Raw genomic sequence first — 56,147 nt, forward strand, 5'->3', positions numbered from 1 at the left:
CCGTTGATCATCTGCAGCGGCCGCTGCTCGATGCTGTCCTGGTGCATCGACACGATGAACGCCGAGATGCCCTTATGTCGTGCGACATCCTTGTCGGTACGGGCCAGCACCAGGCACCAATCGGCCACGTCTGAGTAGCTGGTCCAGATCTTGTGCCCGTTGATGATGTAGTTGTCGCCGTCACGGGTCGCCGTGGTGGTCAGCGAGGCCAGGTCCGAACCGGCGCCGGGCTCGGAAAAGCCCTGGCACCAACGCTCGGTGCCGTTGATCATGCCGGGCAGGAATCGCTGCTGCAGTTCCTTGCTGCCGTGGTGTCCCAGGCCGACCACCAGGTAGCCGAGGCTGGGCCGCGGCGGGGCTCCGGCCCGGGCAAGCTCCTCGTCGACGATCACATCGTAGACGGGCGGCAGGTCCTGGCCGCCGAACTCCTCGGGCCACGAGGTACCGAAAAACCCTGCGGCATAGAGGGCTTGATGCCACTCCCCCATCCGGGCCCAGTAATCGTCGCCGGACGCCTTGAACGACGCGGCGTTGTCCGCCAGCCAGGTCCGCAGCCGGTCCCGGAAGGCAGCTTCCTCAGCTGAATCACGAAAGTCCAAGATCAGTCACCTCCAAGTCTTCTAGCTTGACGGGCCACAACTCGGTGGCCACCAGAACCCGGCGCAGATACACATGCGCCAGGCACTCCCAGGTGTTTCCGATACCGCCGTGCACCTGAATCGAGGTCTCACACACGGTGCGCGCGGCACGGGCGCAGTAGACCTTGGCGATCTTCCCGGCCCGGACGGCTTCCTCGGCAGGTAGCTCGTCGACGGCCCATGCCGCGTGGCGCAGAACGCTGATCGAGCCCTCGATCAGGGCCAGCCCCTCGGCCAGCAGGTGCGCGACGGCCTGATACGAGCCGATCGTCGAGCCGTACTGCTCACGGACTTTCGCGTAATCGACCGCCAGGGCATGCGCACCACGTGCGGCACCGACCAGGTCGGCGCACGTAGCGGTCAACGCGAGTGCCCGCCACCGCAGAACATCCTCACCCGACAGCTCACCGAGTTCGGCAGGCGACTCGACCACACCCACCGTGCTGCGGGTCAGATCCACACCGGCCGTGGCAGCCTCATCGCTCCCGGTCACCGCCTCCCGATCCAGCCGACGGGCCAGATCGTCGGCAAGCACCGGCCCGAGGAAGGGCACGTCGATCAGACCGCGTCCGAACTCCTCGGCGATGATCGCCACTTCCACGCCGGAGGCACCGTCGGACCGCAGGGTGCGCCACTCGGTTGCGGCGACCGTGCTTTCCAATCGGGCGCGCCGGCCCTCATCCGACAACTCTCCGACCGCATCGGGCCCGAGGTCGTCGGCCAGTTTTGCTGCGGCCTCTCGCAGCTGCTGCTGTTCAGACGTCAGACGAACGTCCATGCCGCTCCTTCAGCACTCGTCGCAATACCTTTCCGGAAGGTAACCGGGGTATCTCGGTTACGAACTCCACGCGGCTGGGCCGCTTGTACGAGGCCAACTGATCGCCGATGAGCGCGATCAATTCCATGGCCGACACCTCGGAACTTGTCGTCACGGCTGCCACGATCGCCTCTCCGTCGGCCGCATCGGCCACTCCGAACACCGCGCAGTCGGTGACAGCCGGATGGCCGTGCAACACCGCCTCGACCTCGGCCGGCGCGACCTGGAAGCCGCGAACCTTGACCATCTCCTTGGATCGGTCGGTGATGTGCAGGTATCCGTCGTCGTCGAGGTAGCCGATGTCGCCGGTGCGGTACCAGCCGTCGCGGAATGCGCCCGCGGTGGCTTCCTTCGGCAGGTATCCGGCCATCACCGAGTCTGACCGCACCTGGATCTCGCCGTCCTCGCCGATGCGGACATGGACCCCGCGCACGGGCGTGCCGACGGTCTCGATGTGGACGGCGTCCAGCGGATTACAGGCGATCACCGGGAGTTCGGTGGTGCCATAGGCGGTCAGCCACCGGACCCCGGCCCGCTCGGTGACGGCATCCGCCACACTGCGGGTCACCGGGGTGGCACACCACATGACGTAGCGCAGCGACGATAGATCGTAGCGTCCCAGATCGGGATGCGCGGCCAGCGCCAAAGCGATTGGTGCCACGGCCATTTCGATCGTAATTCGATCAGATTCGATGTGCCGCAACATGGTGTCGATGTCGAAACGCCGGTGCAACCTCATCCACGCACCGGTGTCGAGCACCATGGCGATGTTGAGCAATCCCAGGATGTGCGACGGGGGCGTCATGATCTGCATGCGATCGGCGGAGGTGAAACCCAGTGCTGTGCGCCAATGGTCGATCGCCGCGGCGAACCCACCATGGGTGTGCCGCACCGCTTTGGGCAGGCCGGTGGTCCCTGAGCTGAAGACGAACAGCGCGTCGCTGTCCGGATCGGGCGGGTCGAACTGCCGCAGGCCCGGGGTGATCGGCTCGTCCAGAGGCAGCATGGGCATCTGTGCGGCGAGCACGTCGTGATCGCCCACCGCATGAGCGGGTCCGGTCAGGGCCAAAACATGGGCCACCTCGGCAGCTTTCCAGGCCGGGCTGATCAGGACGGCCACCGCACCCAAACCCCAGATCGCCCGCAACGCCACGACGAACTCAGGACGGTTGGACGACATCATGGCGACGCGATCACCCGGGCGTACGCCGCGGTGCTCCAGCGCGGTGGCCATCCCGCTGGTGAGCGCATCGATCTCAGCCAGGGTGTACTCACGGTCGTCGAACGCGAGCACGGCGGGGTCAGTCACGATCTATAACCCCTCTCCGGAGAACACTCCTGGGCGTCGAGCACACCGAGAAGATACTATCATTTAGTGAGAATGGTATTCTCTTCATATCAGAACGTATGTGCACAGGGGAGTCACATGACCGCAGAACCGATGGCCGGCAGCGAAGCGAACGGCAAGGTCACGATCGTGTTCGACCGCGAGCAGCTGTCCGTGCCGCGCCGACAGGGAGAGACGCTGCTGGAGAGCGCGCGCCGGGCCGGCATGACACCGCCGTTCTCGTGCGAGGCCGGCAACTGCGGAACCTGCATGGCCAAACTCCTCGAGGGCACCGCCACAATGCGGGTCAACGACGCTCTCGACGACGACGAAGTGGCCGACGGCTACGTACTGACCTGCCAGGCCGTCCCGGACTGCGATTCGGTGACGGTCTCTTACGACGAAGATTGAGCCGCCGCCGGTCAAGAGTGCCGCCGGTTTCTACCGCAGACCTGCAGATTTCGAGCGGTCACGACCTCGGTGCAGAAACCGGTGAGCACTGTCCATACTCGTCGAAGTCAGGGGCCGGCCGGTAGTCAGGCGTGTAGCCGGCGACGTGCACCGGACTACCCACCAACCGGAAATCACCTGCGGTGACCAGCATCTCGGGGGTCGCGTCCAGCGCCTGCGGCAGGCTACGCACGGCGGCTGCCGGGATCCCCAGCGGCTTGAGCCTCGATTCCCACCCCGCCGCGGTGTCGGTCGCCAGCGCGGCAGTCACCACGTCGAGCACTTCTTCTCGCCGGGAAGCCCGCTCGGCCATTGAATCGAACCCCGCTACACCCGCCTCGGTGGCGAACGATTTCCAGAATCCGTCGTGGGTGATGAACAACGCCAGATAGCCATCGGCAGTCGGGAACAGTTGAGCCGGTACGTAGTACGAATGCGCACCGAAGGGGTGGCGGCGCGGTTCCACACCGTCGTTGAGGTACGCCGAGGCGCGGTAGTTCAACTGCGACAGCATGACGTCACGCAACGAGACATCCACCTGACCACCGTTGCCCGAGACGATCATCGCCAGCAGACCCAGCGCCGCCGTCAGCCCTGTCGAGTTGTCCGCTGAGGAGTAACCGGGAAGCGTGGGTGGGCCTTCGGGATCACCGGTCATCGCGGCCACCCCGGTGGCGGCCTGGATGACATAGTCGAACGCCGGGTCGTCTCCCCCGTCGAGCCCGAATCCCGTCATCGCGACGCACACGATCTTCTCGTTGAACTGCCGCAGATTGTCATACGTCAGGCCCAGCCTGCGGATCACCGACGGCTTCATGTTCACCAGCAGCGCGTGGGAATCGGCGACCAGCTCACCGAGTTTCGCCCGACCTGCCTCTGAGGCGAGATCGAGGCAGATGCTGCGCTTGCCCCGGTTGAGGCTGGCGAAATAGCTGTCGCTGACCTGACGGGAGATCTCGCCGCCAGGTGGTTCGACCTTGATCACCTCGGCACCCAGGTCGGCCAACATCATGGTGGCGTACGGGCCGGCCAGCATCACGCCGACCTCGATGATGCGGATGCCGGCGAGAGGAGAATTCATCGGTGCCCTCGGCTCTTCGCGCAAGCGCTCATCGGTGCCCTCGGCTCTTCGCGCAAGCGCTCATCGGTGCCCTCGGCTCTTCGCGCAAGCGCTCATCGCACCGCTTTCGCGAGCTCGGCGATCACCTCACGCGTCCGATACTTCGACGCGATCAGCTCGTCACGGTTCTCCCCGATCGGCAGCAGCCGCACCGACAGATCCGTGACCCCGGCATCGGCGAACTGCTTGAACCGCTTGAGAATTGATTCCTCATCGCCGGCCGCGCACAAATCTCCGACATTGCGGGCCTCACCCCGGTCCAGCAGGCGCTGGTAGTTCGGCGACGTCTCGGCTTCGGCCAGAATGCGGTTGGCCCGCTCCTTGGCCGCCTCGATCTCGGAGTTGGCGCACAGCGTGACCGGGATTCCGGCGACGATGCGCGGCGCGGGCTTGCCCGCTTCGGCCGCAGCCTTGTTGATCTTCGGTGCGATGTGCTCGCCGATCGCCTTCTCGTCGGCCATCCACAGCGAGGTACCGTCGGCGTGCTCGCCGGCGAGCTGCAGCATCACCGGGCCCAGTGCCGATACCAGCACCGGCATCGGAGTGTCGGCCGCGAGCACCGTCGGGTTGTGCACGGTAAACGAATCGTTCTCGACGTCAACGGGGCCGGGCCCGGAGATCGCCTGGTTCAGAACCTGCAGGTAGTCACGCGTGTAGGCAGCCGGCTTCTCGTAGGGCAGGCCCAACATGTCGCGGATGATCCAGTGGTGCGAGGGTCCGACGCCAAGGGCCAACCGGCCCGCGGACATCGCGTGTATCGAAAGCGCTTGGCGGGCCAGCGCAATCGGGTGCTGAGCCTGCAGCGGGACCACTGCGGTTCCGAGTTCGATGCGCGATGTGTTCGCTGCCATCAGCGCCACCATCGTCAGGCAGTCGAAGTCGTTGGGCACCTGCGGCATCCACGCACTATCCAGCCCGGCCGACTCGGCCCACTGGATGTCAGAGATCAACTTGGAGACCTTGCGGGCCATATCGCCACGCTCGGCCCCGATCATCACACCCAGCCTCATGACTCCGAGACCTTTTCCGTCAGCGCACGAACATCGGTCACCAGCGTTTCGAGCGACGTTCCGGTCGGGAACACCGCTGCCGCACCGGCATCCATCAGTTTCTGCACATCGGACTGCGGGATGGTACCGCCGACGACGACGGCAATGTCGCCGGCATCGGCGGCCCGCAGCGCCTCGACAGTTCGGGTGGTCAACGCGACGTGCGCGCCGGACAGGATCGAAAGGCCGACCAGGGCAACGTCTTCCTGCAGTGCGATGGAGACGATGTCCTCGATACGCTGCCGGATGCCCGTATAGATGACTTCGAATCCGGCATCACGCAACGTACGGGCGACGATCTTGGCCCCACGGTCGTGACCATCGAGACCGGGTTTGGCGACAAGTACTCGAGTGGCCATGCTAGAACACCACCGGCTGCTGGAACTCGCCCCACACGGACTTCAAGGTCGACACCATCTCTCCCACTGTGCAATACGCGTTGGCGCAGTCGATCAACCGGTGCATCAGGTTGTCGTCACCTTCGGCTCCCCTCGCCAATGCGGCCAGAGTCTCTTTGACCGCGACGTCGTCGCGCTCCGCCTTGACCTTCGCCAGCCGCTTGAGTTGGAGATCGCGACCCTCGGCGTCGAGCTCGTACGTGTCGATGTCGGGCGCCGGCTCGTCGGTGACGAACCTGTTGACCCCGACGACGGGGCGCTCGCCGGACTCGGTCTCCTGGTGAATCTTGAACGCCTCATCGGCGATCAGGCCCTGCAGGTAGCCGTCTTCGATGCACCGCACCATGCCGCCGTGCTTTTCGAGATCGTCCATGATCTCGATGATCTTGGCCTCGGTGGCGTCGGTGAGCGCCTCGACGAAGTAGGACCCACCGAGCGGATCGGCCACCTTGGTCACGCCGGTCTCGTAGGCCAGGATCTGCTGGGTCCGCAGGGCCAACGTCGCCGATTCCTCACTCGGCAGGGCAAACGGTTCATCCCACGCCGCGGTGAACATCGACTGCACGCCGCCCAGCACCGCCGCCAGCGACTCGTAGGCCACCCGGACCAGGTTGTTCTGTGCCTGCGGCGCGTACAGAGATGCTCCACCCGCCACGCACCCGAACCGGAACATCGAAGCTTTGTCGGTGGTCGCGCCGTAGCGCTCCCGCACGATCGTGGCCCAACGTCGTCTGCCGGCACGGTATTTGGCGATCTCCTCGAAGAAGTCACCGTGGGTGTAGAAGAAGAAGGAGATCTGCGGGGCAAACTTGTCGATCGTCATCCGGCCGCGTTCGACGACGGTGTCGCAGTACGTGACGCCATCGGCGAGCGTGAACGACATCTCCTGCACGGCATTGGCGCCCGCGTCGCGGAAGTGCGCACCGGCCACCGAGATCGCGTTGAACCGGGGTACCTCGGCTGCACAGAACTCGATGGTGTCGGCGATCAGCCGCAGTGACGGCTCGGGCGGCCAGATCCAGGTGCCGCGCGACGCGTATTCCTTGAGGATGTCGTTCTGGATGGTCCCGGTGAGCTTCTCGCGCGGCACGCCCTTCTTCTCGGCGGCGGCGACGTAGAAGGCCAGCAGGATGGCCGCGGTGCCGTTGATGGTGAAGCTGGTGCTGATCTTGTCCAGCGGGATGCTGTCGAAGAGGATCTCGGCGTCGGCCAGAGTGTCGACCGCAACGCCGACTCGTCCGACTTCCTCGCCGTACTCTTCGTCATCGGAGTCGTAGCCGCACTGGGTGGGCAGGTCCAGCGCCACCGACAGGCCGGTCCCACCCTGATCGAGCAGATAGCGGTACCGGCGGTTGGATTCCTCGGCCGTACCGAAGCCCGAATACTGCCGGAAGGTCCAGGTCTTCCCGCGGTAGCCGGAGGCGAAGTTGCCGCGGGTGAAGGGATAGGTCCCGGGGGGAGGCGGCTCGACCGCGCGGTCGCTCGGCCCGTAGACGGGCGCCAGCGGGATGCCGGACGGAGTCTCCACCGGAGGGACGTCTTGCTCGCTCATCAGTGGATAACGTACTTGCTAAAAATGAGAATGCCAATACCGCAGGGTGGAAATGTGGCGCCTGTACTGGACGGGAGTGCTCCGACCTGCACACTGAGGACGGTTGGCGACACAAGCGAACGGGTCTGGTGGACGCCGATTCCTCAGCCGCCGCTCGCGACGATTACGGCACTTGCTAAAAATGAGAATGCCAATACCATTTGAGTACGGTTGACACACGGCGCACGGCGGACGCTGCGCGCGACGAGGAGGACCATGTCCAGCCAGCAAGAGTCATTCACCGATCGCACGCTGGTCGTATCCGGCGGCAGCCGCGGTATCGGGCTGGCGATCGCGCTCGGTGCCGCCCGCCGAGGGGCGAACGTGGTGCTGCTGGCCAAGACCGCAGAACCCCACCCCAAGCTTCCCGGCACTGTGCACACCGCCGTCGCCGAGGTAGAGGCCGCCGGCGGCAAGGGCGTCGCTGTGGTGGGCGATGTGCGTAAGGAAGAGGACGTGGCCCGCGCGGTCGAGACCGCGGTCGAGCACTTCGGTGGCGTCGACATCGTGATCAACAACGCGAGCGCCATCTCCACCGACGCCACCGAGTCGCTGTCGGCCAAGAAGTTCGACCTGATGATGGACATCAACATCCGTGGCACCTTCCTGCTGGCGAAGGCCGCGCTGCCGCATCTGCGGAAGTCGGCCAACCCGCAGGTACTGACACTGGCCCCGCCGATGAACATGAACCCGTACTGGCTGGGCGCACACCCGTCCTACACCCTGTCGAAGTACGGGATGACGCTGCTCTCCCTCGGCTGGGCCGCCGAGTACGCCGACGCCGGAATCGGATTCAGTTGTCTGTGGCCCGAGACCTACATCGCCACCGCCGCGGTGACGAATCTCGCCGATGGCGACAAGATGGCCTCGCAGTCCCGCAACCCCGAGATCATGGCGGATGCGGCCGTGGAGGTCCTGTCCCGCCCGGCCGCCGAGGTGAACGGTCAGACCTTCATCGACTCTGAGGTCCTCACCTCCTCCGGTGTCACCGACCTCTCCCGGTACGGCGGCGGGGATAATCCGATCATCGACATCTTCATCGACGCACCGGGACAAGGCCTATGAGCATTTCGCTACTGCTGGAGATGGCGGTTTCGGGCGGACCGGACCGCACCGCAGTGGTGTCCGACGATCTCCGCCTGACCACCGAGCAACTCAGCACCCTGGCCGACGGCGGGGCCGGAGTCATCGCGGCCTCTGGGTCCTCGCACGTGGCATACGTCGGCACCGGCGGTGCGCTGCTGCCGCTGCTGCTGTTCGCCTCGGCCCGCGCCGCGGTGCCGTTCACCCCGCTGAACTACCGGCTCAGCAAGGACGGCCTGCACGAGTTGATCGACCGCCTGCCCGAGGCATTGGTGGTCGCCGACACCGAATACGCCGATGTGGTGGCCGGGGCAGGCAAGCAGGTCATCACCTCCGAGGAGTTCCTGGCCGCGGCCCACGCCTCCGAGCCTGCGGCAGAGTTCGCCGATCCTGACGCAGTGGCGGTCGTGCTGTTCACCTCGGGTACCACGTCGCGCCCCAAGGCCGTCGAGCTCACCCACAACAACCTCACCAGCTACATCACCGGAACGGTCGAATTCGCCTCGGCCGCAGAAGAAGACGCAGCACTGATCTGCGTCCCGCCGTATCACATCGCCGGGGTCAGCGCAGCCATGTCGAACCTGTACGCGGGCCGAAAAATGGTGTATCTGCGGCACTTCGACGCTGACAAGTGGGTCGAGCTGGTACGCGCCGAGGGCGTCACGTCCGCCACCGTCGTGCCGACCATGCTGGACCGCATCGTGACGGCCCTGGAATCGGCCGGCCTCGAGCTGCCCACGTTGCGCAACCTCGCCTACGGCGGCTCCAAGGTCGCGTTGCCACTGGTCCGCAAGGCGTTGCAGCTGCTGCCGAATGTCGGCTTCGTCAACGCTTACGGATTGACCGAAACCAGTTCCACCATCGCTGTTCTCGGGCCGGACGATCACCGCGAGGCGCTGGCCGCCGAGGATCCCGCCGCTTCCCGGCGGCTCGGCTCGGTGGGCCAGGTGGTGCCCGGTATCGAGGTGCAGATTCGCGCCGACGACGGCACCGTGCTGGGTGCCGGCGAGACCGGTGAACTGTTCGTACGCGGCGAGCAGGTGTCGGGCCGCTACACCGATATCGGATCGGTGCTCGACGCCGAAGGCTGGTTCCCCACCAAGGATGTCGCCATGCTCGACAAAGGCGGTTACCTGTTCATCGGGGGACGATCCGACGACACCATCATCCGCGGCGGAGAGAACATCGCCCCGGCCGAGATCGAGGACGTGCTCGTCGAGCATCCTGAGGTCCGTGATGTGGCCGTCGTCGGCCCCGAGGACCCGCAATGGGGCCAGATCATCGTGGCCGTCGTGGTGCCCGTCGAGGGCACCTCCCCCGATCCGGATGCGCTGCGGGATCATGTCCGCAAGCAACTGCGCGGATCACGCACCCCCGACCGGGTGGTTTTCCGCGATGAACTTCCCACCAACCCGACAGGCAAGGTCCTGCGCCGCCAGCTCGTCGACGAACTCGCACCGATCTCCAAGGAGTCAGCATGATCAAGAACGGCACCCGCCTCCAGAGCCAGGTGTGCGACACCCAGGTCATCGTGGTGCGCAGCGCCGACAGCCTCGACGACCTGCGGGCCGGTGGCGTGGCCATGATCGCCCTCGACGCCGAAAAAGACTCCGGTGCCACGCTCGATCCCGCGTTCTCCGACGGCAACCTGATGGGTAAGCGCTACGTCGACGATGCCGGCGCCGAGGTGCTGGTCACCAAGGCCGGCACCGGCACGCTGTCGGTCGGGTCCACCGCCCTCAGCCTCAAGGAAGCCAAGCCGCTTCCGGCCAGTGACTAGCCACCCGCTCCAGTCAGAGAACACGGCACCTGTGTGGTTGAGGGCCCCGTGACGAACGTGCAGCCTTTAGTGGCGGATCCGCGATCTCACCGCCAGTGACCTGCACGCTCGCCACAGCGTCCCCCAACAACTAATGGGTGTGGCAGCCTCGCCGGGCGGGCGCCCTGGCCCTGAAGCTTGCCGGCCTTCACGCGTGACGGCTGGTCACTCCCCCGTCCACAACCAGCTGTGTGCCGGTGATGAACGACGCCTTCGGTGACATCAGGAACGCCACGGCGGCCCCGATCTCGTGGGGCTGTCCGAGCCGGCCCAGCGGCGCGGCCTGTTCGAAGCTCGCGCGGATCTCCTCGACGTCCAACGCGATCTGGAGCATCGGGGTATGGATGAAGCCCGGGCACACTGCGTTGACGCGAATTCCCAACGGGCCCAACTGAGCAGCCATCGACCTCGTCATGCCCAACAGGCCGGCCTTGGAGGCACAGTAGGCCGGGATGAACGGATTGGCCGCCAGGCCTTCGATGCTGGAGATGCCGACCACCGCGGGTGATCCACCGTCCTTCGCAGATTTCTCCAGGTGCGGCAACAGCAACTGCATCAACAGCGCCTGCGCGCGCAGATTCACGTCGAGCACCGCGTCCCAGGACTCCTCGGTGTACGCGCCCACCGGTTCCGGGAGCACCCGCCCAGCGGCGTGCACCAGGCCATCGATACCGTCGAGCGCCCCGGCCGCCTCTTCGACGGCCGACGACAACGCAGCGGTATCGCACACGTCGATCACCGCCGAGGGCATGCCCAATCCGTCGGCCACCTCGCTGACCTCGGGCGCTATGTCCCACAACGAAACCCGTCGGCCATCTGCGATCAGCGCCTCCGCGCTGGCTCGGCCGATTCCCGACGCTGCACCTGTCACCACCACACCAGTCATGCCGGACAGGTTAGATGGCCGGCGCCCCCACCGGCAGTGATTTGCTTATACCGACTAACCGATGAGATCGGCCAGTGCCTGCACGGTCTGCAGATCCTCGTACGCCGCGGAATAACGCTGGGCCAGCGCCAGGGCGATGTCGGGACGCTGCCACAACTCGCCCGCACTGGCGGTGGCCAGCCAGGTCATCAGTCCGTGCGCCACCGATGCCCGGTAACGCAACCAGATCTCGTCGGCCGACGGCAGTTCGTCTGCCGGGAGTTCCAGCGTGTCCCGGTATTCCTCCAGCAGTTCACGCTCCGCGAGCCGCCGGTCCTCGGTGGTGAGCGCACCTTGCAGGAAGTAACCGAGATCCACTGCAAAGTTCCCCCGGCGCGCCACCTGCCAGTCGAGGAAGCCGACATCCCCATCCGGTAACACGTAGGTATTGCCGATGTGCGGATCACCGTGCAGCAATGTCTGCGAGGTACCGGGCGCGGTGAGCGTCCGGATGAACGGCTTCCAGATCCCCTCCACCAGATGGTCGATCGTGAGTGCGTGTACCGAGGCCGGTGCGTCGTCCCCCAACCGCTCGAGCGCGGCAGGCAAGGGCGCCCACTGCATGCCGTCCCACGGCATGAACGGCTCCAGCCATTCGAGGCCGGGACGCTCGACACGCTCGCCCCAGAACGCACCGTGCAGGCGGGCCAGGCCTCGCACGCCACAGGCGGCCTGCTCCACGGTCAGCGGCCGAGTCGCGTCGCGGGGATCGGCGGAACGGGAGGTGAGATCCTCCATGATCAGCATGAAGTCCTCGTCGCCCTCGTCGATGGGCGCCGCGTACACCGTCGGATGTTCCAGTGGCAGATCGACTTTGGAGTTGAACAGCCTGGGCTCGTGCAGCAGGCCGCTGGTGTACTTGATCATCTCCTTGTGGCCGGGGTCGACGGCCTTGGCGAAGACCGTGGCAGGCCCGGTCAGCCCCGGCTTGTACGTGACCGACAGGCGCGCCCGGCGGTTGGTGCCGTCGTCGCGCATGTCGACGGTCACGCAGTCCACCACGGCGCCGGGGTGATGGTCCGCCAGCGCCGCCGTCAGCCACTCGGGCGTGACGTCGGTCCAGTCTTTGGGGACGGTCTGCGCGGCCGTCACCGGACGAACGCCGGCATCGAATCCCACCCGCGGACAGTCGAAGTCGGTGACAGCTCGGCGTTGTCGAGATCGACGTCCCACTCCGGGAAACGCTTCAGCATCTCCTCCAGCGCGATCCGGCCCTCCAGCCGAGCCAGTGCCGAACCCAGGCAGTAATGGGTGCCGACGCTGAATGCCAGATGCTGACGCTGCTCGCGGTGGATGTCGAAAACCTCGCCATCGGGCGGGAATTGACGGCTGTCGCGGACTGCCGCACCGATCAGCATCATCATCACACTGCCCTCGGGAACCGTCTGGCCGTGGAACTCGACGTCGCGGGTGACATAGCGGGCCACGTGCGGGGCCGGTGGCTCGAAGCGCAGCAGTTCCTCGATCGCCTGGGGGATGAGTGCCGGATTCTCGACCAATTGGCGCCGCTGATCAGGATGTTCGGCGAGTACCTTGGCCGCCCAACCGATCAGACGCGTGGTGGTCTCGTTACCCGCGCCCGCCACCACGTTGATGTAGATCAGCAGTTCCTCGCGGGTGAGCTTCCGGGTGACCCCGTGCTCGTCGGTGAACTCGACGTTGAGGAGGTCGGTCATGATGTCGTCGGACGGATTGTCCTTGCGCCAGTCGATATAGGTCTCGAAGATCGAGCCGTCGACCAGCCCCTCCTGAGCCGCCTTCATCGGCTTGCCCGCCTCGGTGCGCATCTGATCGTTGCCGTGGTCGCGGATCATCTCCTGGTCATCCTCGGGGATACCCAGCAGTGCGCTGATGACCCGCATAGGCATGATTGCGCCGAAGTCCTTGATGAAGTCGATCTTGCCGGTGCCCACCATCGGGTCCAGCGACTGCGCGCAGAACTCGCGGATCTTGGGCTCCAGCGCGTTGATCTTGCGCGGCGTGAACATCCGGGCCAGTAGCTTGCGGTGCACCGTATGGATCGGCGGATCTTCGAAGATCAGGGCGCCCGAAGGAATGTCGATGTTGGCCTTGATCAGTTCGATGATCGCGCCGCGAGCCGAGCTGAACGTCTCGTGGTCGACGAGGGCTTTGTTGACGTCGGCGAAGCGGCTCAACGCATAGAAGTCGTACTGCTCGTTGTAATACAACGGCGATTCCTCGCGGAGCCGCGCGAAGGTCGGGTACGGGTTGGCGTTGATCTCGACGTCGTAGGGGTCGAAATACACGTCATTGGTGGTGCTCAGACTCACGGCGGTCCGCCTCTCTGAGGGCTGCGGAGAGTTACTTACACGCGTAAGTTACACGGCGGAACGACCACCCGACAAGGCCGTTTCGGCTTACAGTTTGCTGCCTACACGTAATGCTCAGGTGCTGTCGCGCACAATGAGGCCGGCAGGGTCACCGCCGTCGACGTCGGAGACCGAGGGATATCCGAGTTCGGCCATCATGGCGGGGACGGCGGCATCGACAATCGTCTTGGCGTCGAATACGACGGAGGACAGCGGCGGGGAGCTCACCGCACCCAGCGGTATCGCGTCGACCCCCATGACCGCGAGATCATCAGGGCAACGCAGGCCCGCCCGGCGTATCCCGTGCAGCACCACGAACGCCGTCTCGTCGCTTTGCGCACAGACGGCCGTCACGCCCGCTGACACCCATCTCGACACCACGGCCGCCGCGTCGGACCCGTCGGTGGCCACGCTGCCGACCTCGATCTCGGGCAAGCCGTGCTCGCCGGCCGCCACGCGCAGACCCGACAACCAGTAGTCACCGAGCGGCCTCAGCACCTCACTGCCGGAATAGGCGAAGCCCAGGCGCGTGTGGCCGCGCGACAGCAGATGCTGCACCCGCATCGATCCGACGGTCAGATGCAACGACCCGAGCGCGCGCAGTTTCTCGCTACCCAGGTAGATCTGCGGAATCCGCGCCGCCTCGACGGCCACGGCAGCAGCACCGGTAAGTGGGAACACCCCTGCCACAGCCAGAGGGTTGAGGTTCGCAACCGCGTCGACGATGTTCTGGCCGTCGTCCGTCTCGAGCTGCATCGACAGCACGATGCCGTGCCGCCCCAGCGCGGTGGTGAGACGGCTGCCGACCTCCAGAGGCAATTCGCCCAGGTCGGTCCGCGGCACGATGTAGAGCACCACACCGCTGCCGCCGACCGCGAGGTTGCGAGCCGCGAGGTTGGGCCGGTAGCCCAGATCGGCGGCGGCCTTGCGTACTGCGGCCTGAGTCTGCTCCGAGATGCGTTGCCCTTGAACATTGTTGAGGACATAGCTGACGGTCGCCGTGGAGACGTTGGCCAGCTTGGCAACATCGGCTTTCGTCGGACGGAGCCCGACTTTCGGGCGTCCTCTTGTCGCGCTCACGGTGTCATCGTGGCACGTTGCTGACCATCGGGATGCTGCACGCCGGACATTTGCCGATGTGCGCTCTCACGCAGTGGCCGTCCGGCACTCTCCCGCAAGGTCAACACCGTGAGCACCGAGACGATGGCCGCGGCAACAAGATAGAGCGCGGGCGCCAGGTTGCTACCGGTCGCCGCGGTGAGCCAGGTGACGACGTACGGGGTGGTCCCACCGAACAATGCCACCGCGATGTTGTACCCGATCGAGAAGCCGCTGTAGCGGACCCGAGTGGCGAACAATTCCACACCGGCCGTCACCGCAGTCGCGACGTACACCGATTCGATGGCGGCCAGCAGACAGTGTCCGACGATCGCCGCCGTCACCGATCCCGAATTCATCAGCAGGAAAAGCGGATACGCGCCCACCACGAATCCGGCTGATCCTGCCAGCAGCAGCGGTTTGCGCCCGATCCGGTCCGACAGCGCAGCCAACGGCAGGATCAGGATCAGTGCCACCAGGCTGGCCAGGCTGATCGAGACGAACGCCTGGGCCTTGCTGAAATGCAGCGCCTTGATGAAGTAGGTCGGCAGGAACGTGAAGACGACGTAGTAACCGACGTTGAACACGATGAACAGTCCGATGACTTGCAGGATCGCGTACCGCGCCGTGCCCACCGCCTCGCGCAATGGCGACGTGGCAACGCGATCGGCCTCGTCGAGTTTGGCGAACTCAGGGGTGTCATCGAGCCGCAGCCGGATGTAGAGACCGACCAGACCAAGTGGTGCGGCCACCAGGAACGGGATGCGCCAGCCGTAGCTCTCCATCGCCTCCGGCGGTAGGAAAGCCTGCAGCAGCGTGACGGTGACCGAGCCCAGCAGAAAACCCAGCACACCAGACCAAGCGATGAACGTGACGGTGAGCCCGCGCCGCCGGGTACTCGCGTATTCGGCGAGATAGACGGCGCCGCCGCCATATTCGCCGCCGGCCGAGAATCCCTGCAGACACCGCAGCAGGAGTAGGAGCAGCGGGGCGGCCACACCGATGGTGGCGTACGTGGGCAGCAGGCCGATGCCGAGCGTGGCGGCCGACATCAGCAGGATCACCACGGCGAGCACCCGCTGACGTCCCAATCGGTCGCCCAGTGGGCCGAACACGAACCCACCGAGCGGACGCATGAAGAATGCGGCGGCGAAAATGGCGAAAGTGTTGAGCAGCGCCGCTGTTTCGTTGCCTGACGGGAAGAAGTTGGCAGCGATGTAGGTAGCCAGGAAGCCGTAGATGGCGAAGTCGAACCATTCCACCGCGTTGCCGATGGACGCGCCGACGATCGCTTTGCGCACGGTGGGATTGAAATGGGAGGTGCCGGTGCGTTTATTCGGTGCCGTCAACAGAAAACTCGCCTCTCGGAATCGCGAGAGGCGAGTTTACCTGTTCAGTTATGCGCGTAAGCGAGTTCCGCCCGGGTCGGGGTCAGACTGACGTGAGCGCTTCCGCGGTGAGCAACGCCTGGGCCACCCCGGAGACGATCGACGCCAACCGGATGGCTTCGAAGATCGTCGTGCGGGATACGTCGGCGTCGCGCAACACCGTCTCGTGCGCGGACAGGCAGTGCGAACATCCGTTGATCGCCGAGACTGCCAGCGACCACAGCTCGAAATCCGCCTTGGGCACACCAGGGTTGGCGATGATGTTCATCCGCAGACCGGCCCGAAGGTCGTCGTAACGGCCGTCGAGCTGACCCTTGGTGCGGTAGAAGACGTTGTTCATCCCCATGATCGAGGCGGCGCCGAGAGCGGCGTGGTAGGCCTCCGCACTCAGCACGTCGAGGGCATCCTCGGAGATCTCCTTCAGTAGCTGCTGCGATTTGGTGGCTGCCGCCGTAGCGACCAGCGCACCCCACAGCTGCTGCTCGTTGAGCTCCGTGGACTTCACGATGCTGCCGAAGTTGAGCTTGAGGTCCTTCGCGTACTCCGGCAGCGCTTCCTTGATGTTGTCGATGCTCATGACTAGACCGCCTCGGACAACAGCTCACCGGCGTTCAGCGTCGGGTCGCCCTTCTTCCAGTTGCAGGCGCACAGCTCGTCGGACTGCAGCGCGTCGAGAACCCGCAACACCTCGTCGACGTTGCGCCCCACCGAACCGGCGGTCACGGAGACGAACTGGATCTCGTTGTTGGGGTCGACGATGAAGGTGGCCCGGTCGGCGACACCGTCGGCGTTGAGCACGCCGGCCGCAGCGGTGAGTTCACGCTTGAGGTCGGAGACCATCGGGAACGGCAGCGTCTTCAGGTCCTCGTGCTGCGCGCGCCACTGGAAGTGGACGAACTCGTTGTCCACCGAAACGCCGATGACCTTGGCGTCGCGATCCTCGAAGTCTTCGTTGAGCTTGCCGAACGCGGCGATCTCCGTCGGGCACACGAAGGTGAAGTCCTTGGGCCAGAAGAAGATGATGCGCCACTTGCCGTCGTCATCCTTGTTGGTGACGCGGGTGAAATAGTCGTCGGGCTGCTTGGCGTCGACCTTGGACAGATCTCCGCCAACCACGGCCGTCAGGTCGTATTCCGGGAACTGAGAACCAATCGACAAAAGTGCCATTGCAACCTATCCAATCTCGCGTGTGATTTTCTGGAATGATTCCAGATTTACCTCCTCAATCATGGCTCTCACCGATGGTTATAGCAACTCGCTCGGCCGTGATTATGCACACAAACGACATCAGTGTGAGCTGGGCCTCACGGCTGCCACCGGCACGACCAGATCGGCCCGCCCCGCGGTAGCCGCCACCAGACGCGCGTTGGGCTCGTCGACCTCGGCGACCCAGCGCCGCGCGGCACCCGCCGGCTTGCCGAAGGCCATGTGACGGGCCACCAGGCGCGCGACGCGTACATCGTCTTGTATTGCGCAGTACCAGATTTCGTCGATCGCCGCGGCCACCGCCGACCACCGCGGATCGTCGAGCAGTAGATAGTTGCCCTCAGTGAGCACCACGGCCGTACCCGGGAACACCGGGATCGCACCGGCAACCGGCTGCTCGATGTCGCGTTCGAAACCCGGGGCGTAGACCACCTCGGCGCATCCGCGGATACGGCGCAACAGCGCGGCGTATCCGGCAACGTCGAAGGTGTCGGGCGCACCCTTGCGGTCCAGCCGGCCAAGTCTGCGCAGTTCGACATCGGCGAGGTGGAACCCGTCCATCGGAACGTGCGCCACACCGCGGTCGCCGAGCCGTTCCCGGGCGGCGGATACCAGCGCCTCGGCCAGCGTGGATTTACCCGCCCCCGGTGCCCCCGCGATGCCGATGACGGACGTCCCCGGCTCTGCCGCACGGGCCAATACCCGGGCCACCAGATCGTCGAACGTACACATAGCGCCGCCATTGTCCCGCAGGTCATCAACGGCACGTGCCGAACGTCGCCGCGAGCAGGTAGAACTGGCTGGGGTGGATCGCGTGGAAGGCGGATCAGTTGGCGAGGCTTCGCTGGTGGCTCGGTCTGGCCTGTTGTGCGGCACTGCTGGCCGGGTGCGGGAACGCCACCGTGATCGGCGGCAGGGCGACGTCGATGCTGTTCCTACCCGACCGGGTAGGCGGACTGCCGGTGACCGACGGCCATAGCGGCACCCGGCCCGACGCGCACGCGCCGGCCCGCCGGGCCGAGAACACCGACGGCGGGCAGATCGACGACCTGGCCCTGCTGGCCGTCGACGACATCGAAGACTTCTGGTCGCAGAACTACACCGGCGGGTCACTGCCGGGGACCTTCACCCCGGTCTCCCGGCTGGTGTCCTTCAACTCCGACCTCTCCCCCGGGCTCGAGATCTGCGGCCAGAGCACGGTCGGGCTGACCAATGCCTTCTACTGCCTCAAGAGCGACGTGATGGCGTGGGACCGTGGCGTCGCGATTCCGGTGGCGGCGCAGTATTTCGGCCAGATGGGCGTGGTCGGGGTGATGGCCCACGAGTACGGCCACGCCGTCCAGCAGCAGGCGCGGCTGATCAACGAGAGCACGCCCGTCCTCGTGGCCGAGCAGCAGGCCGATTGCCTGGCCGGGGTGTACCTGCGCTGGGTGGCCGCCGGAAAATCGCCACGCTTCGAATTGAGCACCGGTGACGGGCTCAACCACGTCCTGGCCGGGCTGATCTATATCCGCGATCCTCTGATGACCCGGATCGACGCCACGCTCACCGGCAACGAGCACGGGTCCGCGCTGGACCGGGTCAGCGCATTCCAGATCGGCTTCAGTGGCAACGTCGACCAGTGCGCGGCCATGGACTCCGACGAGATCACCAAGCGTCGCGGCGATCTGCCCAAATTCCTCGACTTCTTCGGCGGCCAGCAGAGCGCCAACAGCACGATCACGGCGAATCTGTTGGACAAGACCATGCAGTCGCTGCAACAGGTCTACGCACCCGCCAACCCGCCCACGTTGAGTACCGAGCCGAGCGCGTGTCCCGACGCCGGGCCGTCGCCGCCGGCGTCCTATTGCCCGGCGACCAACACCATCGTCGTCGACCTGGCTGGACTGAAAGCCCTGGGGGAAGCCAGAAACGAAAACGACGAACAGGAGCTCCTGCAGGGCGACAACTCGGCGATCTCCGTCCTGACATCGCGGTACGCCATGGCGGTACAGCACGAGAAGGGCCTGACGCTCGACACTTCCGTGGCCGCGATGCGCACCGGCTGCCTGACCGGCGTGGGCCAGGCCAGGATGGCCGAGCCCGGTCTGCCGATCACGCTGTCAGCCGGTGACACCGACGAGGCGATCAGCAGCCTGCTCACCAACGGGCTGGCCGCCAGCGACGTCAACGGCAGAGTGCTGCCGGCGGGGTTCACCCGCATCCTGGCCTACCGGTCCGGCCTGCAAGGCGACGATGCACAGTGCTACCAGAGGTTCCCGTAAGCCGATGAGTCCAGTCGAGGAGAACCGATGAGCGGTCCCGAGCAGCCGTGGTGGGCACGGCCGGGCGGCGCACCCCTGCCTGGCGGCACGCCGCCACCCGGCGCTCCCCCGCAGCGCCGGGCATGGACACCCCCGCCCACGCGGCAGCCGTCGCCGCCACAGCCGCCGCAGCACCATGCGCGGCCCGGACCGCCGCCGCGGTACCAACCACAGTCCGCACCACAGCCGCCGTCGTCGCCGCCCAACCCCAAGCACGCCGACCGACGTCTGCTCATCGGTGTGGCGATCGCCGTCGTGGCGGTCGCGGTGATCGGCGCCGGATTGTGGGCGTGGAGCCTCGCGGACACCAACAGCACCCGACTCGACGTCCATCAGGCCGAGTCCGGGGTGGCACAGATCCTCTCCGATCCGATCAACGGCTACGGGGCCAACCGCGTCGTCGCGGTGGCATGTAACAACGGCGAGAATCCGGTCGTGCGGGCCGGCGCGACGTTCATGTGCGCGGTTGAGATCAACGACACGCTTCGAAGGGTCATCGTGGAGTTCACCGACGATAACGGCACTTATGCCGTGGACGGCCCCCGATAAATAGAGACCCGCGACACATTTTCGGGTCCTCGTGACAACCCACACCCGACCGCGCTGCCAGGCTTTATTAGAGCCGCTATTAGTCTTACCGGTTATGGGTCGGGATCCCGCTGCAACCAGTGCCGTTGATATGTCGACGTCGAACATCGAAAATTACGTCCTCGACGACGGCACGATTGTCGTACCCGACGGCGTCACCCTGACGTCGTTCCTGGACCGCAATCGGATCATTTACGGGAACCAGCCGTCCTACCGATTCCTCGACTACTCGACGGATCCCGACGGCCGCGCCGTCGAGCTCAGCTGGAACGCCCTGTGGTCACAGGTGTGCGCTGTCGGCGCCCGCCTGCAGCAGGTCACCAAACCCCGCGACCGGGTAGCGATCCTGGCCCCGCAGGGCGTCGAGTACGTCGCAGCGTTCTTCGCGGCAGTGCACGCGGGCAATGTCGCCGTCCCGCTGTTCGCACCCGCGCTGGCCGGTCACGCCGAGCGACTGGCCGCCGTGCTGGCCGACGCCAAACCCACCGTCGTGCTCACCACGACCGCCGCCGCCGAATCGGTTCGCACCTTCATCAAGTCGCTGCCCGCCGCCGAGCGGCCCCGCATGATCGCCGTCGACGCCGTCCCGGACACGCTGTCCGAGATGTACGTCAGCCCCGAGGTCGACACCGACGACATCGCCTACCTGCAGTACACGTCCGGGTCCACCCGCACGCCCGCCGGTGTGGAGATCACCCACCGCAACGTGTGTACCAATGTCATCCAGATGGTCCTGGCCGGCGACCTCGACACCGGTATCCGCAGTGTCAGCTGGCTGCCGCTCTACCACGACATGGGCCTGATCATGGTGATGTTCCCGGCGCTGTGTGGTGGCCACATCAGCCTGATGGACCCGATGGCGTTCGTCCGACGCCCGTATCGCTGGATCAAGCGGTTGGCCGAAGAAGCTGCCCACGGCCGCACCTTCGCCGCCGCCCCGAACTTCGCCTTCGAGCTGGCCGCCGAGCGCGGCCTGCCGCCCGAGGGCGAGACGCTGGACATGACCAACGTGGTCACGCTCCTCAACGGGTCCGAGCCGGTCACGATGGCCGCTGTCGAGAAGTTCACCTCCGCGTTCGCCCCATACGGGCTGCCCGCCACCGCGGTCAAGCCGTCCTACGGCATGGCCGAGGCCACCCTATCGGTGGCCAGCATCGCGCCGAACGCCGCGGCCAGCGTGGTGTATCTCGACCGCGACCAGCTCAGCGCCGGGCGCGCAGTGACCGTCGCTGCCACCGACGAAGGCGCCGTGGCACATGTGTCCTGCGGACAGCCGATCCCGAACCAGTGGGCGGTGATCGCCAGCCCCGATGGCGACGAGTTGGCCGACCGCACCGTCGGCGAAATCTGGCTGCACGGCAACAATGTCGGCCAGGGCTACTTCGGCCGCCCCGACGAGAGCGAGCGGGTGTTCGGCAACAAGCTGCAGACCCGGCTCACCACCGGTGGCCACGCCGACGAGGTACCCGACAACAGCCATTGGCTGGCCACCGGCGACCTCGGGGTCTACATCGACGGCGAGCTGTACCTCACCGGCCGCATCAAGGACATGATCCTGATCGACGGACGCAACCACTATCCACACGACATCGAGACGACGGTCAGCGCGTCGTCGCCCGCAGTGCGCTCAGGCTATGTCGCCGCGTTCTCGGTGAACGGGGACCGCGGCGAAGAACTGGTGATCGTCGCCGAGCGCGCAGCCGGAGCCGGCCGCGCCGAGCCCGGCCCCATCGTCGATGCGGTGCGCGCGGCAGTGTCCCGCCACCACCAGATCCGGGTCGCCGATGTGCGCATGGTTGCCGCCGGCGTGATCCCCCGGACCACCAGCGGCAAACTGGCCCGAAATGCTTGTCGCGTCGAATATTTGAGTGGGAAGTTCGACAAGTAGGGATTGGCCTGGTTGCCTGCGCCGAATGCGACGCCAGGGTCATGATCCGGCGCGTGGCGCGACCCTGGCGTTGATCTGGCGTGGGAGGCTTCACCGATGACTCGGCGTCCACCGTGTCACCTGCAACACCCAACTACAGCTGACTCATTGCCTCAGCGAACGCCCCGTCGCGCAGAAGGTTGATGCTGCGGGCCTCGGTATCTACCTGGGTGATGCGCTGCACGGCGCCGCCGTGCCAGAAGTAGGTGTCGCGACTGACGGCGCCACCGGGCGGGTTCTCGGTCTGCCCCACCGTCACCGACGCGAGCCACCCAACCGCGTCCGATGTGATTTCACCGACGGCGTGCAGGAACAGCAGACTGCGGTGGGGCACGCTGAATACGACCCCCAGTGGTGCGACTCCCCCCAGCACCGTCTCGATCAGCCGAGGCATGTTCAGGGCTTTCGAGGCGATGAAGAAGGAATCGCCCGTCAGCGCAAACACGTTGCGGTCCAACGCTTGTACGGTCACGGGTTCGCCATCGGTGTTGCGCTGACCCACCTCGTAGAGGAAGTCCAGGTCCCGGCCGGCAACGTCGTCGTCACCCACCGTCTTGACCACGGTCGGCAGGTCTCGGCTCAACTCGGCGACCAGACCGTCGAAAGCGGGGCGGGCATATCGCATCGAGATCATTCCCGAGGTGTCCGGCGTCTGCAGGCGCGTGCGAACCTGCGCCAGGAACTCCGCGTCCGCCAGTGCGGCGGTCCCGGGGTCTGATCGACTGGCGAACTGCTGATCGAAGTGAAACTCGACGGCGCCTACCCACTCGGCCGGCGGTCGTTGCGCACACTGGAGCTGAAGGTTGTACAGCCGGTAGTGATTTCCCGTCTGGTCCATGAACCAGTCATCACCCAGTGCGTCCTGTGGAGCCGGACGCACCCGTAACCCACGACGTTCCAATGATTCCAACGCCAGCCGGCGAACGAGCCGACGCCGCTCATCGTCGGTGCCGACGGTCGGCTCGTTTTCGCTCATCCACGACTCCCCCATGCTGAACCCCCGTAGTGGTGCTGATCGTCTCAGCCATGATCCCACCGTCGCACACGCCCGATCGGCACCAGTTCCGAGAGTGCCCCGACATGTCGGTGCCCCGTGCAACGCTGTCCGGTTCTCACACGAGCCGACATGGAAGGACCCGAGATGACCGGACTTCAGCAGCAGAACTTCCGAGTGAACCTCGGCGGGGTGATCGCACTACTCAGCAAGAACCTCTATTCCAATCCCGGCGTCTATGTGCGGGAGCTGATCCAGAACGCCGTGGATGCCATCGCGGCCCGCGACACCCTCGGCGGCACCCCTGCCCCGCGCATCGTCTCGATCTCCCCGTACGGGGTCGCCTCACCGAATTCGCCCGCCGGCGAGTTCATGCTGACCGACGCCGGGATCGGCGTCAGCCCCGAGCAGGTCGAGCAGTTCCTGGCCACCGTCGGCGCCAGCTCCAAGGGTGACGAACTGCAGCGGAGTCGACGCTCGTACATCGGGCAGTTCGGTATCGGCCTGTTGAGCTGCTTTCTCATCGCCGACGAGATCACCGTCGTCTCCCGCAGCGCGACAGGCACGGAACCGATCGAGTGGGTCGGCAGGAGCGACGGCACTTACACGCTCCGCACCATAACCCAGGACATCGCAGTCGGGACGACCGTGCGATTGCGGCCGCGGCCCGACATGATCGGCTGGGCCCGGGCCGAGCAGGTGTGCCCCCTGGTGCAGAAGTACGCCGAGTTCCTTCCGGTAAACATCAAGGTTCTGACAAGCCAGGGCCCGAAGGACGTTTCACGGAAATATCCATGGGAGCACGACTTCGGCGCCCACCGTTCCACTGTGCTGCAAGGGGTTTCACCGGTCTACGGCGGGATGGGTGTGGGCAGCCAGTTCGACGCCATCGAGGTCACCGATGCCGGCCTCGGACTACACGGCGTGGTGTACATCGGCGCCGCGTCGGGGCGGTCCAAGCGCGCCGCGCGCAACCGCATCTACATCAACGACATGCTCGTCGATGACGCCGACAGTGCGCTGCTGCCGGCATGGGCATTCTTCGCCTGGGCCGTGGTGAACTCGACCACGCTGGAGCCGACTGCCAGCCGCGAGACCGTCGTGAACAACACGGCGCTCACCGCGACCCGGCGCAAGCTCGGGCAAGCCGCTCTGAAATGGCTGCGGTCCCTGGCCGACACGGACCCCGAGCGGTTCGCCGAATTCGTCGCCGACTACGAACTGGAACTCCGATCCGCGGCCACATGTGACGCCGACGGACAGAATCTGGAGCTGGCCGAAGTCGTGCTCCCGATGCTGACGGTGCAGACGACTGAAGGGCACATGCGACTGATCGATGTGATCAGCCGCAATCCAAACATCCTTTACGCGGTGTCCGTCAAGGAGTTTCGCACCATCGCGAGCTTCAACCCTGGTGGGCGGATCGTGGTGAATGCGGGCCATGCCCTGGACCAGGAGGTGCTGCTGATGCTGCCGCAGGTGACGTCCGGGGTGGCCGCCACCCGCGCCTACCCGGCGTCCGAAATCGCCGGGCTGGCAGTCCCGTCGGCGGATTCTGCGCGGGAGGTACTGGCGCTGGAACAGCGTGGCAGCCAGGTGCTGCAGGCGTCGGGTAGTCGGGTGGTGGCGCGCCGGTTTCCATCGACGGACCTGCCCGCCGTGTTCATCGGTAACGGCCAGATCGACGCCGATTCGCCGGGGTGCGGCGACCTCCCGCATCTGGTGGTGAACTGGGACAACCGGGCGGTGCAGGCGCTGACCCGCACAACCGACGCCCTCGTGTTCAGTCGGCTCATGCAGCTGCTGTTCGTCCAGGCCCGGATGGCCGCACAGTGCGATGGCCCCGAGGATCGAATCCTGTTGTCGGAGGCGCTCGATGACATCACCGTGCTGGCCGCCGGCGTCGATGGGACGGAGGTCGCCCGATGACCGAGCCAACGCCCCTGTCAGCTGATGAGCTCGAACGGCTGGGTGATGAGGCGCTCGCTGCGGGAGACCTGCAAGCGGCACTGCATCACTACAGGGAAGCCCGCAGGCTTGTCTTCGACATGCTCGATCCGGGGGTGTTACAGGGTTCGGATTTCGACACAGTGTCAGAGATCGCCGACGAGCTCAGCCGGATCAGCAGGAAGCGCGATGCCCTCGTGAGCGCGACGAAACCGCCACCGAAGCCGCTCGATGAACAGGCGGCGGACCTTCGCGCTGCGGTGGATGTGTCCATGGAGGGAGGCCACATTATTCACGCGGCAGAGCTGTGTATCGATCTCGGCGAAATCCTGGCGGAACTGGACGATGTCGACGGCGCGGAATCCGCCTACCGGCAGGCCGTGGCGCTCGCCCGGCAAGTCGATGCCGCCATGCCCGAGTTGATGCTCTGGACGTTTCGCAAGTTGATCGAATTCCTTGCGCCGTCAGAGGAGTCGATAACCCTCGCCCAGGAACTGGCCGCCAACTTGATCGAGCGCGACGAGATGTACCACCCGATGCGGGCTGCCGACGCGGCGTTCCACTGGGCGGTCGCCGAGCTGAAGTTCGCAGAGGTGGCACGACACCGAGTGGATCACGCGATCGATGGCATCGCGCGGCAAGCAATCGAGATGCTCGACGAAATCTGTATGCACGACTTGGGACAAGCACTGCAACGCCACGCGGCCGACACCTTGCGGTGCGTCGGCCGCGATGTCGAGGCAGATCAGTGGCAAGCCGAGGCAGACAAGTACGAGGACTGGTCAGCGTTCATGGACCATCAGATACCCGGCCACGTCCACCTCTGGGACATCCGGATCGACGTGTCCGCCGGACCAGGCGACGAATGACGCTGGCGATCGCCGACTCGCCGCGGCACGGCACTAATCGAGTGATTCCCAGAAGCGTGAAAGCGCCGCCGCACCGCGGGCTGGATCCTGCACCATCCACCAGTGATCCAGTCCGTCGAGCACCTCGGTGGAGGCCCCGGCTCGGCTGGCTGCGCGACGCCGGATTTCTTCGGACCCGACGTATGGGTCCGCCGTCGCCAGTAGCGAAAGACCGGGGCGGGCACTCGCCCGCTCCAACCCGCCGCCCGCTTCGGCCATGTCACCGGGCACTCCTGCCGAGCGGTATAGCCGCAAGGTCGCCTGCCCCATGACCGGCCCCTGAGCTCGTGCCATCGACGCTGCGATGTCCTCCGGCAGCAGCGCGGCCCACACGGCGGTCCGGTCTTGAACCGTGCCGCCCAGCATGTTCTCGACGAGCCGCTCGCCCTTACCGGGCGTCCGCCACGCCTGGGCCATGTCAGGCCACACGTATTCGGCGTCGAACACTCCGACGATGTCACTTGCCCAGCTACGCACCAGGTCGGGTCGATGCATCATCGCGTTCACCACGTGCACACCACCCCAGTCGTGTCCGACAAGGTCAACCGGCTCATCAATGGCTTCAAGCTTGCCTTCGAGCCAGTCCCGGTAGGCCACATACGTCGCCGAGAAGCCGTCGGGTAGCGGAGCCCCGAACCCCGGCGGTGACAACCGCACGACATCCTTGCGTCCAAGCGCATCGACCAGCGGACCCCAGATCGCGTCAGTCTCCGGATTGCCGTGCACCAGAACGATCGTCATGTCCGACATCGTGACACGACTGGCGTCGATCTCAGCCCGCAGCCCACTCCTTCGCCGCATCGAGCTCACCAAGGCCAAAGACCTTGAGCTCGCCCGGAATCATCCACGCAAACGCGTGCATCGCGTGGGCGACCCATTCCCGATCGGACACCACGGCAATGCGCTTGAATGCCGAGTGGTGTCCCAGGAGCGCGCCGAAGCCGAGCTTCAGATCCTCGACCAGACCACCAGAGCCGAATCCCTCGTAATCCGGTGAGATGACCTCGACGATCCGGATCTCACCGGTCGCCAGCAATTCGTCCATCGTCGGCCGAAACTCATGCAGGTCATCACCACGCACCCGGCCCGACACTCGGATACCGAACACGCCCTCAGGCATGTCGGGAAGGACATCGATCATTGGTTCTCCTCCCGTCTCACACCTCGAGTCTGCACCTACCGACTCAGGAACGTGAAGACTCCCAGAGGCTGGAGATTTCCGACGGTACGTTCTCGCGTTTGACGGCGCTCCTGGTCCACCCGCCGTGACTGCCGGGAGCGATCCGGTAGACCCCCGCATCACCCGAATACACCCAGAGCTGCTCGGGTTCGGTTGGCAACCAGGCGATCATCACGCCGGGGGTGCGGTAGGAGGAATGGTCATGGAAGACCTCCTGACCGGCTTTGTCACGAATCACGGGGACCCACGTTGTCCCCCCGTTCTCGTCGGGACCCTCCTCGGCGACGGCGGTGTAGGCGTCCGACGGAGATGTCTGGTCGTGGCCGGGCGTGACGATCGCGGCGGCGTCGTCGCTTTTGCCGCAACCCACGGCGATCGCCATCACGGCCAGAATCACTGCGATCAACCGCTTGCCCATGTATCGATCCCTTCGGTGCTGACGAGATGGAACGATACGGTCTGGCAACCGCGGCCGATCACCACCCCAGTGACTTGTTCAGACAGTCACCCTCCGAGATACGGCGACCTGTCACGCGCGCGACGAATTGCACTGCAATGCCACCGGGAGCTTCGCTGCCTAGAGAAACGCTCTATTGCCGTAGCGGTCGAGCGAGACGAATTCTCCGACCGGCCGACGTGTCGTGGGACCGTACTTGCCCATCGGCCAGCCAAGGGGAATGACCGCACAGGGAGTAACGTTCCACGGCAGGCCGAGGGCGCGCCTCGCCAAGAACTTGCTCCACAACGGCAAGGTGATCAGTGCCGCACCCAACCCAGCCGCACGTGCCGCCAGCAAGAGGTTTTGCACCGCGGGAAAAATGGAACCGTACGCACTGCTCGTCGCCACCGACGGCCACAGCGGAATCACGCCCTTTAGGCAGGCAACGACTACGACGGGGATCTCGTCGAAATGGTCCGCCTGCCATTGCACCGCCTTCTCGATGCGCAGCATCTGGTCACTCATGTTGCGCACAACGACGCGCTTGTAGATCGGGCCGCCGAACTTCAAGGCTCGACGATTCAAGCCGCCGAGTTTCGCAACGACTTCGCGGTCCTTGACGACGATGGATTCCCAGTTCTGAGCGTTTGAACCCGTCGGCGCCTTCATCGCGAGTTCCAGAATGTGAAGCAGCAGAGCGTCATCAACGGGATCACCCTTGAGCCGCCGGATGGCCCGTTGAGTACGCATCGCCTCTTCGAGTGGCATGGCCAAGGCCTCTTGCTGCGGCATGGCCACTATTTCAACATGATCAGTCTCGTCAGGGGGCCTTCCGAGATGTTGACCGATGCCATATCCGACGCTTTCCATTCGAACCCGGTGCTGCCGTAACCCTGACCATGCTGGGTCCGTGTGTCGGCGGCATCAAAGACCACTCCGAATGACCGCAAAGAGACATTGGTCCGCAGACAGGTCACACAAGTGCCAGTAGCGAGGCCTGGTTTGGGGCGACGTCGCGCTGCCTGGTCGACGACGCCCAGACCGATCTCGACGACTTATTCGCCTACCGGTCGACGGGGTTGCCTGAGTATTTCGCTGCGTGTTGCCGCACACTCTTTTTCGTGACGACACGCCTCGATAACTGGGAGCACCGCGCCGAGTGGCCGCTTGCCGCGGTCGCCGCCGTCTTCCTTGCCGCCTACACCGTCGAGGTACTCGTCGAACCCCGCGGTCTGGGTGCACATGCCGTTACCCTGGCCACCTGGCTCTCGTGGGCGGTGTTCAGTGCCGACTACGCGGCACGCCTGTACCTCGCCCCTGACCGCAGGCAGTGGTTCGTGCGCCACCTCGCCGACCTGGCGATCGTGCTGCTGCCACTGCTTCGACCGCTGAGGCTATTGCGCCTGGTCGTGTTGATCGGCGTGCTTCAGAAAGCCGTCGGCAACGCGATCCGAGGCAAGGTGATCCTCTACACGATCTCTGGTGCTGTGCTGCTGGTCTACGTCGCGTCCCTGGCCGTACTGCAGGCTGAGCGCGGCCAACCAGACGCCCACATCGCCGATTTCGGCGACGCATGGTGGTGGGCGATCACCACCATCACCACCGTGGGCTACGGCGACATGTACCCCGTCACTACAACCGGGCGTGTCATTGCCGCGCTGTTGATGATCGGCGGGATCAGCCTGGTCGGCTCGATCACCGCGACGATCGCATCGTGGATCGTGCAGACCGTGGCAGTCGATGACGCTGCCAGCGCAGCCGTGACGGCGGCCCACATCAATGACCTGCGCGCCGAGATCGCGTCGCTGCGGGACGAACTGCGACGGGAGTCCGCCGTCGATGGCGCTGGAAGCGACCACCGACCGTGAAGCCTGGAACCGTGCGGCACCAGGTTTGGGATCACAGGTTGAGTTGAAGAGTGCGGGCGGTGGGACTCGAACCCACACGTTCTTTCGAACACCGGCACCTAAAGCCGGCGCGTCAGCCAGTTGCGCCACGCCCGCAGCGCCTTGATCGTACAGCTCACCCCGTGGCCGAATTTGTCGGAGGTCGGCCATAGGTTGGAAGCCTCGGTGGTTCAGAGAGGCGCGATGTGCGGTCGGCAGACGAGTTCAACGAAGTCCAGAAGCTCATCGCGACAGGTATGAATGACTGTGCAATCGCGCGCGAGACCGGTATTCCGCGACCGACGGTCCGAGATTGGCGGGTGCGACCACCATTGCAGTTGAGGCAACCGCAGGCGTCGTCCGAATGCGGTATCGACCATGACTTCAGCGCATTGCCAGCGCGCGAATATGCGTATCTGCTCGGCCTCTACCTCGGAGACGGATGCATCTCGCAACACCCGCGAGCATGGCGGCTCAGGGTCACGCTCGACAAGAAATACCCTGGCATTATTGACAGCTGCCGCGCAGCCATCGACACCTTGATGCCCGGACAACTTGCGTCGGTTGCTCGACAACCAACTGCATGCATCGTGGTTTCGCTCTATTCCAAACACTGGCCGTGTCTGTTTCCGCAGCACGGTCCGGGCAGGAAGCACAACCGCCGGATCGTCCTGGAACCGTGGCAGCAGGAGCACGTAGACCGGTCCACCGAGGAGTTCGTACGTGGCCTGATCCACAGCGACGGCTGCCGTGTGGTCGCGAATGATCGCGGTATCAAGAGCATCCGGTACCACTTCACGAATCATTCGGAGGACATCCTCAACCTGTTCACCGGCGCACTCGACACCCTCGGCATCCCGTGGACCCGGTCCACCAAGTACGTCGTCTCGATCTACCGCAAGGCCGCCACGGCTCGTCTCGACGAATTCATCGGCCCGAAGGTCTAGTCGGACGGACGCGCCTGACCCGACATGTCGATCAGCCGCTCCTGTTCGTCGAAACGGAACTCGGCATGCCCGTCGGGCAATGCGATCCGCAGGCCGTCCGGCATCTCATCGACCTGGACCCCACGCACATCACCCCAGGCCCACACGCTGCGGGGCGCGACCGGCAAGGCCTGCAGGGCCTCTCCCACACTGCGCATCAGTCGGGGCAGGGTCGGCTCGGGCAACCGCAGCCGATCGTCCGCAAGCACAATTGCGCCGATCGTGGAGCCGTCGGCCTCGAAGGTGTAGGTAGGCAATTGCCCGAGCAGGAGCGCCGCGACTCCGCCCATCCACCACGCGAACTCACGCGGGTCAGCCTCGCCGAGTGGCACTTCTGCGTCGCGCAACTCGACAACTTCGTACTGCTCTCCGAAAGTTCGGATCAGTGCACTGCGTTCGACGATCGAGGCCGGGAAGGCGGAGTTCGCCCATGCCCACAGCCATGTGCCAGGCCCCTGCGCGGCGGAGCCGAGCAGTTCAGCCTGGGCGACAAAGGGTTCGGCGCCGCTCGTCGAGGCCTTCGAGAACACGCCCGCGCCGAGATCGAGGCTCCAGTCCCCGTCGTACGGTGAATCTTCGCCGATGAGGTCGGAGAGGTGGGCTTGCGTCTCGGCTTGAATGATCGCGGCGTCGAGGAGCAGGTCATAGAGCAGCACCTGCAAAGCCTAAGTGCCTCTTGCCGCCCATCCAGGCACGTATTTTCGACCCCTGACAGCCGCGCCGTACCATGGACGAATGTCCACTACACGGCGTAGGAGACCAGCGCTCATCGCGTTGGTGTTCCTCGGCGCCGCCGGCTGCCTGGCGCTGGCGTGGTGGCAATGGACCCGCTACGAATCAGCGTCGGGCACCTTCCAGAACTTGGGCTACGCCTTGCAGTGGCCGATGTTCGCCGGGTTCTGTTTCTACGCGTACTACAAGTTCGTCCGTTACGAAGACGCCCCACCGGAGCGCCCCGGCGGCGGCGACGTCACCGAGATTCCCGCCGGCCTGCTGCCCGAACGTCCCAAGGCCGCCGCCCCCGCCGCCGGCGACCAGGAACTCTCCGAGTACAACGCCTACCTCGCCGAGCTGGCCAAGTCCGACCAGCCCGAGAAGAAAGACAGGACCGATAGATGACCGCACCAGAACCGGGCGCCGAGGTCACGCCAGTTGTTTCGACCCCGAAAGAGACCATCCGCAAGGCCTTGCTGGGCTACCGCGTGCTGGCATGGACGACCGGTATCTGGTTGATCGCGCTGTGCTACGAGATGGTGCTGAAATACATCGTCCAGGTGGACAATCCGCCGAGCTGGATCGGCATCGTGCACGGCTGGGTGTATTTCGTCTACCTGCTGTTCACAGCCAACCTTGCGGTCAAGGTTCGCTGGCCCATCGGCAAGACGATCGGTGTCCTGCTCGCCGGCACGATCCCGCTCCTGGGCATCATCGTCGAGCACTTCAACACGCTGGATCTCAAGAAGCGCTTCGAGCTGTAACGCGGGCCGTCAGCGCCTCATCCCATCGAAGCCAGCCGCCGAAGCAGCGGCCCGGCTTTGACCAAAGTCGCCATCTCCTCGTCGGTCATCTGAGCCAACTGCTCGTGGACCCCGGCGGTCCAAGCCGCGTCGATCATCTTCTTGTGCTCGCTGGCCCTGGGTGTCAGGTGCAACCGGATGCAGCGGCGGTCAAGTTGATCAGGTCTCCGATCGATCAGGCCACGCTCGACCAGTTTCCGCACCGTGGTACTGACATTGCTGGGCTGTAGGCCCAAGGCATGCGCGGTGTCGGACACGCTGATTCCCGGCTGATCGCCCACCGTCCGGATCACTTCGAATTCCGAGTGCGGCAACGGCTCCAGGCCGACCTGTTTCTCGCCGAACCGCCGCAGCGCCCAGACCAGGGTCCGCACCGCAGCGGCGGTGTCACGCACATCACGTGAGGGTGTGGGTACTCGAGTGGACGCCATATCGGCTATATTACCTATAACTTTATACATAAACCATTGATGTAAGGCCCGAATGAGCACCCGAACCACCACCACCACCGAGACCGCGGCTCAGACACCGGCGCTGCCGCTGAGCTGGCTCGGTGTGCTTGCCCTGCTGACCGCGGTGGCACCGCTGTCGATCGACATGTACCTTCCCGCCTTCCCGGCGATGGCCGACGAGTTCGGCACCTCGGCCTCGGCTGTTCAGTTCACCCTGACCTCGTTCATGGTCGGCCTGGCCAGCGGGCAGTTGATCATCGGCCCGCTCTCGGACCGGTTCGGCAGGCGTTCGCTGATGCTCGCGGGCACCCTCGTCTGTGTACTGGCCGGCGTCGCGTGCGCTCTCGCCCCAAACATCGCCCTGCTGACCGCGTTCCGCTTCGTGCAGGGCTTCAGCGGAGCCGCCGGTGTGGTGCTGAGCCGAGCCGTGGTGGCCGATCGCGCGCACGGCGCCGTGGCCGCCCGAGCCTTCAGTCTGATGATGATCATCAACGGCGCTGCACCGGTGTTGGCCCCAATCATCGGTGGATCGCTGATGGGCGTCATCGGCTGGCGAGGCATCTTCTGGATCCTGTCCGCACTTGCGGTCGCGATGTTCATCGGCGTCGCCGCCGTGCTGCCCGAGACCCATCCGAAGGACCGCCGCCACACCGGCGGTGTAGCCGCCATGCTGCGCGACGCCCGCTCGGTGCTCACCAACCGCGGTTACCTCGGTTACACGCTGACCTTCGCCTTCGGGTTCACGGTGATGTTCGCCTACATCTCGGCTTCCCCGTTCGTGCTCCAGAACGTGCTCGGCCTCTCCCCGTTGCACTACTCGTTCGCATTCGCCGCCAACGCCGCCGGCATCGTGATCGTGAATGCCGTCAACGCCAGGATCGTGGGTCGCTTCGGCCAGCGTCGGCTGCTGCACCTGGGTGTCGGCCTGCTCGTCCTGTTCTCGACCCTGCTGGTGGTGGATGCCCTGCTCGGTCCGGTGCTGTGGGCATCTTTGGTGTTGCTGTGGGGCGCAGTCGCGAGCATCGGCCTGGTGGCCGCCAATGCCACTTCGTTGGCACTCGACAAGGTCCGCCATGCGGCCGGCACCGGGTCCGCGGTGTTGGGCGCGTTGCAGTTCGGCCTGGCGGCGGTGGTTTCACCGATCGTGGGGATCGGCGGGGACCACACCGCGCTGCCCATGGCTGTGGCGATGGTCGTCAGCGCCACCGTCGGCGCGGCGGCACTGCTACTGACCCGCGAGCGTGGAGCCGTGGCCGTCGATTGACCCGGCGGGCACGCAAACCTCTAAGACCCGGCCAACTCCCGCAGCGCAGGCACCAGCAACGCCAGCGCACGACCACGATGCGATGCCGCGTCCTTCTCGGCCGGCGTCAATTCGGCTGCGGTTCGGGCAGACCCGTCGGGCAGGAACACCGGGTCGTAACCGAACCCGCCGTCGCCGCGGGGTACACGGGTGACCGTCCCAGGCCACTCGCCGCGCACCACAACACTTTTTTCAGCGGAGCCGGCGCCGTACACCAACGCACACGCCGACACGAACGCGGCCCCTCGCCGCGAATCGGGCACATCGGCAAGTTGTCCGAGCAGCAGTGCGGTGTTGGCGGCGTCGTCCCCGTGCCTGCCGGACCACCGGGCCGACAGCACGCCCGGCATCCCGTTCAACGCCTCGACGGAAATCCCGGAATCGTCTGCCACACAAGGTAACCCGGTGGCCCGAAATCCGTCCGAAGCCTTGGCCAAGGCATTCTCTTCAAACGTCGCACCGGTTTCCGGCGCCTCGTCGTACGCAGCCACGTCAGCCAGCGACAACAACTCCAGACCGACCACCCCGGCAGCATCCAGGACACGCCGTAGCTCGGCCAGCTTCTTGGCGTTGCGACTGGCTACAAGCAGCGAGGGCACTCAGCTTCCAAACGCTTTCTTGGGCGCGGGCCCCTCCGGCAGCACACCTGGATACGGCAATTCCAGTGCCTCCTGCTGGATCACGAACAACTGCTCGCAACCCGCCAGCGCGGCATCGAGCATCTTGTCCAGGGTGGAGCGCGGGAACGTCGCGCCCTCGCCGGTGCCCTGGATCTCCACCAGGGTGCCGGTGTCGGTGGCGACGACGTTCATGTCCACCTCGGCGCGCGAATCCTCGGTGTAGGGCAGATCCAGCCGCACCCTGCCGTCGACGACGCCCACCGACACTGCCGCGATGGCGCACGACAGCGGCCGCGGATCGGATAGCCGCCCGGCCGCAGACAGATACGTGACCGCATCGGACAGCGCCACGTACGCGCCGGTGATGGCGGCGGTGCGGGTGCCGCCGTCGGCCTGCAGCACGTCGCAGTCGATTGCGATGGTGTTCTCCCCCAGCGCACCGAGGTCGATGCACGCGCGAAGTGAGCGCCCGACGAGGCGGCTGATCTCCTGGGTCCGCCCGCCGACGCGCCCCTTGACCGATTCCCGGTCGGAACGGTCGTGGGTGGCGGCAGGCAACATGGCGTATTCGGCGGTCAGCCAGCCCTGCCCGGAACCCTTACGCCAGCGCGGCACGCCTTCGGTGACCGAGGCGGTGCACATGACACGGGTCTGGCCGAACTCCACCAGTACCGAGCCGGCGGGATGCGATGTGAAACCGCGGGTGATGGTTACCGGGCGCAGCTCGTCGTCGAGACGACCGTCTTCTCGCTTGGACACCCGCCAACCCTAGCGGGTCAGCCCCGGGTGACGTCGAAGGTCTCGCCGCACACCACGGCGTGCACCGGGCCGTCGAACTCGGCCTTGGCTTCGCTGATCACATCTTCGCGTGACGTCCACGGTGGAATGTGGGTGAGCAGCAGCTCACCGACACCGGCTTCGGCGGCTGCCCGCCCGGCCTCGGTGCCCGACAGGTGCAGGTGCGGCGGTCGCGACGGGTCGTGCGTCCACGACGCCTCGCACAGGAAGACGTCGGCCCCACGAGCCAGCTCGACAAGGGCATCGCAGTATCCGGTGTCACCGCTGTAGACCAGCGTCGCCCCGGACGGATCGGTGAAGCGCATACCGAAGGATTCGGTGGGGTGGCACACCAGCCGCGGTGTCACGCTGAGCGTGCCGAGCTGCACCGCGGCGCCGTCCTCCCAGTTGCGCACCTCGAAAATGTCGGTGAAGTCATCGACCTCGCCACCCTCGGGAGACGACGCCGCACCGAGGCGGGCCCAGGTGTTGACCGGCCCGTACATCAACCCGCGCTCGGTGGCGGGGATGGGGTGATAGCGCCGCCACACGAACAGGCCGGGAAGATCCAGACAGTGGTCGGCGTGGAGATGCGACAGCAACACGTTGACCGAATTCGGATCGGCATAGCGCTGCAGCGCACCCAGGACGCCCCCGCCGAAGTCGACGACCATCGGAGTCGTGTCAGGTGCGGTGACGAGATAGCCGGAGGCTGCCGAATCCGGGCCGACGACGCTGCCGGAGCATCCCAGGATGGTCAATCGCACAGTGTCTAGCTTGCCATGCTTGCTGCGCGCGTTGCCAAGACATCGCCGGTTTGGGCGACGGAGATCATTTTCCGGCGCCCACGTGACGCCGGACCTGCCGCGCCCCGTCCAGCCCGGGCCCTAGGAAGCGGGCAGCCAGTGTGGTGAAGGCCTCAGGATCGCCGGTGGCCTCGAACACCCGTTGGGCCGGGCCGGATTCGTGAGGTTTCAGCAAATCGAGCTCGGTGAGCACCCGGAGCAGGTCCTTGGCGGTCTCCTCGGCCGAAGACACCAGGGTGACGTTGTCGCCCATGGCCAACTGGATCAGCCCGGACAGCATCGGATAGTGCGTGCACCCCAACACCAGGGTGTCCACCTCGGCGCGTTGCAGCGGTTCGAGATACCCCTCGGCCAGCCCCAGCACCTGACGACCACTGGTGATCCCGCGCTCCACGAAGTCGACGAACCGCGGGCAGGCCACCCCGAACACCTCGGTGTCACGTGCCGCGGCGAACGCGTCCTGATAGGCGCCCGAGGCGATGGTGGCGGCGGTGCCGATCACGCCGATGCGTCCGTTGCGGGTGGCGGCGACCGCGCGCCGGACGGCGGGCAGGATCACCTCGACCACCGGCACCGGTGAGTAGCGCTCGCGTGCGTCACGCAGGCACGCCGAGGACGCGGTGTTGCATGCGATCACCAGGGCCTTGACGCCGCGGGCCACCAGGTCGTCTCCGATGGCCAGCGAGTGCGCCCGGATCTCGGGAATCGTGAGCGGCCCGTACGGACCGTTGCCCGTGTCTCCGACGTAGATGATGTCCTCGTCGGGCAGTTGGTCGATGATCGCGCGGGCCACGGTCAGACCACCGACGCCGGAGTCGAAGATGCCGACGGGTGCGAGCGGGTCGTTCATATGTTCATGCACTCAGACGCGGTTGGGCGGAACTCTTCTTCGCTTCCCGCGTCTTGCGTTCCGGTCCGGACAGCAGGTACGCCGCCACCACACCGGCGACGGCACCGCACAGGTGCCCCTGCCAGGACACCCCGGGATTGCCGGGCAGCACCCCGAACAGGACGCCGCCGTAGAAGAACAGCACGACGACACCGACCACGATCTCCCACACCTTGCGGGTGAAGAAGCCGAACACGATCAGGAACGCCAGCCAGCCGAAGATCAGGCCGGACGCGCCGATGTGCGTGCTCGTGCACGGCACGCTCACGTAGGGGCAGTGCACGCCGATGTTGCCGATCAGCCAGGTACCGAACCCGCCCAGAATCCAGACGATGGCGGTCGCGGCGATGAAGCGGCCCATCCCCGCCAGCGTCATGAGGAATCCGAGCACCAGGGCCGGCACGGTGTTGGCGATCAGGTGCGGCCAACCACCGTGGAGCAGGGGCGCCCACAGGATGCCCCACAGTCCATCGGTCTGCAGCGGCCGGATGCCGTCGTCATCGAGCCGGTGGCCCATGGCGGTGTCGACGAACTCGATCACGTACAACAGCGCGACGAAACTGATGATCGTCACGCCGCCGACCAGCCACGCGGGCTGTTTCTTCGGCGCTGACGGTGCCGGCAGTCCCGGACCACTCATGCCCATAGCTGCCCTTCCAACGCATCCTCTGCGTCATCCAGGCTACCGGCGTAGGCACCGGTCGACAGATACTTCCAGCCGGCGTCGGCGACCACGAATGCGATGTCGGCGCGCTCGCCGGCCTTGACCGCCTTGGCCGCCATCCCCAGGGCGGCGTGCAGCACCGCACCGGTGGAGATACCGGCGAAAATGCCTTCCCGGGTGACCAGGTCACGGGTGCGTTTGACCGCGTCGTAGGAGCCCACCGAGAACCTCGTGGTCAGCACGTCGGCGTCATACAGTTCGGGGATGAACCCCTCGTCGATGTTGCGCAGCGCGTACACACCCTCGCCGTAGCGCGGTTCGGCGGCCACGATCTGTACCCCTGGCACGTGCTCGCGCAGGAAGCGGCCGGTACCCATGAGCGTGCCGGTGGTGCCGAGCCCGGCGACGAAGTGGGTGATCTCGGGCAGGTCGGCCAGCAGCTCGGGACCGGTGCCGTAGTAGTGGGCGTCGGAGTTGGCCGGGTTGCCGTACTGATAGAGCATCACCCATGAAGGATTTTCCGCCGCAAGCTCTTTCGCCGTCGCCACGGCGGTGTTGGACCCGCCCTCGGCCGCACTGAAGATGATCCTCGCGCCGTAGAGTTCGAGGATCTGACGCCGCTCGATCGAGGTGTTCTCGGGCATCACGCAGATCATGTTGTAGCCCTTGAGCATCGCGGCCATGGCCAACGAGATGCCGGTGTTGCCGCTGGTGGGCTCCAGGATGGTGGCGCCCGGGCTCAGCAACCCGTCACGCTCGGCCTGCTCGATCATGCGCAGCGCGGGGCGGTCCTTGATCGACCCGGTCGGATTACGGTCCTCGAGCTTTGCCCACAACCGGACGTGCGGCCCGTCCTCACCATCGTCCCAACGCGGCGAGAGGTTCTGCAGCCCCACCAGCGGAGTGTTGCCGAGGGCCTGCAGCAGTGAGTCGTGCCGAGTCATGGAGAGTTACGCCCCTCCGGCTGATCCGCCGGCGACGGCGGGCAGGATCGTCACCGAGTCGCCGTCGGTGATGGTGGTGTTCAGTCCGCCGGAGAACCGCACGTCCTCGTCGTTGACGTAGATGTTGACGAAGCGGTGCAGCTTGCCGTTATCCACCAGGCGGTCGGAGATGCCGGAGTAGTTGGCCTCGAGGTCGGCGATCACGGCCTGCAAGGTGTCGCCGGAGGCGCTGACGCGCTTCTGCCCGTCGGTGTGCGGACGCAGGATGGTCGGGATGGAGACGGTTACAGAAATCGGGTTGGTCATGGGACTCCTTAGGAGGTGTACTGCTCGACGATAGTGACGGGTTCCTCGGTGACGACGCCGTCGACGATGCGGTAGCTCCGAAGCTCGTGCTGTTGCGGGTCGCGCGTGGAGACGAGCACGTAGTGGGCGTCGGGCTCGGATGCGTAGGAGATGTCGGTGCGGCTCGGGTACGCCTCGGTCGCGGTGTGTGAGTGATAGATGACAATAGGAGCGTCGCCTGCATCTTCTAACGCGCGCCACACCTTGAGCTGCTCCCCCGAATCGAAGCGGTAGAAGGTCGGGGAACGCTCGGCGTTGACCATCGCGATGAACCGGTCAGGCCGATCGGAGCCCTCCGGCCCGGCGATCACCCCACACGCCTCGTCGGGGTGGTCGGCGCGGGCATGCGCCACCATCGACTCGACGAGATCCCGGCGGATCACGAGCACGTCATCACTCCTTCATTCGAACGCTCCCGGCAACATCTCCCGGTAGGTCGGTATTCCGGCCACCGGCTGGGCAGCCAGCAGCCCGACCAGCACCGCGCGGGCCAGCACGTCGGCCGCGGCCGCCCCGACCCTGGTCACCAGCGCCGTCTCCGGCGACATCGCCACCGGCGTCTTTTCGTCCGGTTCGACGGTCACCGCGCCGGTCGCCAGCGCAAACACCGTATCGCCATCGATCGGTGTGTGACACGGCTGGATGGTCCGGGCCAGCCCGTCATGCGCGGCGACGGCCACCCGACGGCACCCGGCCGGGCTGAGCGCAGCGTCGGTGGCGACCACCGCGATGGTGGTGTTCAACGGGCCGATCTCGCGATGTCGGTCGGCGTACGCAGCGAGTTGGTCGGCGGGCGGGGCGGTCAGGCCGAATTGCGCCGCCAACCGAGTCATCCAAGGCAGACCGGTGGCCGGGTCGATCACGTCACCGGCGGCGTTGAGCACCACCAGGGCACCCACGGTTACTCCGCAGTCCAGCGTCACCGAGGCGGTGCCAACACCGCCCTTGAGGATCCCGGCCCGCGCGCCGACCCCGCCGCCGACGGTGCCCAGCGCGAATTCGGTGGCGGCTGCTGCGGCGGCGGCATGACCGAATTCGGCGGTCGGCCGGTTCGCCCAGCCGCCCACCGGTAGATCGAAGATCACGGCGGCGGGCACGATCGGCACGACGCCACCGTCCATCGCCACTCCGCGGCCCTGCTGCTCCAGCCAGGTCATCACACCGTCGGCGGCGGCCAGACCGTAGGCACTGCCACCGGTCAGCACCACTGCGTCGACGTGGCGCACGGTGTTGATCGGGTCAAGCAGGTCGGTCTCGCGGGTACCGGGCGCGCCACCCCGTCCGTCGACTGCGCCGACGGTGCCCGGCGGAGCCAGCACCACTGTCGACCCCGTCGCCCATCCCGACCCCAGCGACACATCGGGGTCGATGCGGTGATGGTGACCGACCAGGATGCCGCCGACGTCGGTGATCGAACCCATCACGTCTATCTCCCCATCAAGCCCAGGACGAGGTATTCCTGCAGCACGGTCAGCCACTGGTAGACGTCGACGTGACCGGCCATCGGATGCTCGGCAGGCAGCTGCTCGGGCCCCTGCGAGTCGATGTCGAGCATGGTGCCCAGCGCCAGCCGGATGTCGTTGACCGCGGCGGCCCACGCCTCCGCGTCGTCCTCGGTCAGCTCGAACTTCCCGCCGCCCTCTGGGATGGTGTCCAACAAACGTTGGGCTGCTTCACGTTTGGCGTCGATGATGGCCGGCTCATGCAATCCGCGCAGCGCACTGTTGAGGCTCTCAGCGGTGCCCGATCCGGCAGGATGTTCGGTCTGCGGCCGGTAGAAATCCGGGAGCAGACGCTTCATCGTGGCGTCCTCAGGCGGCTGCGGATTTCCGGTTTTCATGCCGGTGATCATCTCGAGTTCGTCTGTGGGCCCGGATGATCCGCGCTCGTCGAGCATCCCGAGCATCGAGGTGCCCAGGCTGGACAGCAACGAGGCCTCGTGGCCCTCCAATGCCGAGCGGTACCGTAGACCGTCGGCGGTCTCAACCCGTTTCCATTTGCGCACAGTCGATCAGCGGTCCTGTTGCATGGTGGCCCACAGCCCCGCGGCGTGGAGTTTGGACACATCGGTTTCCATCGACTCGCGGCTGCCGGCCGACACCACGGCCTTGCCGTCGTTGTGCACCTGCAGCATGAGCTTGGTGGCGTGCGGCTCGGTGTATCCGAACAGTTTCTGGAACACGTAGGTGACATAGGTCATCAGGTTGACCGGATCGTCCCAGACGATGGTCACCCACGGGCTTTCGGTGGCCGCATCTTCCCGGGGCGCCGCCTCGACGCTGCGCTCCTCGCGGGTCCCCGGTCGGGCCTTCGCCGGTGTAACCATGGGGCCACAATACCGGCAGGGGAGCCGCGATATTGAAGCAGCCGCGAACAGCTACGGTTGCTGGTGTGACGGTCGCGTTGCTCACCGACAAGTACGAGCTGACGATGCTCGCCGCCGCCCTGCGCGACGGCACGGCGCACCGTCGGACCACGTTCGAGGTCTTCGCTCGCCGGCTGCCCGAGGGACGCCGCTACGGCGTGGTCGCCGGCACCGGACGGTTTGTGGAAGCGTTGGCGCAGTTCAGCTTCTCTCCGGAGGAATTGACCGAGCTCGCCGAGTTTCTCGACCCCGCGACACTGGACTTCCTGGCGAGCTACCGGTTCAACGGTGACGTCGACGGCTACGCCGAGGGCGAGCTCTATTTCCCGGGTTCGCCGGTCCTTTCGGTCCACGGAACCTTCGCCGAGTGCGTCGTGCTCGAGACGCTGGTGCTGTCAATCCTGAACCACGACACCGCGATCGCTTCGGCAGCGGCCCGGATGACGAGCGCCGCTCACGGCCGGCCGATGATCGAGATGGGCTCACGGCGTACCCACGAGTTGGCCGCCGTGGCCGCAGCGCGTGCGGCCTACCTGGCCGGGTTCACCGGTTCGTCCAGTCTGGCCGCCCAGCAGCGCTACGGCGTGCCCGCACTGGGCACCGCTGCACACGCCTACACGCTGCTGCACACCACCGAGTCCGGTCCCGACGAACAGGCCGCGTTCCGCGGCCAGGTGGCGGCGCTGGGTGTCGACACCACCCTGCTGGTGGACACCTATGACATCACCACGGGCGTGGCCAACGCGATCACCGCGGCCGGTACGGAGCTGGGCGCCGTCCGCATCGACTCGGGCGATCTCGGGGTGCTGGCCCGCCAGGTGCGCCAACAGCTCGACGGCCTGGGCGCCACCGGGACCCAGATCGTGGTCTCCGGAGACCTCGACGAGTTCGCGATCGCCGCACTGCGCGCCGAGCCGGTCGACAGCTACGGCGTCGGCACCTCGGTGGTCACCGGATCGGGCGCACCGACCGCGGGCATGGTCTACAAGCTGGTCGAGGTCGATGGAATCCCGGTGGCCAAGCGCAGTAGCCACAAGGAATCCCACGGTGGCCGCAAGCAAGCCCTTCGGCTGGCCAAGTCCTCGGGCACGATCGTCGAGGAGGTCGTCCACCCGCACGGCCAGTCGCCGTCGGAGCCCTCGGGGCTGACCGCACGCCGGCTGACGGTGCCACTGGTCACCGACGGCGTCCCCGTCGCAGGGCACCACCCCACCAACGACCTGGTCACCGCACGCGAGCGAGTGGCCGCGGGGCTGCACAGCCTGCCGTGGGACGGCCTCAAACTGTCCCGTGGCGAGCCGGCCATCCCCACCCGGGTCGTGGCGTCGACCCAGATTCGTTAGCCGCCCACCGTGCCCCCAACTTCGAAGCCGCCTGCAACCAAGCCATCCCGCGAGGTGGCCAATGTGGTCACCAATCTCCTCAAGATCGCCGTGAAAGGGCTCGGCGGCGCCAGTCGCCCCGGTCAGGTCCAGATGGCCGAGGCGGTCGCGAACGCCTTCGAATCCGGTGAACACCTGGCCGTACAGGCCGGGACCGGCACCGGCAAATCACTGGCCTACCTGGTGCCGTCGATCGCCCGGGCGCTGCAGACCGAGCAACCGGTGGTCGTCTCGACTGCCACCATCGCCCTGCAGCGTCAGCTCGTCGACCGGGACCTACCGCGGCTGGTGAACTCGCTGGCCGATGCACTGCCCCGCAAGCCCACTTTCGCACTACTCAAGGGGCGCGGAAATTATCTGTGCCTCAACAAGATTCACAATGCGGCTGAAGAGCCGGGCGACCGTCCGCAGGATGAGCTGTTCTCCCCCATGGCTGTCAGTGCGATGGGCCGCGATGTGCAACGGCTGACAGAATGGTCCTCGGACACCGAGACGGGCGATCGCGACGAGCTGACCCCGGGCGTGCCGGACCGATCGTGGTCGCAGGTCAGTGTCTCGGCACGCGAATGCATCGGGGTGTCGCGCTGCCAGTTCGGTACCGACTGTTTCGCCGAGCGGGCGCGGGAGAAGGCCGGGGCGGCCGACGTCGTCGTCACCAATCACGCACTGCTGGCCATCGACGCGCTCTCCGATTTCTCGGTGCTCCCCGAGTACGAGTTACTGGTGGTCGACGAGGCCCACGAACTGGCCGACCGGGTGACCAGCGTGGCCACCGCCGAGTTGTCGGCGACCTCCATGGCTGCGGCGCACCGCAAGATGTCGCGTTTGGTGGATGACGAACTGGCGCAACGGTTCGAGGCTGTGGTCGCGACGTTGTCCTCGCTGCTGCACGAGCTCGATGCGGGCCGCATCGATGTGCTCGACGAGGAATTGGGCACCTACCTGACCGCATTGCGCGACGCGGCCAATGCGGCGCGCACAGCCATCGACACCACCCCCAGCGACCCGCAGGCCGCCTCGGCCCGCACCGAGGCCGTCACCGCGCTGAGCGACGTGAGCGACACCGCGACCCGGATTCTCACCTCGTTCGTCCCCGCGATCCCCGACCGCGTCGACGTGGTGTGGGTCGAACAGTCCGACGGGCCGGGCGGGGCAAACCCCAACGCCGGAAACACCGCGGCCCCCCGCCCCGGGCGCAGCCTGCTGCGGGTGGCACCGATGTCGGTGTCGGGCCTGTTGCGCACCAGGCTGTTCGCCAACACCACCGCGGTACTGACCTCGGCGACGCTGACCCTCGGTGGCAACTTCGATGCCATGGCGCGCAATTGGGGGCTGGGCGGCTTCTCCGGCGCCGGCGAGCCGGCCAAACCAGCCAGTGCCGGCGAGCCGGCCAAACCAGCCAGCGCCGGCGAGCCGGCCAAACCCGGCTGGCGCGGCATCGATGTCGGATCACCTTTCGACCACGCCAAATCCGCGATCCTCTACGTTGCCAAGCATTTACCGCCTCCCGGGCGGGACGGCACCGATACCCGGACGCTTGACGAGATCGAAGGACTGATCACCGCGGCCGGCGGCCGCACCCTTGGCCTGTTCTCGTCGATGCGCGCAGCCAAGGCCGCCGCCGAAGTCATGCGCGGGCGGCTGTCCACCCCTGTCCTGTGCCAGGGCGAGGACACCACTTCGGCTCTGGTGCAAAAGTTCTCCGATGATCCGGAGACATCGCTGTTCGGCACCCTGTCGCTGTGGCAGGGCGTGGACGTGCCCGGACCGTCGCTGTCGCTGGTACTGATCGACCGGATTCCGTTCCCTCGCCCCGACGATCCATTGCTGACCGCCCGGCAGCGCGCGATCAGCGCTCACGGCGGCAACGGCTTCATGGCGGTCGCCGCCAACCACGCCGCGCTGCTACTCGCCCAGGGCACCGGCCGGCTACTACGCCACACCGACGACCGCGGCGTCATCGCTGTCCTGGACTCCCGGTTGGCGACGGCCCGCTACGGCGGCTACCTGCGTTCCTCGTTGCCGCCGTTCTGGTCCACCACCGACCCCGACCGGGTGCGTCAGTCACTGAAGCGGCTACGCGGCGCAAGCTGATATCGCAACCTGCGCTCGCTCGGTTAACTAGTGTGTGCGGAAATTACCCGCGCGGACGGTCATTGCCGCCGATTGCACCGGAAGGCGGCAGAATGAGCCGACGCACCCTGTTCGGCATCGCTTTTGCGGTGTGCACGGTGTTGCCGTCGGCCGGCTGCTCATCTCTGGTGGGCGGCACGCCGGTGTCGGTGTTCAGCGATCCCTTCTCGGTTGCCGGCATGCCCGCCACCGACGGTTCCAGCGGGCTGCGTCCCGATGCGGAGAAGCCCACACGCAAGGTCACCGACACTGACGGAGGCAAGAGCGACAACCTCGCTGCCAGTGCCGTCAGTGACCTTGAGCAGTTCTGGTCGGACGCGTACCCCGAGGCATTCGACGGTGAGTTCCAGCCGGTGCGCGCGCTGATCTCCTGGGATGCCGAAAGTTTCGACGGCCGGTTCTGCGGGATGGAGACCTACGGGCTGGTCAATGCGGCTTACTGCAAACCGGATCGGACGATCGGCTGGGACCGGGGCGTGCTGATACCCGGGCTCCGCAAGCAGAACGGCGACATGGGTGCCGTGATGGTGCTCGCGCACGAGTACGGCCATGCGATCCAGCAGCAGGCCGGACTGATCAACCGCAAGACACCCACTCTGGTCGCCGAACAGCAGGCCGACTGCCTGGCCGGCTCCTACATGCGGTGGGTGGCCCAGGGCGATTCCCCGCGGTTCACCCTCAGTACCGCTGACGGGCTGAACAAGCTCCTGGCCGCTGTGGTCGCATTCCGGGATCCGCTGCTCACCGAGGCCGAGGCCGAGGTGGGGATCGATGAGCACGGGTCCGCGTTCGAACGGATCTCGGCCTTCCAGTTCGGGTTCACCGACGGGCCCGCGGCCTGTGCGGCGATGGACGTCAAGGAGATCAATCAGCGGCGCGGCGATCTTCCCGTCCTGCTACCCGAAGACCAGAGCGGCGACCTGGATATCACCGAACGCTGGGTCCGCTCGATGATCGACGCGCTCAACAGTGTCTTCAAGCCTGCCGATCCCCCGCAGCTCAGTTTCCGGCCCGACACCGCGGTGGACTGTCCGAGCGCCCGACCCAGCCCTCCGGTGTCCTACTGCCCTGACACCAACACCATCGTGATCGACCTGGCCGAGCTGCAACTGTTGGCCGAACCGCCTGACGATTTCGGCGGCGGTGGCCTCGCCGGCGGGGACAACACCGCCTTCTCGGTGCTGATCTCGCGCTACATGGTCGCCCAGCAGCACGCCCGCGGCCTGGTGCTCGACAATGCCGAGGCAGCTCTGCGCACCGCCTGCCTGACCGGGGTGGCCACGGCCAAGATGATCAAGCCCGTGAAACTGGCCGGTGGTGACACGATTCTGCTGACCGCCGGTGACGTCGACGAGGCGGTATCGGGCATCCTCACGAACGGGTTGGCGGCGAGCGATGTCAACGGCGAGTCGGTTCCCTCGGGCTTCGCCCGAATCGATGCGTTCCGGGTCGGCATTCTCGGCGACGAGGACCGCTGCCTCAAGCGTTTCGGGTGACGGCTCAGACCACCTTCGTGGTGCCGTACCAGGCGAGTACCGCCTCGGATTCGTCGGTAGAACGCGTCAGCACCGCGTAGGACCTGATGAACGACTGGCCCACGCAGCCATCGATCTTCACCCGGAAGTTGCTGATCATCACCCACGGTTCGGTGCCCTTGAATTCCTTCTTCGCCACCGGGATGAGGTTGATGATGCCGGGTTTGAGACCGATCGTGATGCCACCGCCGATGTTCGCGCCGACTCCCGGCAGGATGCCCTCCGGCCAGGGTGAGACCACATCGGTGCCGAGGAGCCCGATAGACGTGTTGAGTCCGGCGGTACCGGTCAAGGAGACTCCGTTGGAGGTGCTCATGTCGATGCCGCAGCCGATCTGATAACCGGCCTCCAAGGTCCCGCGCGGGTCACCTTGGTCCGGACCGGACATCGCGCCGCGGTACGTGCCGCCGACGACATATTCGCGGGACGAAATCGCTGTGGTCAGAGGCGGAACCACGGCCTGCGTCTCATCGGCAGCCGACACGGTCAGGTTCCAGTCGTCGGGGGTCTTGAGGTTGACCGGCGGGGTCGACTCGACCAGGTCTGCGGCGATCGGTTCACCCGGCGCGGGCACCACGTCGGCGACGACCTCCACTTCCGGGACCACGACGGGGTCAGCCCAGGCCGGGGTAACCGACGCCGCCCAGGCCACCGACGCGGCGGTGAGCAGTCCCAACGAGCGAATCAACACAGGCGGCCTCTCGTTACAGCTCCCCGCGGGAACGTATCGCCACGTTCCCGGAGGGAACAAGATTCCTATGTGCTTACCCGACCGTCAGCGCCCCTGCGCAATCAGGTGGGCATTTTCAGGACGAATCCACACTCGAGCGCCACCCAGCAGGCACCGTCAGGACCGATCGCCAACCCGTGCGGTTCACTACCGGGCGGCAGATCGATGGTCACCACCTCGCCATCGCCGCTGATCCGCGCGATCTGGTCGGCGCCCCACAGACTGACCCACACTCCGTCGGTCGGGTCGGCGACCACCGCGTGCGGTTTGCCCGGCAGATCAAGCTCCTGGATCGCGTCGCGGACCGGGATTCTGCCCACCTTGTCCGCGCGGATCTCGGTGAACCACACGGCGTCATCATGAGTGGCCGCGATACCAACCGGACCTGCTGCGGGAGTGGGTAATTCGCGAACCGACAGCGATCCGTCGAGAGTCAGCCGGCCCACCGAGCCAGTCTCGTTGAGCGTGAACCACAACGCATCGTCTGGCCCCTTCGTGATCATCGACGGCATCCCGCCGACCGTGGCTGCGGTGCTGATCTCACCATCGGTGCCGATCCGGCCGATCTCGCCCGACGACATCGTGGTGAACCACAGTGCGTCGTCGGAGCCCGCGGTGATCCCGAACGGCGCACTGCCCCCGGGCAATTCGAAGGAGCTCAGCTCCCCCGCCGTGGTGATCCGGCCGATCCGATCATCACCGGAGCAGGTGAACCACAGTGCCCCGTCCGGTCCGGCCGCGATGATCGACGGACGTGAGCATTCTCCGACCGGGTATGTGGTCACCTCGCCGGCGGCCGAGACGCGGGCGACGGCGCCGCTGTGCACCAGGGTCACCCACATCGCGCCGTCGCTTCCGGCTGCGAGCGCGTACGGTCCGCCGTCGAGCTGAACTTTGAGCGCTCTACTCAAGCCAGTGCCACCAGGCCCAGCTCGTTGTCAGCCGTCAGCAGCCGATGGTGGGGCAACACCCGGACGGTGTAACCCACCGGCCCGGCCACCGGCAGCGGCGTGCTGGTCGAGAACACCTCGGTCCCACCGTCGGACGACCCGGCGTGCGTCATCGGCACGGTCACCGGGTTCACGATCACGTCGCCGGCGTCCACCCGGCCCAGCACGGCCTGCACCGTCACCTCGTCGGGCCGCAGGCCGGCCAACTGCACCGTGGCCTTCAGCGTCAACTGCGACCCCAACAGCGGTGTGTCGGGCAGGCCGTAGCTGTCCACATCGGTGATCTGGATCTTCGGCCACGCCTCCTCTGCACGCTGCCGGTACTCGGCCAGTTCCCGGGCCGCACCGAACGGCGCACCCGAGGTGGCCTCGACGGTCGCGCGCAGCGACAGGGCTGCGGGCACGTAGTACTTCTCGGTGTAGTCCCGCACCATGCGTGAGGCCAGCACCTTCGGGCCCAAAACCTGCAGCGTGTGGCGCACCATCTCGACCCAGCGGGTCGGGACGCCCTGGTCGTCGCGCTCGTAGAACTTGGGCGTGACCGCATGCTCGAGCAGGTCGTACAGCGCGGCGGCCTCCAGATCGTCCCGGCGGGTCTCGTCGTCGACGCCGTCGGCGGTCGGGATCTCCCATCCGTTCTCGCCGTCGTACCACTCATCCCACCAGCCGTCCCTGATGGACAGGTTCAACCCGCCGTTGAGTGCGCTCTTCATCCCCGACGTGCCGCACGCCTCCAATGGCCGCAGCGGATTGTTGAGCCAGACGTCGCAACCCCAGTACAAGACCCGGGCCATCGACATGTCGTAATCGGGCAGGAACGCGATGCGATGCCGCACCTCCGGGCGGTCGGCGAACCGCACGATCTGTTGGATCAGCGCCTTGCCGCCGTCATCCGCCGGATGCGACTTCCCGGCAACGATCAGCTGCACCGGCCGTTTCTCGTCGAGCAGCAATTTCTCCAACCGCTCCGGGTCTCGCAGCATCAGCGTCAGCCGCTTGTAGGTCGGCACCCGCCGGGCGAATCCGACGGTCAGCGCCGACGGATCGAAAGCCGTTGCGATCCAGCCCAGTTCGGCTTCGGACGCACCGCGCTCCAGCCAGGAACGCCGCAACCGGGCCCGCACGTCGGCGATCAACGTCTCGCGCAACTGCGAACGGATCCACCACATGTGGGCCGGGTCGACCTCCTGCAGGCGTTCCCACACCGCCGGCTCCGCGGCCTCGGAACCGATCAGCTCGCGGCCCAAGGCCAACCATTGCGGCGCCGCCCAGGTCGGGGCATGCACACCGTTGGTGATCGAGCCGATCGGCACCTCGGCACGGTCGAATCCCGGCCACAGGTCGTTGAACATGGCCCGGCTGACCCGACCGTGCAGCAGCGACACCCCGTTGGCCCGCTGCGCGAGCCGCAGACCCATGTGCGCCATGTTGAACTTCGACGGATCCTCCTCGGCGCCGAACGCGACAACCCGATCCAGCGGAACTCCGGGCAGAAGCCGGGAATCGGCCGGCCCGCGTGATTGATGCTCTTCGCGCAAGCCGTCATCGGCGGGACCTCCGAAGTAACGCCTGATCATCTCGACCGGGAACCGGTCGATCCCGGCGGGCACCGGGGTGTGGGTGGTGAACACCGTCGAGGAACGCACAACCGTCAAAGCAGTGTCGAAATCCAGCCCCGCCGCGACCAGTTCGCGAATACGTTCCACACCGAGGAAGCCGGCGTGGCCCTCGTTCATGTGGAAAACCTCAGGGGCAGGAAGGTTTTCGATCTCGGAAAACGCGCGGATCGCACGGACTCCGCCGATACCGGCCAGGATCTCCTGTTTGATCCGGTGCTCCTGATCGCCGCCGTAAAGCCGGTCGGTGACTCCGCGCAGGTCGTGCTCGTTCTCGGGTACATCGGAATCGAGCAGGAGCAGTGGAACCCGGCCCACCTGGGCCACCCAGACCCGGGCCCGCAGTTCACGTGCGTCCGGCAATGCCAACTCCACCAGTACCGGCGCTCCGGACGCGTCAGTGAGCAGACGCAACGGCAGTCCCTGGGGGTCCAGCGACGGGTAGGTCTCGTGCTGCCACCCGTCGGCGGTCAGGGACTGCCGGAAGTAACCCGAGCGGTAGTACAGGCCCACCGCGATGAGCGGCAGCCCCAGATCCGATGCGGATTTCAGATGGTCACCGGCCAGGATGCCCAGACCGCCCGAATAGTTGGGCAGCACCTCGGCGACACCGAACTCCATCGAGAAGTACGCGATGCCTTTCGGCATCTCGACGCCGTCGGCGATCTGCTGCTGGTACCACAGCGGCCGGCTCAGATAGTTGTCCAGATCCGCGGCCAGCTCGTCGAGCCGGCCCAGAAACGATTCGTCGCCGGCCAGTTCGTCGAGCCGTTGCGGACTGACGGCCCCCAACAACGCGACGGGGTCGCCGTTGGTCTGCTGCCACAGCTCGGAATCGAGCACAGCAAACAGATCCTGGGTGGGCTTGTGCCACGACCAGCGCAGGTTGGTCGACAGCCGTTCCAGCGCCGCCAACCGCTCGGGAAGGTGCGCGCGGACGGTGAACCTTCTGAGGGCTTTCACGCGACCCAACCTTACTGACAATTCCGTTCCGTGCAGCGATGAGCGATATCCGTTCAGGCAACGTTGGCCGTACGAGCGGCGGTGTCCGTACATGCTGTGGTCAGCACGCGCTTAACGCCCGCGAGATTGGGCAGCCCACTACGGTGGGTATCAGACGCGACAAGGCGAGTGAACACAGACAGCCGCTTGACCGAGACGACGTGAGGAGTGGATGGGTGGCCGGTCGTATCGGAATCGACGATGTCGCGCCTGTGGTCTTCGGCGGACAGTTCCCGGCAAAAGCCGTCGTCGGCGAGGTGGTGCCGGTGAGAGCCACCGTCTGGCGCGAAGGCCACGACGCGGTCGCGGCCACCCTGGTGGTGCGGTATCTCGGTACCGAATACCCGCGGCTGGCCACCGGGCCCGGCACCGCGGTCATGCCGGTATCGGTCGATCAGGTGCTACGCCCCGCCCAGCGGATCAAGCCGCAGGCCCTGCCCATGTCCACCGGACACACCCCCGATGTCTTCCATGGCCAGTTCACGCCCGACACCGTGGGCCTGTGGACCTACCGGGTCGACGGCTGGGGCGATCCGCTGGCCACCTGGAGGCATTCGGTCGAAGCCAAGCTCGGCGCCGGTCAGAGCGAGGCCGAGTTGTCCAACGACCTGCTGGTCGGAGCGCATCTGCTCGAGCGCGCCGCCGCCGGGGTGCCCCGCAAACTGCGCGACCCGCTGATCGAGGCCTCCGCCGCACTGCGCATCCCCGGTGACCCGTTCCGGCGCGCAGGCGCCGCCCTGTCCGAAGAGGTCACCGAGTTGCTCGACCAGTACCCGCTGCGCGAGTTGGTCACGCGCGGTGAGCAATACGGTGTCTGGGTCGACCGGCCGCTGGCCAGGTTCTCCTCGTGGTACGAGATGTTCCCGCGGTCCACGGGTGGCTGGGACAAAGCCGGGCATCCGGTGCACGGCACGTTCGCCACCGCTGCCGAGGAACTTCCCCGGATCACTCGCATGGGCTTCAACATCGTCTACCTGCCGCCCATCCATCCGATCGGCAAGGTGCACCGCAAGGGCCCCAACAACGCGGTCACCGCCGCGCCGAACGACGTCGGGTCACCCTGGGCCATCGGCAGCGACGAGGGCGGCCATGACGCCGTGCATCCCGCACTCGGCACGATCGACGACTTCGACGACTTCGTGGCCGCCGCCCGCAAGCAAGGCGTGGAGGTGGCGCTGGATCTGGCACTGCAGTGCGCGCCCGATCATCCCTGGGCCGCAGCGCATCCGGAGTGGTTCACCGTTCTGCCCGACGGCACCATCGCGTATGCGGAGAATCCACCCAAGAAGTACCAGGACATCTACCCGCTCAACTTCGACAACGATCCCGCCGGCCTCTTCCACGAGGTGCTACGGGTAGTTCGGTTCTGGATCTCACACGGCGTCAAGGTCTTTCGTGTGGACAACCCGCACACGAAACCCCCGAACTTCTGGGTCTGGCTGATCGCCGAGGTCAAGAACGAGGATCCGGACGTCCTGTTCCTGTCCGAGGCGTTCACCCGGCCGGCCCGGCTCTACGGGTTGGCCAAACGCGGCTTCACCCAGTCCTACACGTATTTCACCTGGCGCACCAACAAATGGGAGCTCACCGAATTCGGCAACGAGATCACGGCGAACGCCGACAGCGCACGGCCCAGTCTCTGGGTCAACACCCCCGACATCCTGCACGAGTCGCTGCAGCATGGCGGTCCCGGCATGTTCGCGATCCGCGCGGTACTGGCCGCCACCATGAGCCCGTCGTGGGGCATGTATTCGGGCTTCGAACTGTTCGAGCACCGAGCCGTCCGAGAGGGCAGCGAGGAGTATCTGGACTCCGAGAAGTACGAGCTGCGTCCCCGCGACTTCGCGGCGGCGATAGCCGAAGGCCGATCGCTCGAACCGTTCGTGTCCCGCCTCAACGAGATCCGGCGTCTGCACCCGGCCCTGCGTCAGCTTCGGACCCTCACCTTCCACCATGTGGACAACGACGCCCTGCTCGCCTACAGCAAATTCGACCCGATCACCGGAGACACCGTGCTCGTGGTGGTCACGCTCAACCCGTTCAGCGCAGAGGAAGCCATGTTGTGGTTGAACATGGAGGCACTGGGTATGGAATCGCATGACCGGTTCTGGGTACGCGACGAGATCACCGGCGAGGAATACCAATGGGGACAGTCGAATTACGTTCGCATCGATCCCGCCAAGGCGGTGGCACACGTGCTGAACATGCCACTCGTACCCTATGAGCAACGACTGGGCTTGCTACGCAGGGAATGAGAACAAGATGACAAGAAGCAACCACCTCACCGACAGGCATCTGCGGCCCGACCCATCGGACATCCAGCGACTGCTGATCGGCCAACACCACGACCCGCATTCGGTACTGGGGGCCCACGAGTACAACGGCCGGACCGTGATCCGCGCCTACCGCCCGCACGCCGCCAAGGTCGTGGCGGTGATCGGCGGCGACAGATTCCCCATGCAACACATCGACTCCGGACTTTTCGCGGTGGCCGTTCCGTTCACCAAGCTGGCCGACTACCGCCTGGAGATCGGCTATCCGGGCACCGACGAATCGATCTTCACCCACACCACCGCCGATGCCTACCGCTTCCTGCCTACCCTCGGCGAACTCGACCTGCACCTGTTCTCCGAGGGCCGCCACGAACGCCTGTGGGAGATCCTGGGCGCACATCGGCGCAGCTTCACCACCCCCGACGGGGTCGTCGAAGGCGTGTCATTCGCGGTGTGGGCACCGAATGCCAAGGGCATCAGCGTGATCGGTGACTTCAATCACTGGGACGGCAACGAGGCGCAGATGCGGGCGCTGGGCTCATCGGGGGTCTGGGAGTTGTTCTGGCCCGGGTTTCCGCCCGACGGTCTGTACAAGTTCCGCATCCGCGGCGCGGGCGGCGTCACCGCCGACCGTGCCGACCCCATGGCATTCGCGACCGAGGTGCCACCGCAAACCGCATCCCGGGTCACCGAGAGCTCCTACACCTGGACCGACGGCAAGTGGATGACCCGGCGCGCCGAACAGAATCCGGTGTTCGAACCGATGAGCACCTACGAGGTGCACCTGATGTCCTGGCGCCCCGGGCTCAGTTACCGGCAGCTGGCCACCGAGCTCACCGAATACGTTGTGGAACAGGGTTTCACGCACGTCGAACTGCTCCCGGTGGCGGAGCACCCGTTCGGCGGTTCGTGGGGCTATCAGGTCACGTCCTATTACGCCCCGACCTCCAGGTTGGGGACTCCTGACGACTTCCGGTACCTGGTGGATTCGCTGCACCGCGCCGGGATCGGGGTGATCGTCGACTGGGTCCCGGCCCATTTCCCCAAAGACGCCTGGGCCCTCGGCCGCTTCGACGGCACACCGCTCTACGAGCATTCCGACCCGCGCCGGGGCGAGCAGCTCGACTGGGGCACTTACGTTTTCGACTTCGGCCGGCCCGAGGTACGCAACTTCCTGGTCGCCAACGCGTTGTACTGGCTGCAGGAATACCACGTCGACGGCCTGCGGGTGGACGCGGTCGCCTCGATGCTCTACCTCGACTACTCCCGCCCCGAGGGCGGCTGGACGCCGAACATCCACGGCGGCCGGGAGAACCTGGAGGCGGTGCAGTTCCTGCAGGAGATGAACGCCACCGTGCACAAGGTGACCCCGGGAATCGTCACCATTGCCGAGGAGTCGACCTCCTGGCCCGGTGTCACCCGCCCGACCAGCCTTGGCGGCCTTGGTTTCTCGATGAAGTGGAACATGGGCTGGATGAACGACACGCTCGACTACGTCAGCCACGACCCGGTGCACCGCAGCTATCACCACCACGAGATGACGTTCTCGATGCTGTACGCCTTCAGTGAGAACTATGTGCTCCCGATCAGCCATGACGAGGTCGTGCACGGCAAGGGCACCCTGTGGAGCCGGATGCCCGGTGACGACCACGCCAAGGCCGCCGGCCTGCGCAGCCTGCTGGCCTATCAGTGGGCCCACCCCGGTAAGCAACTGTTGTTCATGGGCCAGGAATTCGGACAGCGGGCCGAATGGTCGGAGGAACGGGGGCTGGACTGGTTCCAGCTAGACGAGCAGGGCTTCTCCGGTGGCGTACAACGGTTGGTGCGCGATCTCAACGGGATCTACCGCCGGCACCCGGCGTTGTGGAGCCGCGATACCAGCCCCGAGGGCTACTCATGGATCGATGCGAACGACTCGGCCAACAACGTGCTGAGCTTCCTGCGGTTCGGTGCCGACGGTTCGGTGCTGGCCTGCGTGGTCAACTTCGCCGGCAGTGAGCACAGCGAGTACCGGCTGGGTCTACCTCATGCCGGCGACTGGCAGGAAGTGCTCAACACCGACGCGACCATCTACAACGGGGCGGGCATCGGGAACTTCGGTGCGGTACAGGCAACCGGCGAACCGTGGCACGGTCGCCCGGCCTCGGCGGTGATGGTGCTGCCGCCGCTGGCGATGCTCTGGTTCGAGCCCGCCTAGTCCCCCGCGAGCAGACATAAACCTGCCCCTTTTCGAGCGAAAAGGGGCAGGTTTGTGTCTGTTCGGCGGAAGAAAATCAGTACAGCGCGTTGGCCAGATTGCGACGGCCCGCGACGACCTCGGGATCGGCCGGGTCGAACAGGTCGAACAGCTCTACGAGCCGGGTCCGCACCGCGGTCCGGTCATCGCCTGCCGTGCGCTTGATCAATGCGATCAGCCGATCGAAGGCAGCCGACACATTTTGTGCGAGAAGTTCGGCGTCGGCAGCGGCGAAGGCCGCCTCGATGTCGTCAGGAGCGGCGTCGGCAGCAGCCACCGCATCGGGGCGCTGCGCGCTGGCCCGCTGCAGGAACGCGATCTGTCGGACGGCGCCCTTGGCCTCGGAATGATTGGGCTGGGCATCGAGAATGGCCTGGTAGGCAGCCGCTGCGGCGTCAAAGTTGCCCTCGTCCAGGTGGGCCCGGGCCGCGGCCAACTCGGGATCGACCTGCTCCGGCTCATCGTCACCGGAGCCCGATCCGGTCAGCTTGCCCGCAGTCGCCTCGAGCAGCGAATCGACCCAGCGACGGAGTTCGTCCGCCGGCTGCGAGCCCTGGAAGCTGGCGATCGGCTGTCCTCCGGCCAGCGCAACGACGGTGGGCACGCCCTGGATGCCGAACATCTGCGCCACCCGCGGGGTGGTGTCGACGTTGACCAGCGCCAAGGACCACTTGCCGTTGTCGGCGGCAGCCAGACCTGCCAACGCGTCTCCCAGGGCGGCGCTGGAATCACTGCGTGGCGACCACAGCAGCACCACCACCGGGACCTGGCCCGAGCGGACCAGCACCTCGGCTTCGAAGTTGGCTTCGTTCACCTCGGCGACGTTCGGGCCACCGGATGCGCTGGGGCCAACGCCCGAGTCGCCCGCCGCGGGCCGTTGCTTGAGTGCCGAGAGGTCAACCGCGCCGGCCAACGCCGGCCCGACAGAAGGTCGTGGACGAGTCACGTCATCAAGTCTGTCACGTCGTTTCCGCGGCAGCACCGCCCGGTTGCGCCACCAGCGCCGGAGCTTCGCCCGATTCGATTCGGGCAGTCCGATCAGCCCACATGACGAACATCACACTGCCCAAGGGCACGACACTGGCCAGCAACGCCAGAATCCAGGTGCCGACGTCCCATTTGCGAGCCGCACCGACCAGCACGGCCGCAACCACGAAAGCGATGAAAACGCCGCCGTGGATCGGGCCGAACACCTTCACACCGATCTCGGT

The 56,147-nt window shown here is 66.1% G+C and carries 57 protein-coding genes and 1 tRNA gene (2 of these 58 running past the window's edge); 19 read left to right on the top strand and 39 right to left on the bottom strand.

From position 1 onward, the window contains the following. The 3 genes in view from ACZY08_RS25745 to ACZY08_RS25755 are tightly spaced (each overlapping or abutting the next) and all read right to left on the bottom strand, a layout consistent with a single transcriptional unit that may run on beyond the window. On the bottom strand, positions 1–599 hold the 5' portion of the coding sequence (locus ACZY08_RS25745) for an acyl-CoA dehydrogenase family protein (protein ID WP_463747437.1). The gene continues 490 nt to the left of window position 1, outside the view; only the first 599 of its 1,089 coding nucleotides appear in the window; it begins with the start codon at positions 597–599; the stop codon falls past the left edge of the window. After that, positions 586–1,416 (bottom strand): acyl-CoA dehydrogenase family protein, encoded by an 831-nt coding sequence (locus ACZY08_RS25750; RefSeq protein ID WP_463747438.1) that lies wholly within the window; start codon positions 1,414–1,416, stop codon positions 586–588. Before ACZY08_RS25750 ends, ACZY08_RS25745 begins: the two co-directional genes overlap by 14 nt. Then, a complete protein-coding gene (locus tag ACZY08_RS25755; protein ID WP_463747439.1) occupies positions 1,394–2,764 on the bottom strand; it encodes a class I adenylate-forming enzyme family protein in 1,371 nt (456 codons plus the stop codon). The genes ACZY08_RS25750 and ACZY08_RS25755 overlap by 23 nt, the downstream gene beginning before the upstream one ends. 117 nt (positions 2,765–2,881) lie before the next feature. Here ACZY08_RS25755 and ACZY08_RS25760 point away from each other — a divergent pair, with 117 nt between their 5' ends. Next, the gene (locus ACZY08_RS25760; protein WP_463747440.1) at positions 2,882–3,193 is read left to right on the top strand and encodes a 2Fe-2S iron-sulfur cluster-binding protein; all 312 of its coding nucleotides are present in this window, start codon (positions 2,882–2,884) and stop codon (positions 3,191–3,193) included. A 58-nt stretch (positions 3,194–3,251) separates the two neighbouring features. Here the strand turns inward: ACZY08_RS25760 and ACZY08_RS25765 are convergent, their stop codons facing one another. From ACZY08_RS25765 to ACZY08_RS25780, 4 genes are all read right to left on the bottom strand, one after another. After that, complete coding sequence (locus ACZY08_RS25765; protein WP_463747441.1) at positions 3,252–4,313, bottom strand: CaiB/BaiF CoA transferase family protein; 1,062 nt, start codon at positions 4,311–4,313, stop codon at positions 3,252–3,254. A 92-nt stretch (positions 4,314–4,405) separates the two neighbouring features. Then, positions 4,406–5,362 (bottom strand): LLM class F420-dependent oxidoreductase, encoded by a 957-nt coding sequence (locus ACZY08_RS25770; RefSeq protein ID WP_463747442.1) that lies wholly within the window; start codon positions 5,360–5,362, stop codon positions 4,406–4,408. Further along, complete coding sequence (locus ACZY08_RS25775) at positions 5,359–5,760, bottom strand: cobalamin B12-binding domain-containing protein (protein ID WP_463747443.1); 402 nt, start codon at positions 5,758–5,760, stop codon at positions 5,359–5,361. Before ACZY08_RS25775 ends, ACZY08_RS25770 begins: the two co-directional genes overlap by 4 nt. 1 nt (position 5,761) lies before the next feature. Beyond that, entirely contained in the window at positions 5,762–7,351 is a 1,590-nt protein-coding gene (locus ACZY08_RS25780) for a methylmalonyl-CoA mutase family protein (protein WP_463747444.1), read from the bottom strand. Between the two features lie 255 nt (positions 7,352–7,606). Here ACZY08_RS25780 and ACZY08_RS25785 point away from each other — a divergent pair, with 255 nt between their 5' ends. Genes ACZY08_RS25785 through ACZY08_RS25795 form a run of 3 tightly spaced genes read left to right on the top strand, consistent with a single transcriptional unit; the run spans position 7,607 to position 10,253 of the window. Next, complete coding sequence (locus ACZY08_RS25785; RefSeq protein WP_463747445.1) at positions 7,607–8,455, top strand: SDR family oxidoreductase; 849 nt, start codon at positions 7,607–7,609, stop codon at positions 8,453–8,455. Next, on the top strand, positions 8,452–9,954 hold the full coding sequence (locus tag ACZY08_RS25790; RefSeq protein ID WP_463747446.1) for a class I adenylate-forming enzyme family protein: 1,503 nt from the start codon (positions 8,452–8,454) through the stop codon (positions 9,952–9,954). Before ACZY08_RS25785 ends, ACZY08_RS25790 begins: the two co-directional genes overlap by 4 nt. Continuing rightward, positions 9,951–10,253, top strand: a complete 303-nt coding sequence (locus tag ACZY08_RS25795) for a hypothetical protein (RefSeq protein ID WP_463747447.1) — start codon at positions 9,951–9,953, stop codon at positions 10,251–10,253. Before ACZY08_RS25790 ends, ACZY08_RS25795 begins: the two co-directional genes overlap by 4 nt. Positions 10,254–10,440: 187 nt before the next feature. Here ACZY08_RS25795 and ACZY08_RS25800 read toward each other — a convergent pair whose 3' ends face one another. The 8 genes from ACZY08_RS25800 to ACZY08_RS25835 all read right to left on the bottom strand — a co-directional run bounded on the left by ACZY08_RS25800 (position 10,441) and on the right by ACZY08_RS25835 (position 17,971). Continuing rightward, the gene (locus ACZY08_RS25800) at positions 10,441–11,178 is read right to left on the bottom strand and encodes an SDR family NAD(P)-dependent oxidoreductase (RefSeq protein WP_463747448.1); all 738 of its coding nucleotides are present in this window, start codon (positions 11,176–11,178) and stop codon (positions 10,441–10,443) included. 54 nt (positions 11,179–11,232) lie between these two features. Next, on the bottom strand, positions 11,233–12,309 hold the full coding sequence (locus ACZY08_RS25805) for a phosphotransferase (protein ID WP_463747512.1): 1,077 nt from the start codon (positions 12,307–12,309) through the stop codon (positions 11,233–11,235). After that, positions 12,306–13,508, bottom strand: a complete 1,203-nt coding sequence (locus ACZY08_RS25810) for a cytochrome P450 (RefSeq protein WP_463747449.1) — start codon at positions 13,506–13,508, stop codon at positions 12,306–12,308. Before ACZY08_RS25810 ends, ACZY08_RS25805 begins: the two co-directional genes overlap by 4 nt. A gap of 114 nt (positions 13,509–13,622) precedes the next feature. After that, positions 13,623–14,627, bottom strand: a complete 1,005-nt coding sequence (locus ACZY08_RS25815; RefSeq protein WP_463747450.1) for a LacI family DNA-binding transcriptional regulator — start codon at positions 14,625–14,627, stop codon at positions 13,623–13,625. Then, positions 14,624–15,946, bottom strand: a complete 1,323-nt coding sequence (locus tag ACZY08_RS25820; RefSeq protein ID WP_463747451.1) for an MFS transporter — start codon at positions 15,944–15,946, stop codon at positions 14,624–14,626. The genes ACZY08_RS25815 and ACZY08_RS25820 overlap by 4 nt, the downstream gene beginning before the upstream one ends. Before the next feature lie 130 nt (positions 15,947–16,076). Then, the gene (gene ahpD / locus ACZY08_RS25825; RefSeq protein ID WP_463747452.1) at positions 16,077–16,610 is read right to left on the bottom strand and encodes an alkyl hydroperoxide reductase AhpD; all 534 of its coding nucleotides are present in this window, start codon (positions 16,608–16,610) and stop codon (positions 16,077–16,079) included. A 2-nt stretch (positions 16,611–16,612) separates the two neighbouring features. After that, positions 16,613–17,200: a peroxiredoxin gene (locus ACZY08_RS25830; protein ID WP_209913918.1), complete on the bottom strand. Its 588-nt coding sequence runs from the start codon at positions 17,198–17,200 to the stop codon at positions 16,613–16,615. A 120-nt stretch (positions 17,201–17,320) separates the two neighbouring features. Further along, positions 17,321–17,971: a nucleoside/nucleotide kinase family protein gene (locus ACZY08_RS25835; protein ID WP_463747453.1), complete on the bottom strand. Its 651-nt coding sequence runs from the start codon at positions 17,969–17,971 to the stop codon at positions 17,321–17,323. A gap of 98 nt (positions 17,972–18,069) precedes the next feature. Here ACZY08_RS25835 and ACZY08_RS25840 point away from each other — a divergent pair, with 98 nt between their 5' ends. From ACZY08_RS25840 to ACZY08_RS25850, 3 genes are all read left to right on the top strand, one after another. Next, positions 18,070–19,503 (top strand): neutral zinc metallopeptidase, encoded by a 1,434-nt coding sequence (locus ACZY08_RS25840; protein WP_463747454.1) that lies wholly within the window; start codon positions 18,070–18,072, stop codon positions 19,501–19,503. Positions 19,504–19,530: 27 nt separating this feature from the next. After that, a complete protein-coding gene (locus ACZY08_RS25845; protein ID WP_463747455.1) occupies positions 19,531–20,091 on the top strand; it encodes a DUF4333 domain-containing protein in 561 nt (186 codons plus the stop codon). 94 nt (positions 20,092–20,185) lie between these two features. Beyond that, the gene (locus tag ACZY08_RS25850) at positions 20,186–22,018 is read left to right on the top strand and encodes a fatty acyl-AMP ligase (protein WP_463747456.1); all 1,833 of its coding nucleotides are present in this window, start codon (positions 20,186–20,188) and stop codon (positions 22,016–22,018) included. A gap of 133 nt (positions 22,019–22,151) precedes the next feature. Here ACZY08_RS25850 and ACZY08_RS25855 read toward each other — a convergent pair whose 3' ends face one another. Then, positions 22,152–23,033, bottom strand: coding sequence for a hypothetical protein (locus ACZY08_RS25855; RefSeq protein ID WP_463747457.1), 882 nt, complete (start codon positions 23,031–23,033; stop codon positions 22,152–22,154). Positions 23,034–23,198: 165 nt separating this feature from the next. Here ACZY08_RS25855 and ACZY08_RS25860 point away from each other — a divergent pair, with 165 nt between their 5' ends. Together ACZY08_RS25860 and ACZY08_RS25865 are read left to right on the top strand one after the other, a co-directional pair. Further along, on the top strand, positions 23,199–24,980 hold the full coding sequence (locus ACZY08_RS25860; RefSeq protein WP_463747458.1) for an HSP90 family protein: 1,782 nt from the start codon (positions 23,199–23,201) through the stop codon (positions 24,978–24,980). Then, entirely contained in the window at positions 24,977–25,867 is an 891-nt protein-coding gene (locus ACZY08_RS25865; RefSeq protein WP_463747459.1) for a hypothetical protein, read from the top strand. Before ACZY08_RS25860 ends, ACZY08_RS25865 begins: the two co-directional genes overlap by 4 nt. Before the next feature lie 33 nt (positions 25,868–25,900). Here the strand turns inward: ACZY08_RS25865 and ACZY08_RS25870 are convergent, their stop codons facing one another. The 4 genes from ACZY08_RS25870 to ACZY08_RS25885 all read right to left on the bottom strand — a co-directional run bounded on the left by ACZY08_RS25870 (position 25,901) and on the right by ACZY08_RS25885 (position 28,317). Further along, positions 25,901–26,647: an alpha/beta fold hydrolase gene (locus tag ACZY08_RS25870; RefSeq protein WP_463747460.1), complete on the bottom strand. Its 747-nt coding sequence runs from the start codon at positions 26,645–26,647 to the stop codon at positions 25,901–25,903. Positions 26,648–26,678: 31 nt separating this feature from the next. Next, complete coding sequence (locus ACZY08_RS25875) at positions 26,679–27,047, bottom strand: SpoIIAA family protein (RefSeq protein ID WP_463747461.1); 369 nt, start codon at positions 27,045–27,047, stop codon at positions 26,679–26,681. Between the two features lie 43 nt (positions 27,048–27,090). Beyond that, complete coding sequence (locus tag ACZY08_RS25880) at positions 27,091–27,504, bottom strand: hypothetical protein (protein WP_463747462.1); 414 nt, start codon at positions 27,502–27,504, stop codon at positions 27,091–27,093. Between the two features lie 159 nt (positions 27,505–27,663). Beyond that, entirely contained in the window at positions 27,664–28,317 is a 654-nt protein-coding gene (locus ACZY08_RS25885) for a nitroreductase family protein (RefSeq protein WP_463747463.1), read from the bottom strand. Between the two features lie 329 nt (positions 28,318–28,646). Here ACZY08_RS25885 and ACZY08_RS25890 point away from each other — a divergent pair, with 329 nt between their 5' ends. Further along, positions 28,647–29,393 (top strand): potassium channel family protein, encoded by a 747-nt coding sequence (locus tag ACZY08_RS25890; protein ID WP_463747464.1) that lies wholly within the window; start codon positions 28,647–28,649, stop codon positions 29,391–29,393. Positions 29,394–29,444: 51 nt separating this feature from the next. On the opposite strand, the gene ACZY08_RS25895 is transcribed toward ACZY08_RS25890, so the two are convergent. After that, positions 29,445–29,528 (bottom strand) — tRNA-Leu (locus ACZY08_RS25895). 89 nt (positions 29,529–29,617) lie between these two features. On the opposite strand from ACZY08_RS25895, the gene ACZY08_RS25900 reads away from it, so the two are divergent. Continuing rightward, positions 29,618–30,358, top strand: a complete 741-nt coding sequence (locus ACZY08_RS25900) for an LAGLIDADG family homing endonuclease (protein WP_463781862.1) — start codon at positions 29,618–29,620, stop codon at positions 30,356–30,358. Here the strand turns inward: ACZY08_RS25900 and ACZY08_RS25905 are convergent. Beyond that, complete coding sequence (locus tag ACZY08_RS25905) at positions 30,355–31,053, bottom strand: DUF6882 domain-containing protein (protein WP_463747466.1); 699 nt, start codon at positions 31,051–31,053, stop codon at positions 30,355–30,357. The genes ACZY08_RS25900 and ACZY08_RS25905 overlap by 4 nt on opposite strands. A gap of 79 nt (positions 31,054–31,132) precedes the next feature. On the opposite strand from ACZY08_RS25905, the gene ACZY08_RS25910 reads away from it, so the two are divergent. Both ACZY08_RS25910 and ACZY08_RS25915 read left to right on the top strand, forming a co-directional pair. After that, on the top strand, positions 31,133–31,516 hold the full coding sequence (locus ACZY08_RS25910) for a hypothetical protein (RefSeq protein ID WP_463747467.1): 384 nt from the start codon (positions 31,133–31,135) through the stop codon (positions 31,514–31,516). Further along, entirely contained in the window at positions 31,513–31,875 is a 363-nt protein-coding gene (locus ACZY08_RS25915; protein ID WP_463747468.1) for a DUF3817 domain-containing protein, read from the top strand. The genes ACZY08_RS25910 and ACZY08_RS25915 overlap by 4 nt, the downstream gene beginning before the upstream one ends. A 17-nt stretch (positions 31,876–31,892) precedes the next feature. Here ACZY08_RS25915 and ACZY08_RS25920 read toward each other — a convergent pair whose 3' ends face one another. Beyond that, on the bottom strand, positions 31,893–32,345 hold the full coding sequence (locus ACZY08_RS25920; RefSeq protein ID WP_463747469.1) for a MarR family winged helix-turn-helix transcriptional regulator: 453 nt from the start codon (positions 32,343–32,345) through the stop codon (positions 31,893–31,895). A 52-nt stretch (positions 32,346–32,397) separates the two neighbouring features. Between ACZY08_RS25920 and ACZY08_RS25925 the strand changes: the two genes are divergently transcribed. Then, a complete protein-coding gene (locus ACZY08_RS25925) occupies positions 32,398–33,630 on the top strand; it encodes a multidrug effflux MFS transporter (protein WP_463747470.1) in 1,233 nt (410 codons plus the stop codon). A gap of 20 nt (positions 33,631–33,650) precedes the next feature. Here ACZY08_RS25925 and rdgB read toward each other — a convergent pair whose 3' ends face one another. From rdgB to clpS, 11 genes are all read right to left on the bottom strand, one after another. Beyond that, a complete protein-coding gene (gene rdgB / locus ACZY08_RS25930) occupies positions 33,651–34,268 on the bottom strand; it encodes an RdgB/HAM1 family non-canonical purine NTP pyrophosphatase (RefSeq protein WP_463747471.1) in 618 nt (205 codons plus the stop codon). Continuing rightward, a complete protein-coding gene (gene rph / locus ACZY08_RS25935) occupies positions 34,269–35,048 on the bottom strand; it encodes a ribonuclease PH (RefSeq protein ID WP_463747472.1) in 780 nt (259 codons plus the stop codon). It lies immediately after the preceding gene. 17 nt (positions 35,049–35,065) lie between these two features. Then, entirely contained in the window at positions 35,066–35,833 is a 768-nt protein-coding gene (locus tag ACZY08_RS25940) for a cyclic nucleotide-degrading phosphodiesterase (protein WP_463747473.1), read from the bottom strand. A 64-nt stretch (positions 35,834–35,897) separates the two neighbouring features. Next, positions 35,898–36,722 (bottom strand): glutamate racemase, encoded by an 825-nt coding sequence (murI, locus tag ACZY08_RS25945; RefSeq protein WP_358029136.1) that lies wholly within the window; start codon positions 36,720–36,722, stop codon positions 35,898–35,900. Between the two features lie 4 nt (positions 36,723–36,726). Then, entirely contained in the window at positions 36,727–37,407 is a 681-nt protein-coding gene (locus tag ACZY08_RS25950; RefSeq protein ID WP_463747474.1) for a rhomboid family intramembrane serine protease, read from the bottom strand. After that, positions 37,398–38,369, bottom strand: a complete 972-nt coding sequence (locus ACZY08_RS25955) for a cysteine synthase (RefSeq protein ID WP_463747475.1) — start codon at positions 38,367–38,369, stop codon at positions 37,398–37,400. The genes ACZY08_RS25950 and ACZY08_RS25955 overlap by 10 nt, the downstream gene beginning before the upstream one ends. Before the next feature lie 6 nt (positions 38,370–38,375). Beyond that, positions 38,376–38,663, bottom strand: a complete 288-nt coding sequence (locus tag ACZY08_RS25960; RefSeq protein WP_463747513.1) for a MoaD/ThiS family protein — start codon at positions 38,661–38,663, stop codon at positions 38,376–38,378. A gap of 20 nt (positions 38,664–38,683) precedes the next feature. Further along, complete coding sequence (locus ACZY08_RS25965; RefSeq protein WP_029109887.1) at positions 38,684–39,103, bottom strand: M67 family metallopeptidase; 420 nt, start codon at positions 39,101–39,103, stop codon at positions 38,684–38,686. A gap of 12 nt (positions 39,104–39,115) precedes the next feature. Next, positions 39,116–40,135 carry a P1 family peptidase gene (locus ACZY08_RS25970; RefSeq protein WP_463747514.1) on the bottom strand — a complete coding sequence of 340 codons (1,020 nt, stop codon included), beginning with the start codon at positions 40,133–40,135 and terminating at the stop codon, positions 39,116–39,118. A 5-nt stretch (positions 40,136–40,140) separates the two neighbouring features. Continuing rightward, positions 40,141–40,719, bottom strand: a complete 579-nt coding sequence (gene aosR, locus ACZY08_RS25975; protein ID WP_463747476.1) for an oxidative stress transcriptional regulator AosR — start codon at positions 40,717–40,719, stop codon at positions 40,141–40,143. A 6-nt stretch (positions 40,720–40,725) separates the two neighbouring features. Then, a complete protein-coding gene (clpS, locus tag ACZY08_RS25980) occupies positions 40,726–41,040 on the bottom strand; it encodes an ATP-dependent Clp protease adapter ClpS (RefSeq protein WP_463747477.1) in 315 nt (104 codons plus the stop codon). 104 nt (positions 41,041–41,144) lie between these two features. Between clpS and ACZY08_RS25985 the strand changes: the two genes are divergently transcribed. The 3 genes from ACZY08_RS25985 (at position 41,145) to ACZY08_RS25995 (ending at position 46,090) form a co-directional block, all read left to right on the top strand. Beyond that, entirely contained in the window at positions 41,145–42,422 is a 1,278-nt protein-coding gene (locus ACZY08_RS25985; RefSeq protein ID WP_463747515.1) for a nicotinate phosphoribosyltransferase, read from the top strand. A 54-nt stretch (positions 42,423–42,476) separates the two neighbouring features. Further along, positions 42,477–44,555: an ATP-dependent DNA helicase gene (locus ACZY08_RS25990; RefSeq protein WP_463747516.1), complete on the top strand. Its 2,079-nt coding sequence runs from the start codon at positions 42,477–42,479 to the stop codon at positions 44,553–44,555. A gap of 92 nt (positions 44,556–44,647) precedes the next feature. Further along, positions 44,648–46,090 (top strand): neutral zinc metallopeptidase, encoded by a 1,443-nt coding sequence (locus ACZY08_RS25995; protein ID WP_463747478.1) that lies wholly within the window; start codon positions 44,648–44,650, stop codon positions 46,088–46,090. Positions 46,091–46,094: 4 nt separating this feature from the next. Here ACZY08_RS25995 and ACZY08_RS26000 read toward each other — a convergent pair whose 3' ends face one another. The 3 genes from ACZY08_RS26000 to ACZY08_RS26010 form a co-directional block, all read right to left on the bottom strand. After that, positions 46,095–46,820 carry an MspA family porin gene (locus tag ACZY08_RS26000; RefSeq protein ID WP_463747479.1) on the bottom strand — a complete coding sequence of 242 codons (726 nt, stop codon included), beginning with the start codon at positions 46,818–46,820 and terminating at the stop codon, positions 46,095–46,097. A 101-nt stretch (positions 46,821–46,921) separates the two neighbouring features. Continuing rightward, the gene (locus tag ACZY08_RS26005; protein WP_463747480.1) at positions 46,922–47,770 is read right to left on the bottom strand and encodes a Vgb family protein; all 849 of its coding nucleotides are present in this window, start codon (positions 47,768–47,770) and stop codon (positions 46,922–46,924) included. Beyond that, positions 47,767–50,388 (bottom strand): glycosyltransferase family 1 protein, encoded by a 2,622-nt coding sequence (locus tag ACZY08_RS26010; RefSeq protein WP_463747481.1) that lies wholly within the window; start codon positions 50,386–50,388, stop codon positions 47,767–47,769. Before ACZY08_RS26010 ends, ACZY08_RS26005 begins: the two co-directional genes overlap by 4 nt. Before the next feature lie 215 nt (positions 50,389–50,603). Here ACZY08_RS26010 and ACZY08_RS26015 point away from each other — a divergent pair, with 215 nt between their 5' ends. Then, complete coding sequence (locus ACZY08_RS26015; RefSeq protein WP_463747482.1) at positions 50,604–52,682, top strand: alpha-1,4-glucan--maltose-1-phosphate maltosyltransferase; 2,079 nt, start codon at positions 50,604–50,606, stop codon at positions 52,680–52,682. Between the two features lie 7 nt (positions 52,683–52,689). Further along, positions 52,690–54,897 carry a 1,4-alpha-glucan branching protein GlgB gene (gene glgB / locus ACZY08_RS26020; protein WP_463747483.1) on the top strand — a complete coding sequence of 736 codons (2,208 nt, stop codon included), beginning with the start codon at positions 52,690–52,692 and terminating at the stop codon, positions 54,895–54,897. 76 nt (positions 54,898–54,973) lie between these two features. Here the strand turns inward: glgB and ACZY08_RS26025 are convergent, their stop codons facing one another. After that, positions 54,974–55,882 (bottom strand): tetratricopeptide repeat protein, encoded by a 909-nt coding sequence (locus ACZY08_RS26025; protein WP_463747484.1) that lies wholly within the window; start codon positions 55,880–55,882, stop codon positions 54,974–54,976. 13 nt (positions 55,883–55,895) lie between these two features. Then, on the bottom strand, positions 55,896–56,147 hold the 3' portion of the coding sequence (locus tag ACZY08_RS26030; RefSeq protein ID WP_463747485.1) for a DUF3817 domain-containing protein. It continues 132 nt past the right edge of the window; only the last 252 of its 384 coding nucleotides appear in the window; its start codon lies beyond the right edge, outside the window; it ends in the stop codon at positions 55,896–55,898.

Source organism: Mycobacterium sp. IDUB_9, from assembly GCF_055419505.1.

Excerpts from the sequence above, each read along its gene's own strand:
- ACZY08_RS25750 (WP_463747438.1), bottom strand. The coding sequence starts at position 1,416 with ATGGACGTTCGTCTGACGTCTGAACAGCAGCAGCTGCGAGAGGCCGCA.
- ACZY08_RS25760 (WP_463747440.1), top strand. The coding sequence starts at position 2,882 with ATGACCGCAGAACCGATGGCCGGCAGCGAAGCGAACGGCAAGGTCACG.
- ACZY08_RS25765 (WP_463747441.1), bottom strand. The coding sequence starts at position 4,313 with ATGAATTCTCCTCTCGCCGGCATCCGCATCATCGAGGTCGGCGTGATG.
- ACZY08_RS25770 (WP_463747442.1), bottom strand. The coding sequence starts at position 5,362 with ATGAGGCTGGGTGTGATGATCGGGGCCGAGCGTGGCGATATGGCCCGC.
- ACZY08_RS25775 (WP_463747443.1), bottom strand. The coding sequence starts at position 5,760 with ATGGCCACTCGAGTACTTGTCGCCAAACCCGGTCTCGATGGTCACGAC.
- ACZY08_RS25780 (WP_463747444.1), bottom strand. The coding sequence starts at position 7,351 with ATGAGCGAGCAAGACGTCCCTCCGGTGGAGACTCCGTCCGGCATCCCG.
- ACZY08_RS25785 (WP_463747445.1), top strand. The coding sequence starts at position 7,607 with ATGTCCAGCCAGCAAGAGTCATTCACCGATCGCACGCTGGTCGTATCC.
- ACZY08_RS25790 (WP_463747446.1), top strand. The coding sequence starts at position 8,452 with ATGAGCATTTCGCTACTGCTGGAGATGGCGGTTTCGGGCGGACCGGAC.
- ACZY08_RS25795 (WP_463747447.1), top strand. The coding sequence starts at position 9,951 with ATGATCAAGAACGGCACCCGCCTCCAGAGCCAGGTGTGCGACACCCAG.
- ACZY08_RS25800 (WP_463747448.1), bottom strand. The coding sequence starts at position 11,178 with ATGACTGGTGTGGTGGTGACAGGTGCAGCGTCGGGAATCGGCCGAGCC.
- ahpD (WP_463747452.1), bottom strand. The coding sequence starts at position 16,610 with ATGAGCATCGACAACATCAAGGAAGCGCTGCCGGAGTACGCGAAGGAC.
- ACZY08_RS25830 (WP_209913918.1), bottom strand. The coding sequence starts at position 17,200 with ATGGCACTTTTGTCGATTGGTTCTCAGTTCCCGGAATACGACCTGACG.
- ACZY08_RS25835 (WP_463747453.1), bottom strand. The coding sequence starts at position 17,971 with ATGTGTACGTTCGACGATCTGGTGGCCCGGGTATTGGCCCGTGCGGCA.
- ACZY08_RS25845 (WP_463747455.1), top strand. The coding sequence starts at position 19,531 with ATGAGCGGTCCCGAGCAGCCGTGGTGGGCACGGCCGGGCGGCGCACCC.
- ACZY08_RS25850 (WP_463747456.1), top strand. The coding sequence starts at position 20,186 with ATGGGTCGGGATCCCGCTGCAACCAGTGCCGTTGATATGTCGACGTCG.
- ACZY08_RS25855 (WP_463747457.1), bottom strand. The coding sequence starts at position 23,033 with ATGAGCGAAAACGAGCCGACCGTCGGCACCGACGATGAGCGGCGTCGG.
- ACZY08_RS25860 (WP_463747458.1), top strand. The coding sequence starts at position 23,199 with ATGACCGGACTTCAGCAGCAGAACTTCCGAGTGAACCTCGGCGGGGTG.
- ACZY08_RS25865 (WP_463747459.1), top strand. The coding sequence starts at position 24,977 with ATGACCGAGCCAACGCCCCTGTCAGCTGATGAGCTCGAACGGCTGGGT.
- ACZY08_RS25870 (WP_463747460.1), bottom strand. The coding sequence starts at position 26,647 with ATGACGATCGTTCTGGTGCACGGCAATCCGGAGACTGACGCGATCTGG.
- ACZY08_RS25875 (WP_463747461.1), bottom strand. The coding sequence starts at position 27,047 with ATGATCGATGTCCTTCCCGACATGCCTGAGGGCGTGTTCGGTATCCGA.
- ACZY08_RS25880 (WP_463747462.1), bottom strand. The coding sequence starts at position 27,504 with ATGGGCAAGCGGTTGATCGCAGTGATTCTGGCCGTGATGGCGATCGCC.
- ACZY08_RS25885 (WP_463747463.1), bottom strand. The coding sequence starts at position 28,317 with ATGCCGCAGCAAGAGGCCTTGGCCATGCCACTCGAAGAGGCGATGCGT.
- ACZY08_RS25910 (WP_463747467.1), top strand. The coding sequence starts at position 31,133 with ATGTCCACTACACGGCGTAGGAGACCAGCGCTCATCGCGTTGGTGTTC.
- ACZY08_RS25915 (WP_463747468.1), top strand. The coding sequence starts at position 31,513 with ATGACCGCACCAGAACCGGGCGCCGAGGTCACGCCAGTTGTTTCGACC.
- ACZY08_RS25920 (WP_463747469.1), bottom strand. The coding sequence starts at position 32,345 with ATGGCGTCCACTCGAGTACCCACACCCTCACGTGATGTGCGTGACACC.
- ACZY08_RS25925 (WP_463747470.1), top strand. The coding sequence starts at position 32,398 with ATGAGCACCCGAACCACCACCACCACCGAGACCGCGGCTCAGACACCG.
- murI (WP_358029136.1), bottom strand. The coding sequence starts at position 36,722 with ATGAACGACCCGCTCGCACCCGTCGGCATCTTCGACTCCGGCGTCGGT.
- ACZY08_RS25950 (WP_463747474.1), bottom strand. The coding sequence starts at position 37,407 with ATGGGCATGAGTGGTCCGGGACTGCCGGCACCGTCAGCGCCGAAGAAA.
- ACZY08_RS25955 (WP_463747475.1), bottom strand. The coding sequence starts at position 38,369 with ATGACTCGGCACGACTCACTGCTGCAGGCCCTCGGCAACACTCCGCTG.
- ACZY08_RS25970 (WP_463747514.1), bottom strand. The coding sequence starts at position 40,135 with ATGGGTTCGATCACCGACGTCGGCGGCATCCTGGTCGGTCACCATCAC.
- clpS (WP_463747477.1), bottom strand. The coding sequence starts at position 41,040 with ATGGTTACACCGGCGAAGGCCCGACCGGGGACCCGCGAGGAGCGCAGC.
- ACZY08_RS25985 (WP_463747515.1), top strand. The coding sequence starts at position 41,145 with ATGCTCGCCGCCGCCCTGCGCGACGGCACGGCGCACCGTCGGACCACG.
- ACZY08_RS25995 (WP_463747478.1), top strand. The coding sequence starts at position 44,648 with ATGAGCCGACGCACCCTGTTCGGCATCGCTTTTGCGGTGTGCACGGTG.
- glgB (WP_463747483.1), top strand. The coding sequence starts at position 52,690 with ATGACAAGAAGCAACCACCTCACCGACAGGCATCTGCGGCCCGACCCA.